At 64.4% G+C, this 54,467-nt stretch carries 57 protein-coding genes (1 of these 57 running past the window's edge); 25 read left to right on the top strand and 32 right to left on the bottom strand.

Annotated features, from left to right (window positions below; all coding sequences use genetic code 11):
- Positions 1–1,054, bottom strand: partial view of an NADH:flavin oxidoreductase/NADH oxidase gene (locus IEY49_RS14090; protein ID WP_189009940.1) — the 5' portion only. 47 nt of this gene lie to the left of the window's left edge; only the first 1,054 of its 1,101 coding nucleotides appear in the window; it begins with the start codon at positions 1,052–1,054; its stop codon lies beyond the left edge, outside the window.
- Between the two features lie 156 nt (positions 1,055–1,210).
- Here IEY49_RS14090 and IEY49_RS14085 point away from each other — a divergent pair, with 156 nt between their 5' ends.
- Complete coding sequence (locus tag IEY49_RS14085; protein ID WP_229780813.1) at positions 1,211–1,546, top strand: carboxymuconolactone decarboxylase family protein; 336 nt, start codon at positions 1,211–1,213, stop codon at positions 1,544–1,546.
- Between the two features lie 10 nt (positions 1,547–1,556).
- Here the strand turns inward: IEY49_RS14085 and IEY49_RS14080 are convergent, their stop codons facing one another.
- Genes IEY49_RS14080 through IEY49_RS14065 form a run of 4 tightly spaced genes read right to left on the bottom strand, consistent with a single transcriptional unit; the run spans position 1,557 to position 4,679 of the window.
- Positions 1,557–2,084: a hypothetical protein gene (locus IEY49_RS14080; protein WP_189009938.1), complete on the bottom strand. Its 528-nt coding sequence runs from the start codon at positions 2,082–2,084 to the stop codon at positions 1,557–1,559.
- The gene (locus IEY49_RS14075; RefSeq protein ID WP_189009936.1) at positions 2,084–2,872 is read right to left on the bottom strand and encodes an ABC transporter permease; all 789 of its coding nucleotides are present in this window, start codon (positions 2,870–2,872) and stop codon (positions 2,084–2,086) included. Before IEY49_RS14075 ends, IEY49_RS14080 begins: the two co-directional genes overlap by 1 nt.
- The gene (locus IEY49_RS14070) at positions 2,869–3,672 is read right to left on the bottom strand and encodes an ABC transporter permease (protein WP_189009934.1); all 804 of its coding nucleotides are present in this window, start codon (positions 3,670–3,672) and stop codon (positions 2,869–2,871) included. Before IEY49_RS14070 ends, IEY49_RS14075 begins: the two co-directional genes overlap by 4 nt.
- Positions 3,669–4,679 (bottom strand): ABC transporter ATP-binding protein, encoded by a 1,011-nt coding sequence (locus tag IEY49_RS14065; RefSeq protein ID WP_189009932.1) that lies wholly within the window; start codon positions 4,677–4,679, stop codon positions 3,669–3,671. Before IEY49_RS14065 ends, IEY49_RS14070 begins: the two co-directional genes overlap by 4 nt.
- A 178-nt stretch (positions 4,680–4,857) precedes the next feature.
- Here IEY49_RS14065 and IEY49_RS14060 point away from each other — a divergent pair, with 178 nt between their 5' ends.
- The 3 genes from IEY49_RS14060 (at position 4,858) to IEY49_RS14050 (ending at position 6,747) form a co-directional block, all read left to right on the top strand.
- Positions 4,858–5,454 (top strand): chromate transporter, encoded by a 597-nt coding sequence (locus IEY49_RS14060; RefSeq protein ID WP_189009930.1) that lies wholly within the window; start codon positions 4,858–4,860, stop codon positions 5,452–5,454.
- A complete protein-coding gene (locus IEY49_RS14055; RefSeq protein ID WP_189009928.1) occupies positions 5,451–5,981 on the top strand; it encodes a chromate transporter in 531 nt (176 codons plus the stop codon). Before IEY49_RS14060 ends, IEY49_RS14055 begins: the two co-directional genes overlap by 4 nt.
- 64 nt (positions 5,982–6,045) lie before the next feature.
- Positions 6,046–6,747, top strand: a complete 702-nt coding sequence (locus IEY49_RS14050) for a spermidine synthase (RefSeq protein ID WP_189009926.1) — start codon at positions 6,046–6,048, stop codon at positions 6,745–6,747.
- 74 nt (positions 6,748–6,821) lie between these two features.
- On the opposite strand, the gene IEY49_RS14045 is transcribed toward IEY49_RS14050, so the two are convergent.
- Positions 6,822–7,562 carry an alpha/beta hydrolase family protein gene (locus tag IEY49_RS14045; protein WP_189009924.1) on the bottom strand — a complete coding sequence of 247 codons (741 nt, stop codon included), beginning with the start codon at positions 7,560–7,562 and terminating at the stop codon, positions 6,822–6,824.
- 112 nt (positions 7,563–7,674) lie between these two features.
- A complete protein-coding gene (aspS, locus tag IEY49_RS14040; RefSeq protein WP_189009922.1) occupies positions 7,675–8,964 on the bottom strand; it encodes an aspartate--tRNA(Asn) ligase in 1,290 nt (429 codons plus the stop codon).
- 211 nt (positions 8,965–9,175) lie between these two features.
- Between aspS and IEY49_RS14035 the strand changes: the two genes are divergently transcribed.
- Both IEY49_RS14035 and IEY49_RS14030 read left to right on the top strand, forming a co-directional pair.
- Positions 9,176–10,078 carry an HpcH/HpaI aldolase/citrate lyase family protein gene (locus IEY49_RS14035; RefSeq protein WP_229780812.1) on the top strand — a complete coding sequence of 301 codons (903 nt, stop codon included), beginning with the start codon at positions 9,176–9,178 and terminating at the stop codon, positions 10,076–10,078.
- Positions 10,075–10,548 (top strand): MaoC family dehydratase, encoded by a 474-nt coding sequence (locus IEY49_RS14030; RefSeq protein WP_189009918.1) that lies wholly within the window; start codon positions 10,075–10,077, stop codon positions 10,546–10,548. Before IEY49_RS14035 ends, IEY49_RS14030 begins: the two co-directional genes overlap by 4 nt.
- A 115-nt stretch (positions 10,549–10,663) precedes the next feature.
- On the opposite strand, the gene IEY49_RS14025 is transcribed toward IEY49_RS14030, so the two are convergent.
- Positions 10,664–11,659: an aldo/keto reductase gene (locus tag IEY49_RS14025; RefSeq protein ID WP_189009916.1), complete on the bottom strand. Its 996-nt coding sequence runs from the start codon at positions 11,657–11,659 to the stop codon at positions 10,664–10,666.
- 77 nt (positions 11,660–11,736) lie between these two features.
- Between IEY49_RS14025 and IEY49_RS14020 the strand changes: the two genes are divergently transcribed.
- From IEY49_RS14020 to IEY49_RS14005, 4 genes are all read left to right on the top strand, one after another.
- The gene (locus IEY49_RS14020) at positions 11,737–13,140 is read left to right on the top strand and encodes an MFS transporter (RefSeq protein ID WP_189009914.1); all 1,404 of its coding nucleotides are present in this window, start codon (positions 11,737–11,739) and stop codon (positions 13,138–13,140) included.
- A gap of 168 nt (positions 13,141–13,308) precedes the next feature.
- On the top strand, positions 13,309–14,247 hold the full coding sequence (locus IEY49_RS14015; protein WP_189009912.1) for a DUF808 domain-containing protein: 939 nt from the start codon (positions 13,309–13,311) through the stop codon (positions 14,245–14,247).
- A 358-nt stretch (positions 14,248–14,605) separates the two neighbouring features.
- Complete coding sequence (recG, locus tag IEY49_RS14010; protein ID WP_189009910.1) at positions 14,606–16,948, top strand: ATP-dependent DNA helicase RecG; 2,343 nt, start codon at positions 14,606–14,608, stop codon at positions 16,946–16,948.
- Positions 16,949–17,226: 278 nt separating this feature from the next.
- Positions 17,227–18,189: a leucine-rich repeat domain-containing protein gene (locus IEY49_RS14005; RefSeq protein WP_189009908.1), complete on the top strand. Its 963-nt coding sequence runs from the start codon at positions 17,227–17,229 to the stop codon at positions 18,187–18,189.
- 201 nt (positions 18,190–18,390) lie between these two features.
- Here the strand turns inward: IEY49_RS14005 and IEY49_RS14000 are convergent, their stop codons facing one another.
- Positions 18,391–19,245 carry a hypothetical protein gene (locus IEY49_RS14000; RefSeq protein WP_189009906.1) on the bottom strand — a complete coding sequence of 285 codons (855 nt, stop codon included), beginning with the start codon at positions 19,243–19,245 and terminating at the stop codon, positions 18,391–18,393.
- Positions 19,242–19,847, bottom strand: coding sequence for a gamma carbonic anhydrase family protein (locus IEY49_RS13995; protein WP_229780811.1), 606 nt, complete (start codon positions 19,845–19,847; stop codon positions 19,242–19,244). Before IEY49_RS13995 ends, IEY49_RS14000 begins: the two co-directional genes overlap by 4 nt.
- Before the next feature lie 367 nt (positions 19,848–20,214).
- On the opposite strand from IEY49_RS13995, the gene IEY49_RS13990 reads away from it, so the two are divergent.
- The 3 genes from IEY49_RS13990 to IEY49_RS13980 all read left to right on the top strand — a co-directional run bounded on the left by IEY49_RS13990 (position 20,215) and on the right by IEY49_RS13980 (position 21,948).
- Positions 20,215–20,499 (top strand): cold-shock protein, encoded by a 285-nt coding sequence (locus IEY49_RS13990; protein WP_189009904.1) that lies wholly within the window; start codon positions 20,215–20,217, stop codon positions 20,497–20,499.
- A 127-nt stretch (positions 20,500–20,626) separates the two neighbouring features.
- On the top strand, positions 20,627–21,205 hold the full coding sequence (locus IEY49_RS13985; RefSeq protein ID WP_189009901.1) for an NADPH-dependent FMN reductase: 579 nt from the start codon (positions 20,627–20,629) through the stop codon (positions 21,203–21,205).
- Entirely contained in the window at positions 21,202–21,948 is a 747-nt protein-coding gene (locus IEY49_RS13980) for an RluA family pseudouridine synthase (RefSeq protein WP_189009899.1), read from the top strand. Before IEY49_RS13985 ends, IEY49_RS13980 begins: the two co-directional genes overlap by 4 nt.
- 5 nt (positions 21,949–21,953) lie before the next feature.
- Here IEY49_RS13980 and IEY49_RS13975 read toward each other — a convergent pair whose 3' ends face one another.
- Entirely contained in the window at positions 21,954–22,256 is a 303-nt protein-coding gene (locus IEY49_RS13975) for a hypothetical protein (protein WP_189009897.1), read from the bottom strand.
- Positions 22,257–22,357: 101 nt separating this feature from the next.
- Between IEY49_RS13975 and IEY49_RS13970 the strand changes: the two genes are divergently transcribed.
- Complete coding sequence (locus IEY49_RS13970) at positions 22,358–23,626, top strand: MFS transporter (protein WP_189009895.1); 1,269 nt, start codon at positions 22,358–22,360, stop codon at positions 23,624–23,626.
- A gap of 85 nt (positions 23,627–23,711) precedes the next feature.
- The gene (locus IEY49_RS13965; RefSeq protein WP_189009893.1) at positions 23,712–24,206 is read left to right on the top strand and encodes a pyridoxamine 5'-phosphate oxidase family protein; all 495 of its coding nucleotides are present in this window, start codon (positions 23,712–23,714) and stop codon (positions 24,204–24,206) included.
- Positions 24,207–24,379: 173 nt separating this feature from the next.
- Here IEY49_RS13965 and IEY49_RS13960 read toward each other — a convergent pair whose 3' ends face one another.
- Both IEY49_RS13960 and IEY49_RS13955 read right to left on the bottom strand, forming a co-directional pair.
- Positions 24,380–24,853 carry an OmpH/Skp family outer membrane protein gene (locus IEY49_RS13960; protein WP_189009890.1) on the bottom strand — a complete coding sequence of 158 codons (474 nt, stop codon included), beginning with the start codon at positions 24,851–24,853 and terminating at the stop codon, positions 24,380–24,382.
- Positions 24,854–24,935: 82 nt separating this feature from the next.
- Positions 24,936–25,424, bottom strand: a complete 489-nt coding sequence (locus IEY49_RS13955) for an OmpH/Skp family outer membrane protein (protein WP_189009888.1) — start codon at positions 25,422–25,424, stop codon at positions 24,936–24,938.
- Positions 25,425–25,542: 118 nt separating this feature from the next.
- On the opposite strand from IEY49_RS13955, the gene IEY49_RS13950 reads away from it, so the two are divergent.
- Complete coding sequence (locus tag IEY49_RS13950) at positions 25,543–26,166, top strand: CBS and ACT domain-containing protein (RefSeq protein ID WP_189009885.1); 624 nt, start codon at positions 25,543–25,545, stop codon at positions 26,164–26,166.
- A gap of 64 nt (positions 26,167–26,230) precedes the next feature.
- Here the strand turns inward: IEY49_RS13950 and IEY49_RS13945 are convergent, their stop codons facing one another.
- Complete coding sequence (locus tag IEY49_RS13945; RefSeq protein ID WP_189009884.1) at positions 26,231–26,770, bottom strand: hypothetical protein; 540 nt, start codon at positions 26,768–26,770, stop codon at positions 26,231–26,233.
- Positions 26,771–26,879: 109 nt separating this feature from the next.
- Positions 26,880–28,049 carry an aminotransferase class V-fold PLP-dependent enzyme gene (locus IEY49_RS13940; protein ID WP_189009882.1) on the bottom strand — a complete coding sequence of 390 codons (1,170 nt, stop codon included), beginning with the start codon at positions 28,047–28,049 and terminating at the stop codon, positions 26,880–26,882.
- A 332-nt stretch (positions 28,050–28,381) separates the two neighbouring features.
- Here IEY49_RS13940 and IEY49_RS13935 point away from each other — a divergent pair, with 332 nt between their 5' ends.
- Positions 28,382–29,875, top strand: coding sequence for an FAD-dependent oxidoreductase (locus IEY49_RS13935; RefSeq protein ID WP_268239055.1), 1,494 nt, complete (start codon positions 28,382–28,384; stop codon positions 29,873–29,875).
- Between the two features lie 24 nt (positions 29,876–29,899).
- On the opposite strand, the gene IEY49_RS13930 is transcribed toward IEY49_RS13935, so the two are convergent.
- From IEY49_RS13930 to IEY49_RS13890, 9 genes are all read right to left on the bottom strand, one after another.
- Positions 29,900–30,442 (bottom strand): TetR/AcrR family transcriptional regulator, encoded by a 543-nt coding sequence (locus tag IEY49_RS13930; protein ID WP_189009878.1) that lies wholly within the window; start codon positions 30,440–30,442, stop codon positions 29,900–29,902.
- A 4-nt stretch (positions 30,443–30,446) separates the two neighbouring features.
- A complete protein-coding gene (locus IEY49_RS13925) occupies positions 30,447–30,863 on the bottom strand; it encodes a DUF3995 domain-containing protein (protein ID WP_189009876.1) in 417 nt (138 codons plus the stop codon).
- 235 nt (positions 30,864–31,098) lie between these two features.
- Positions 31,099–32,733: a phosphoglycerate dehydrogenase gene (gene serA / locus IEY49_RS13920; protein ID WP_189009874.1), complete on the bottom strand. Its 1,635-nt coding sequence runs from the start codon at positions 32,731–32,733 to the stop codon at positions 31,099–31,101.
- 101 nt (positions 32,734–32,834) lie between these two features.
- Positions 32,835–33,455, bottom strand: coding sequence for a leucyl/phenylalanyl-tRNA--protein transferase (aat, locus tag IEY49_RS13915; RefSeq protein WP_189009872.1), 621 nt, complete (start codon positions 33,453–33,455; stop codon positions 32,835–32,837).
- A gap of 1 nt (position 33,456) precedes the next feature.
- A complete protein-coding gene (locus IEY49_RS13910) occupies positions 33,457–33,876 on the bottom strand; it encodes a PaaI family thioesterase (protein ID WP_189009870.1) in 420 nt (139 codons plus the stop codon).
- A gap of 365 nt (positions 33,877–34,241) precedes the next feature.
- Positions 34,242–35,372 (bottom strand): LysM peptidoglycan-binding domain-containing M23 family metallopeptidase, encoded by a 1,131-nt coding sequence (locus IEY49_RS13905; RefSeq protein ID WP_189009868.1) that lies wholly within the window; start codon positions 35,370–35,372, stop codon positions 34,242–34,244.
- Positions 35,373–35,412: 40 nt separating this feature from the next.
- Entirely contained in the window at positions 35,413–35,853 is a 441-nt protein-coding gene (gene dtd, locus IEY49_RS13900; protein ID WP_189009866.1) for a D-aminoacyl-tRNA deacylase, read from the bottom strand.
- A 1-nt stretch (position 35,854) separates the two neighbouring features.
- The gene (locus IEY49_RS13895; protein WP_189009864.1) at positions 35,855–36,121 is read right to left on the bottom strand and encodes a DUF1844 domain-containing protein; all 267 of its coding nucleotides are present in this window, start codon (positions 36,119–36,121) and stop codon (positions 35,855–35,857) included.
- 74 nt (positions 36,122–36,195) lie between these two features.
- Entirely contained in the window at positions 36,196–36,561 is a 366-nt protein-coding gene (locus IEY49_RS13890; protein WP_189009862.1) for a hypothetical protein, read from the bottom strand.
- Positions 36,562–36,914: 353 nt separating this feature from the next.
- Between IEY49_RS13890 and IEY49_RS13885 the strand changes: the two genes are divergently transcribed.
- Positions 36,915–37,550, top strand: coding sequence for a C40 family peptidase (locus tag IEY49_RS13885; RefSeq protein ID WP_189009860.1), 636 nt, complete (start codon positions 36,915–36,917; stop codon positions 37,548–37,550).
- Positions 37,551–37,648: 98 nt separating this feature from the next.
- Here IEY49_RS13885 and IEY49_RS13880 read toward each other — a convergent pair whose 3' ends face one another.
- Both IEY49_RS13880 and IEY49_RS13875 read right to left on the bottom strand, forming a co-directional pair.
- Positions 37,649–38,326 (bottom strand): outer membrane lipoprotein carrier protein LolA, encoded by a 678-nt coding sequence (locus IEY49_RS13880; protein WP_189009858.1) that lies wholly within the window; start codon positions 38,324–38,326, stop codon positions 37,649–37,651.
- A gap of 213 nt (positions 38,327–38,539) precedes the next feature.
- Positions 38,540–39,697: a hypothetical protein gene (locus tag IEY49_RS13875; RefSeq protein WP_189009856.1), complete on the bottom strand. Its 1,158-nt coding sequence runs from the start codon at positions 39,695–39,697 to the stop codon at positions 38,540–38,542.
- 128 nt (positions 39,698–39,825) lie between these two features.
- Between IEY49_RS13875 and IEY49_RS13870 the strand changes: the two genes are divergently transcribed.
- The 4 genes from IEY49_RS13870 to IEY49_RS13855 all read left to right on the top strand — a co-directional run bounded on the left by IEY49_RS13870 (position 39,826) and on the right by IEY49_RS13855 (position 43,894).
- Positions 39,826–40,326, top strand: coding sequence for an LEA type 2 family protein (locus IEY49_RS13870; protein ID WP_189009854.1), 501 nt, complete (start codon positions 39,826–39,828; stop codon positions 40,324–40,326).
- A gap of 62 nt (positions 40,327–40,388) precedes the next feature.
- On the top strand, positions 40,389–41,585 hold the full coding sequence (locus IEY49_RS13865) for an amidase (protein ID WP_189009852.1): 1,197 nt from the start codon (positions 40,389–40,391) through the stop codon (positions 41,583–41,585).
- Positions 41,586–41,901: 316 nt separating this feature from the next.
- A complete protein-coding gene (gene miaB, locus IEY49_RS13860; RefSeq protein ID WP_189009850.1) occupies positions 41,902–43,281 on the top strand; it encodes a tRNA (N6-isopentenyl adenosine(37)-C2)-methylthiotransferase MiaB in 1,380 nt (459 codons plus the stop codon).
- Between the two features lie 106 nt (positions 43,282–43,387).
- Positions 43,388–43,894 (top strand): hypothetical protein, encoded by a 507-nt coding sequence (locus IEY49_RS13855; protein WP_189009849.1) that lies wholly within the window; start codon positions 43,388–43,390, stop codon positions 43,892–43,894.
- 59 nt (positions 43,895–43,953) lie between these two features.
- Here IEY49_RS13855 and IEY49_RS13850 read toward each other — a convergent pair whose 3' ends face one another.
- From IEY49_RS13850 to IEY49_RS13840, 3 genes are all read right to left on the bottom strand, one after another.
- Positions 43,954–45,135: an acetyl-CoA C-acyltransferase gene (locus IEY49_RS13850; protein WP_189009847.1), complete on the bottom strand. Its 1,182-nt coding sequence runs from the start codon at positions 45,133–45,135 to the stop codon at positions 43,954–43,956.
- Entirely contained in the window at positions 45,128–46,237 is a 1,110-nt protein-coding gene (locus IEY49_RS13845; protein WP_189009845.1) for a glycosyltransferase family 4 protein, read from the bottom strand. The genes IEY49_RS13850 and IEY49_RS13845 overlap by 8 nt, the downstream gene beginning before the upstream one ends.
- A 63-nt stretch (positions 46,238–46,300) precedes the next feature.
- Positions 46,301–48,379, bottom strand: coding sequence for a 3-hydroxyacyl-CoA dehydrogenase NAD-binding domain-containing protein (locus IEY49_RS13840; protein WP_189009843.1), 2,079 nt, complete (start codon positions 48,377–48,379; stop codon positions 46,301–46,303).
- A 169-nt stretch (positions 48,380–48,548) separates the two neighbouring features.
- On the opposite strand from IEY49_RS13840, the gene IEY49_RS13835 reads away from it, so the two are divergent.
- A complete protein-coding gene (locus IEY49_RS13835; RefSeq protein WP_229780810.1) occupies positions 48,549–49,538 on the top strand; it encodes an NADPH:quinone oxidoreductase family protein in 990 nt (329 codons plus the stop codon).
- 60 nt (positions 49,539–49,598) lie between these two features.
- On the opposite strand, the gene IEY49_RS13830 is transcribed toward IEY49_RS13835, so the two are convergent.
- On the bottom strand, positions 49,599–50,042 hold the full coding sequence (locus IEY49_RS13830; protein ID WP_189009841.1) for a hypothetical protein: 444 nt from the start codon (positions 50,040–50,042) through the stop codon (positions 49,599–49,601).
- 180 nt (positions 50,043–50,222) lie between these two features.
- Complete coding sequence (purU, locus tag IEY49_RS13825) at positions 50,223–51,098, bottom strand: formyltetrahydrofolate deformylase (protein ID WP_189009840.1); 876 nt, start codon at positions 51,096–51,098, stop codon at positions 50,223–50,225.
- Positions 51,099–51,139: 41 nt separating this feature from the next.
- Here purU and IEY49_RS13820 point away from each other — a divergent pair, with 41 nt between their 5' ends.
- Positions 51,140–52,270 (top strand): aminopeptidase, encoded by a 1,131-nt coding sequence (locus IEY49_RS13820; protein WP_189009839.1) that lies wholly within the window; start codon positions 51,140–51,142, stop codon positions 52,268–52,270.
- Positions 52,271–52,469: 199 nt separating this feature from the next.
- On the opposite strand, the gene IEY49_RS13815 is transcribed toward IEY49_RS13820, so the two are convergent.
- Positions 52,470–52,940, bottom strand: a complete 471-nt coding sequence (locus IEY49_RS13815) for a C39 family peptidase (protein WP_229780809.1) — start codon at positions 52,938–52,940, stop codon at positions 52,470–52,472.
- A 531-nt stretch (positions 52,941–53,471) separates the two neighbouring features.
- Here IEY49_RS13815 and IEY49_RS13810 point away from each other — a divergent pair.
- The coding region (locus IEY49_RS13810) for a hypothetical protein (RefSeq protein ID WP_229780808.1) at positions 53,472–54,467 on the top strand (996 nt) is incomplete at its 3' end.

The raw sequence follows: 54,467 nt of genomic DNA, 5'->3' as shown, positions 1-54,467 counted from the left end.
GCTTGACCCCCATGGCAACGGCCGCCTTCCACATCCAGTGCGGATCGCCCAGCAGCGGTCGGCCCAGAGCGATTAGGTCAGCGTCACCGTTGAGCAGCAGGCCCTCGGCCCGTTCGGGGGTGTCGATCATGCCAACGGTCATGACCGCGAGTTCTGGAACCTCACGGCGGATCAATGCCGCGAAAGGCGTCTGGTAGGCCGGCCCCACGGTGATGCGCTGTTCCGGCGTCAGGCCGCCACTGCTGATGTCCAGCGCATCGACCCCCTCGTAGCGCAGCAGCCGGGCAAGTTCTACCGTCTGAAACTCGTCCCAGCCGCCAGGAGCCCAGTCGGTGGCACTCAGGCGTACGAACAGCGGCTTGTGCGAAGGCCAGTTCCCACGCACAGCCCGTACGACTTCCAGCAGCAGGCGGACGCGGTTTTCGAAGGAGCCTCCGTAACTGTCGGTCCGGCTGTTGGCCAGCGGCGACAGGAACTGGTGAAGCAGATACCCGTGGGCGGCGTGAACCTCCACAACGTCAAAGCCAGCCACCTCTGCCCGGCGCGCCGCGGCCGCGAAGTCAGCCGTGACGCGCGCAATGTCGTCTGTGGTCATGGCGACCGGCACCGGGTACAGCTCGTGGAAGGCTTGCCCGTCCGGACCAATCACCGTCCAGCCCCCCTGCTCGACGGGCACGACGCCCCGGCCACGCCAGGGGGCATGCGTGCTGGCCTTACGCCCCGCGTGCGCCAGTTGCACGCCGATCACGGCGCCGTGGGCATGGGCGAAGTCGGTAATGCGGCCCAACGGGAGAATCTGCGAGTCATCCCACAGGCCCAGGTCCTCGGGGCTGATGCGGCCCTCGGGTGAAACGGCGGTGGCTTCGGTAAAGATCAGGCCCACACCGCACAGCGCGAACTGGCCCAGGTGAACCTGATGAAACTCGTTGGCCAGTCCGTTGTGCGCGCTGTACATGCACATTGGAGACAGCACCACCCGGTTGGGCAAAGTCAGGCCGTGAATTTTCAGAGGGGTAAACAGAAGGGGCGTCGCGCTGGCACTGGGCTGGGTCACCTGCCCAATCTAGAACCCGGGCGCCGGCGGCAGAAGCCCGCGTGCTTAAGCGTGGGATCATGCTCGGGCCGCCCGGCCCCTTACCGTGGACGGATGGACGAAACACAGTTCCAGCAGGGCCTGGCCAGACGCCGCCGCATCATGGGTGCCAAGTAGGTGGAACGCGCCTTTCCCCATACACAAGAGGTCCAAGAGGGTGAATTTGCCTTTGGACAGGACTTCCAGCGCTTTATGACCGAGTACGCGTGGGGTGCGGTGTGGGGCCGGGGCAACCTTACCGACCGGGAGCGTCACATGGTGACTCTGGGCATCCTGGCTGCCCTGGGCAGAGAACGCGAATTCGAAGGCCATGTCCGGGCCACCCGCCAGACCGGCGGCAGCCCGCGTGACCTGAGCGACGTGCTGCATCAGGTGGCGGTCTATGCCGGTGTCCCGGCTGCGCTGAGTGGGGTTAACGCTGCACAGCCGGTGTACGACACTCAGGAGGAATGATCAGAGATCTTCACGGCCAGACCCGGTGAGCAGCCCAGGCTTCCTGGCGGCTCCGGGCTGTCTGGTGAGCCAGCTTCCAGAACGCCGCCTCATGCTGGTGCACGGAGCCCAGGTCGCCCCCATGGGCTGAGGTCGTGTCAGGGAGCGGCAGGCGGGCCAGCAGGCTCCCGTCTTCGTGCCCTTCCGCTCTCACGCCGGCCTGCCACGCTGCACGCACCAGATGTTCGTAGGCCCGTGCCAGACGTTGCAGTGCCGCGACATCCGGAACGTAAACCCAGGGCCCGGCCTCTCCCAGCAGCGCCAGAAGTCCGGGCCCTTCGGTGCGCCACAGCAGTCCAGGCAGTTCTCGGGCTGGCCCCACCAGGGTCAGCCAGGGCCGGGGACGCAGCAGATCCACGACCATGTGCGGCTCGTGCCCGGTCCTGTTGCCTGCCTGCCGGGCATCTTCAGGAGAAAACACGTCATGCAGCTCGGTCAGGTGGGTCAGAGCGGCGGGTGGCAGTGAGACAGGCTCAGGGCGCCGGCGCGACCACCACATCAGCTGCTCGCGCTGGTGTAGCTGGCAACCGCCCTGCGCCACAGCAGCCGCGTCAGCAGCCACAGCACCAGGGCCACCAGCGGAGAGGCCAGAGCAACCGACGGAGAAAGCCGGCTGGTCATGGCCTGCGCCGGAACGGTCGTGATAAAGGCCACCGGCACCACGAAGGTCAGCACGAAGCGGACCGGTACCGGGAAGGCCGAGACCGGGAAGCGGGCCGCACCGAACACGCCATTGAACAGTTCGCTGACGTTCTGGGTCTTGACGAACCAGAATGCGGTGGTGGACAGGCCCAGCCAGATGCAGTACACGATGACCAGCGCCGAGAGGTACAGCAAAGCGGCCGTCAACACGCCACCCGCCGTGACCGTCAGACCCGCCGAGGCGTACAGCAGCAGGCCCAGTCCGATCAGGATATCCGGGAAGCGCAGCACGTTCAGGTGCCGGGTACTGACATTGAACTGCGCGTCCACCGGTTTGAGCAGGGTGAAGTCCATATTCCCGGTGCGGATGGTCTCCGCGATCTTGGACATGTTGGGCTGCACGAACACACTAATAAAGCCCTCAGTCAGCATAAAAAAGCCGGTCACCAGCAGGGCTTCACGGTAGGTCCAGCCACCGACCCCCTGCGCCCCGGGCTGCGAGAACAGCAGGCTGATCCCCAGCAGCGCCACCCCGGCTTCTCCCAGGCTGGCCAGCACCGCGCCCACAAAATTGGCCCGGTATTCCAGCTGCGCTGACACCGTTGCCCCGATAAAGATACGCATCAGGCGCAGGTGGCGCCTCATGCCCCCACCGCCCCGTATTTGCGCAGGCCGGCGCGCCAGACTGCAGCGCGAAGAAACCAGAACACCACCAACCAGACCAGCAGTACCCCGGCGCCCTGCCACGCCTGCTCCGGCGTGGCCTTGCCGGCCAGCAGTTGCGCCGGCAGGCCCAGCATGTAGGGAAAGGGGGTCCAGCGGGCGATGTCCTGTACCCAGAGGGGGTAAAACGACAGGGGTGCAAACATTCCGCCAAGTGCGGCGTAGATCAGCCAGACCAGTTCCTGAAAGCTGGTGTTGCTCTCGGTCCAGAAGGCCAGCAGCCCGATGGTGTATTCCCACAGAAAGCGCGCGGTAAAGCCCAGCGCCGAGAGCCCCAACGCCGCCGGGTAGGCCCAGAGCTCCCCGGTAAACTGCGCGCCGGAGAGCCAGGTCATCAGGCCCAGCAGCGTCAGCATCGGCAGGATCCGGATGAAACGCTCGGCCACGTGCGAGGCGTAATGGTGCCACATGGGGTCCATGGGGCGCAGCAGTTTGGGCGAGAGCAGGCCCTGCCGGATTTCCAGATCCAGTTCCCAGGCGACCCACACGACCAGCAGCTGCGACACGAACCAGGTGCTGATGAAATAGGTCGCGAACTCGGCAGGCGCGTAGCCGTTCACCGTGCCGTCGGGCCTGCTCTGGGCCTGCGCCATCCAGACCAGCATCATCACGATGCTCAGGGTGCCCGAGAGCATCCAGATCACGACCTCAGCGCGGTACTCGGCCATCTCGGCAAAACGCGTGGCGAACAGCACCCGGACCTTGTGCCACAGCCACCTCATGCGGGAACCTCGGCCTTTGCCCCGAACAGTTCGGCCATCACGGCCTCGATAGGTGGGTCTTCCACAGTGAGGTCTGCCACGTCCAGATCGGAGAGCAGCCGTGCGGCGCGGGCGCTGACCTCGGCACGGGGCACCCGCAGTTCTGCGCTGAGCCCGTCAGAGCTGACCACCGTGCCATAGGCGGCGAGCTGGGCGCCGCTGACCGGCTGCCGGAACTGCAGCCGGACCGTCTTGCCCCCCGAGCCCTGTTCGGCGAGCCGGCCCAGGTCACCGTCAAAGACCAGCTGGCCCTGGTCGATCACCAGGATGCGCCGCGCCAGAGCCGTCACGTCCGCCATGTAATGACTGGTAAGCATGACGGTGGCGCCGTAACGCTGGTTGTAGTCGCGCACGAATTCCCGCACCGCCTCCTGCATGTTCACGTCCAGGCCAATGGTCGGCTCGTCCAGGAACAGGATTTTCGGGCGGTGCAGCAGTGCGGCCGCCAGCTCGCACTTCATGCGCTCACCCAGCGACAGTTTGCGCACCTGTTTTTTCAGAATGCCTTCCAGGCCCAGGACCCCGGTAAACTCCCGCATGGTCGCGTGGTACTGGTCGTCGGGAATCTCGTAGATGGCCTGATTGACCAGAAAGCTGTCCAGGGCCGGCAGGTCCCAGATCAGCTGCTGCTTCTGGCCCATGACCAGCGTGATCTGCTTGAGAAAGGCGGTCTCGCGCCGGCGCGGCTCGAAGCCCAGCACCCGGGCCTCGCCACCTGAAGGATGCAGCAGGCCCGAGAGCATCTTGAGGGTCGTGGTCTTGCCGGCGCCGTTGGGCCCGAGAAAGCCCACAATCTCTCCGGGAGCCAGGTCAAAGGACACGCCCCGCACCGCCTCCACGTGTCTGGTCTTGCGGTGCACGAAAGCGCGCAGGCTGCCCACGAAGCCCGGGTCCTTCTCGTGGACCGCGTACTGTTTGCGCAGCTCCCGCACATGGACCGCAGCAGCGTCCGGAGAAAGAAAGGTCATAGTGGCCCTCAGGGTAGGTCAGCCGGGGCGCATCTGCGCATAGCTAGGCCAGTTTGCGTAACCGAAACAACGAGACCAGCACCCCAGCCGACCGGGCCGGATATTTCGTTCATTACGTGCCGGCGTGTTCCTGTCTCAGTCACGGAAACCGGGCGGGCAACAGGCCTAGGCTCAGGGCATGAGCAGCCCCGCCGCGCCTCCAGCGGCCGTGACCCCTACCTCTCCCCCGCCGACCCCGCTGGCGCTGTTCCAGCTGTTTTTGAGTGTGGCGCTCTCGGGGATCGGCGGCGGGCTGCCGGCCCACACCCGGCGCGCGGTCCATGCGCGTGGCTGGCTGACTGACGTGGAGTTTGCCGAGTCCTATACCCTGGCGCAGCTGACCCCCGGGCCCAACGCCGTCAATCTGGCGGCGATGATCGGCGCTCGCCTGTGCGGACGGATGGGCGCCCTGACATCCGTCCTGGGCGTGCTTCTGCCCGGGCTGGTGGCCATGCTGGGCGTGACGGCAGTAACGCTGGGTCTCCCGGGCGGCCTCCCCGGGCCGGTACAGAGTGCCCTGCGTGGGGCCGCCTGCGCCGCTCTGGGTGTCATTCTCACAGCCGCCCTGCCGGTGGCCCGCGTGGGCGCGGGTGTACGCGGCGGCGCCGTCGTCATGGCGCTGACCTTTCTGGCCCTTGGCGTGCTGCGCCTGCCCTTGCTGCCGGTGCTGCTGGTCATGCTGAGCGCCGGGCTGATCATCCACCGCCCGCGCCCGGTTTCTGGGAGTCCGCAGTGACCTCAGCTGACCCCAGCTTGTTCTGGGCGCTGCTCTACGAGTTCACGCGGCTGGGGCTGATCAGTTTCGGCGGGGCCAACATCGCCGAGATGGAGCGGGTCCTGGTCGGACAGCGCGGCTGGATCGACGCCCAGACCCTGGCCAACGGCTTTGCGCTGGGGCAGGTGATGCCCGGACCGAACATGCTGGCCGTTACCCATTACGGTTTCGCGGTGGGCGGCTGGTCCGGGGCGAGCGCGGCCACGCTGGGCTTCTACGTCCCCACGGCCCTGATTAGTGCAGCGGTCGCGCTGCTGTGGCGCCGGCACAGTGCTCATCCCTGGGTCAGCGCCTTCCGTGACGCCCTGCTGCCCTTCGGGGCCGGCGTGCTGCTGGCCGGGGCCCTGGTGCTCGGTCAGGGCAGCGTTCAGGGATGGCCGGAGCTGCTGCTGGCCGTGCTGGCCTTCGTGCTGCTGTGGCGCACCCGCCTGAATGCCGCCGTGGTGGTGCTGGCGGCAGCGGCGGCCGGCGCTCTGCTGGGCCTGTGACATCGAGGCCGCGGCCCAATACAGGTACACTCCCCAGGATGTCGAGTGCTGTGGATGGCCGCTGTTGAAACCCTGGGTGCCGCTGGGCCGGGCGCCGATTCCCGGAACGGGGGACGAGTTGCTGCTCTGGCAGCGCGGCGACGAATTCAGTATCCGGATCTCGGGGTACGTGAGCGAGTTGATGAACAGCCGCCAGCACGGTTCCGAGGAAGCGCTGGCCACCTATGCCTGCCCGGCCATCGCACAGCGGGCAGACGCCCGGGTCCTGGTGGGTGGCCTGGGAATGGGCTTCACGCTGGCTGCGGCTCTCCGGTCAGTGGGGCCAGACGCGACTGTTACGGTGGCTGAACTGGTACCCGAGGTGGTCGAGTGGAACCGGGGGCCGCTGGGAAGCGCGGCAGGGCACCCGCTGGACGACCCCCGCACCCGCGTGGCGGTGGGTGACGTGGCTCAGGTGATCCGCTGTCAGCCCTCCGCCTTCGACGCAATTCTGCTGGACGTGGACAACGGCCCCGAAGGCATGACGCAGGAGGACAATGACTGGCTCTATGCCCCTAAGGGCCTTGCGGCAATCAGGGCGGCCCTGAAGCCGGGCGGGGTGCTGGCGGTCTGGAGCGTCGAGGCGGTACCGCGCTTCACCACGGCGCTCAACCGGGCCGGATTCACCGTGCATGTCCGTACGGCGCGTGCCCGGGGTGACCGGGGAGCAAAGCACACCATCTGGATTGCCCGGGTCCCTGTAGAGGCGCGTACAAAAAGCAGATAGTCAGTCTGTTCTGGTGTCGGGACCGGCCACTGTTCCAACGGAAACTGACGGATCCGTGCCTTTCAGGCAGGCTTTCAACCTCCCATGAAGAAGCGGGCAGTGACCTGATGCAACTGTTCGACAGCCTGCAGGCTGTCGAAGGTGTGCCCCGCACCTGGAATTCCCGTCGCGTCACAGCCCAGGGCCTCGGCATAGCGCACGCCATACTCTGGGGGGCAGGTCTCGTCAGCGTCACCGTGCACGACGTGCGCCACCCCGCTCCAGGCAGCCGCGGCTTCCAGGGGCCGGACACGAGTCACCTCCATCAGGAACTCGCGGCCCAACGGCCAGCCGTTCATGTCCGTTATGGTGCTGGGCATGTAGCCTCCGCGAAGGTGTGCCAGCCACAGCTCGGGCAGGGCGGGCGCCCACAGCGCCAGACGATGGGGCCGTACCTGCGCCAGGGACAGCGAGGCCACCATGGCGCCCATGCTGAAGCCCAGCAGCATCACACGTTCGGGGTCCAGACGTGGTTGACGGCGCATGTACTCGAACGCCGCCACGGTGTCCTGCACTTCCCGGCTGACCGTCATTTCGCTGAAGTCGCCCTGAGATTCGCCACTGCCCCGAAAATCGAAACGCAGGCTGGCGACGCCACTGGAGGCCAGCAGGCGTGAAAACAGCACGAAATTCCGGTGGGGCTCGACCCGCTGGCCGGTAAAGCCGTGCAGCAGCACCACACTGGGCCAGCCGCTGGCCGGCGGCGTCCCGTCAGGGGTGTGAAGCATGCCGTACAGACGCTGACCGTCCACCGTGAACTGCGCAAACTCTTCCATGGCGAGGATTCTGACACTGCGTCCAGCCGGCCCGCCTGCCAAACGGCTTGAGGGAATCTGAAGGGCGCCTGGCGGCACAGCAACATGCCAACCGGTCGCCCCTGCCGCGTCCTTAAGGCGTCAGGCGGTGACGGTCGCGTGGGAAGGCGCGGGCATAGCGCACGTTGCTGATGCCCAGCAGCTTGGCCGTCAGACGCTCGGCACCGATGGCAAAGCCCCCGTGGGGCGGCATGCCGTACTTGAAGACCTCGGTGTAGCCGGTCAGGGTCTCGGGGTTGAGCTTGTAGGCGGCGATCGAGTCCATCAGCATCGCATGGTCGTGGATGCGCTGCCCCCCCGAGGTGATCTCGATGCCTCGGAACAGCAAGTCAAAGCCGCGCGTCAGGTCGCCCTCGTCGGGGTGGGCGTAGAAGGGCCGGGCCGCACGCGGGTATTTGGTGACAAACACGAAGTCGCTGCCCTCGGTCTCGGCGTAATGCTGGCACAGCAGGCGCTCGGCCTCGGGGTCCAGGTCCTTGCCGCCGACCGGATGGGCGTACTTGTCGCCCACGAGTTCCCGGGCGTCCATCAGGGTAATGCGCGGAATATGTACCGGCACGTCGGGTATGGTAGCCCCCAGCAGCGCGAACTCGGTCTCGCAGCGTGCACTCAGACGGGTCATGATGGCCGCCAGCAGGCGGTTTTCCAGCGCCATCACGTCTTCCTCGTCCTCGATAAAGCCCATTTCCACGTCCAGCGACAGGTACTCGTTAAGGTGACGGCTGGTGGCATGTTCCTCAGCGCGGTAGACCGGCGCGACCTCAAAGACCCGCTCGAACACACCCACCATGATCTGCTTGTACAGCTGTGGGCTCTGCGCCAGGTAGGCCGGCTGACCGAAGTAGTCGATGGGAAACAGGTTCGCGCCCCCCTCAGCCCCGGCCGAGACGATCTTGGGCGTGCTGATCTCGGTGAAGCCCTCGGTCATCAGGTGGTCGCGGAAAGCAGCGACCAGCTCGGCCTGCACCTTCAGCGCGGCCCGCTCCTTGAGTCCACGCACACTGACCACCCGGTAGTCCAGCATGGTCTCGGGGTTGACGTTCCACTCCATCTTAGGGATCTCAACCGGAGTCGGGGCAGTGGCCGCCGAAATAACCCGGAAGCTCTCGACCTGCACCTCGAAACCGCCCGGTGCCTTGGGGTGCGCCTTGACACTGCCCACCACCTCGACGCTGCTTTCCGACAGGGGTAGTTCGAGTCCGCTGCCGACACACTGGGCAATGCCGCTGACGTCACGCAGCACAAGAAACTGCACGCCCCCCAGGTCGCGGCGGGCGTGCAGAAAGCCTTGAAGTTTCACGGTCTGGCCTTCAAACTGGGCCAGCTCGTGGGTCAGGGTGCGCTGTAGGGCTGTGGCGGTCATGGGGTCTCCTTAGTGGCGCTTAATGCGTTACGAAAAACCCCCGACTCCGTTCTGGGTCGGGGGCGCGGCCTGCACGTCGAAGCGTCCCCTACTGGGGATCGTTATCGTTGTTGTTGGCACGGGCCGCGAACATGAGAAGAAGTGTAACGGCGCCGGGCGGGGCGGGTCAAACCCGGAAGCTAGGCATGTATGGCGGAGTATGCTCGAGGGCGTGACCGCAACGAACGTTCGTTTGCCATTGACGCCGCTGCCCCGGCCACGGAGTGTGCTATTCGCCCCGGGCAACCGCGCAGATCTGGTCGCCAAACTGCCGCGCAGTGCACCCGACGCCGTAGTGATCGACCTGGAAGACGCCATTCCCGCCGACCCAGACGCCAAAACAGCCGCCCGGCCGGTGGCCCGCGACGCAGCGCGCGACCTGATTGCCTGCGCACCGCACCTGAACGTGTTTCTGCGCGTTAACGCAGTGCATTCGCCCTATTTCGAGGCTGACCTCGCGGCGCTGACTCCAGAACTTGCCGGAGTGGTCGTGCCCAAGCTGGAATCGGCACAGGACGTGCAACAGGTGGTGGACACGCTACGGACGCGGGGCCTGGACCTGCCGCTGATGGCCGGCCTGGAGACCGGAGCCGGTGTGTGGAATGCCCGTCAGATCATGGAGCATCCGGCGGTGGGCTGGGCCTACTTCGGGGCGGAGGACTACACGACCGATCTGGGCGGCGTGCGCACGGCAGGTGGCCTGGAAGTGCTGTATGCCCGGTCCCAGGTCGCTCTAGCCGCCCGGCTGGCCGGCGTTCCCGCACTGGACATCGTGGTGACGGCCCTGAACAACGAGGCGGTGTTCCGCGAGGACGCCGGGCAGGGCCGGGCCTTGGGCTACAGCGGCAAACTGTGTATTCACCCGGCTCAGGTCGCCCTGGCTCACGACATCTTCGGGGCCACACCTGCTCAGCTGACGCGGGCACGGGCGCTGCTTCAGGCCGCTCATGAGGCTGCCGCCCTCGGCCATGGAGCCTTCAGCTTCGAGGGTCAGATGGTCGACGAGCCCATGCTGGCCGCAGCCCGCGCCATCCTGGCCGCCGGGCCTCAACCACAGCAGACGGAGGAAGCATGAACGAGGACCTGCTGCGGCCCCAGGGCCGTTACTTTGAAGAACTGGCCCCGGGCACGGTGATCCGTCACCGCGTCACCCGCACCCTGACCGAAGCGGACAACGTACTGTTCACGACCATGACCATGAATCCGCAGCCACTGCATCTGGATCATGCCTACGCCGCGCAGACCGAGTTCGGGCAGCCGCTCGTCAATAGCCTGCTGACCCTCAGCCTGCTGGTGGGCCTCAGTGTGCACGAGCTGACGCTAGGCACCCTGATCGCCAACCTGGGCCTGACCGACGTGGCATTTCCGAAGCCGGTGTTTCACGGTGACACCATCCGCGCCGAATCGGTGGTGGTCGAAGCCAGGGAGAGCCGCTCACGGCCCGGTCAGGGTGTGGTGGTGGTCGAGCACCGTGCCTTTAACCAGCGTGGCGAGCTCGTAGCCCAGTGCAAGCGCACGGCCCTGATGCAGAAACGGCCAGCCTGATCTGGACCCTGCGGCCGTTGTCATGAAGACCGGCCGGAAAGTGCAGGCGGGTTACCTGCACGTCCTGCCCCTCTGAGCTGAGACCCGGTACGGGGTCTCCGCCTGGGAGCCGTCCTTACTCTGCGGGCTGATACCAGTTGCGGTCCCAGCGGTGCGCGTGCAGTTTTTGCACCTGCTCGGCAGGGAGGCCCTGTCCGTCCCCCATGGCCACGTTACGCTCCACGTTGCGCAAGCTGCGCATGCCGACAATCACGGTGCTGACTGCCGGATGACTCAGCACGAAGCGCAGACTGGTCTCGGCCAGCTGACCGGTTTCAATGCCCAGGTCGGCCTCGATGGCGCGCAGGCGCGGCTGCAACTCAACCTTGCGGTTGCCGCCGAAGTAGCGGTTACGCCAGTCGCCTTCGGGAAAGGTGGTTTCAGGCGTGATGTTGCCGGTCAGGCTCCCCTCGTCCAGTGCCACGCGCACGATCACGCCCACGCCGTTGGCCTGGCAGGCGTCCAGCAGACGGTCCTGAGGCGACTGATCGAAGACGTTGTAGATCACCTGTACGGTCTCCACTGCGCCGGCCTCTACGGCCTTGACCGCGTTTTCAGGCTGATGGTCGTTGATGGAGATACCGAAGTGACGGATCTTGCCGTCGCGTTTGAGCTGCGCCACCGCATCCTGCCAGTCGCCCTGGCCGACCCAGGAGTCGTTCCAGACATGGAACTGCTGCACGTCGATCTGGGGTAGGCCCAACCGCTCCAGGCTGGCTTCGGTCATGCGGATCACGTGTTCGCCAGGAAACGCCTGCTCGGCGGTCGTTTCGGGGGCGGCTGGCCACTGGTTGCTGAGCGGGCTGATCTTGGTCGCGACCAGCGTGCCGGGGTACTCGCGGGCGACCTGTCCCACCAGCCGCTCACTATGGCCATTGCCGTAACCCATAGCGGTATCGATGAAGTTGCCGCCCAGTTCCAGATAGCGCCGCAACGCGCCGAGGCTTTCCTCGTCGTTGGAACCGATCCACATATCGGCGCCGATGCCCCAGGCTCCATACCCGATCTCGCTGACGTTCAGACCGGTCCGGCCCAGGGGACGTTGGCGCAGGGACTGCTGTTCAGAGGTCATAATCAGAACTGTAACGATTCAGTCCCCATGAAGCCAGAGCGGTCACCTTCATCCAATCCTGGCAGTAGGCTGCCTGGGTGACGCCACCGACCACGACGGCCGCTTCTCCTTTCACACCGCAGGTGCGGCGGCTGGCCACAGCCGGTCTGGTGGTGGGGGTCTTTCTGGCAGCGCTGGAGGCCAGCGTGGTCGCCACCGCCATGCCCAGCGTGATCAGCGACCTGGGCGGGGAACGGCTGTACGCGCTGCCGTTCGCGGTGTACCTGCTGTTCAGCACCGTCTCCAGCCCGCTGTGGGGCCGTGGATCGGATCTGGTGGGCCGGCGGCGCCTGTACCTGCTGGGGGTGGTTATCTTCCTGCTGGGCAGCGCCCTGTGCGGCATGAGTGACAGCATGGTGACGCTGGTCGCCGCCCGCGCGGTACAGGGGCTGGGTGCTGGAGGCCTGCTCCCGCTGACGCTGACCATGGTCGGAGAGCTGTATACCCTGGCCGAGCGCGGACGGGTACAAGCGGTGATTTCAGGTGTTTGGGGCGTTTCCGGCCTGCTGGGACCGCTGCTGGGCGGCTGGCTGACCGAAACCCTGTCGTGGCGCTGGACCTTCTACGCCAGTCTGCCCTTCGGGGTGGCTGCCCTGCTGCTAGCTCTGCGCTTCCTTCCGGAGACCGGGCAGCCACGGGCAGCGCGGCTCGACTGGGCGGGAGCCGCGTTATTTACCCTGGGGAGCGGCCTGGTGGTGTGGGGCCTGGAGCAGCGGCAATGGCTCCTGGTGGTGCTGGGCCTGGTGACCCTGGGAGCCGCGATCACGGTGGAGCGCCGTCACCCGGACCCGCTGCTGCCTATGCGCGCGTTGCGGGAGCGGCTCCCTCGGGTCGCCTTCGCAGGCAACATGCTGGGTGGCGCAGCCTATTTTGGGGTCATCGCCTACCTGCCTCTGTATGCGCAGGGGGTGTCCAGCGGAGGGGCCACGGCGGCCGGCGCAATCCTGACCCCCATGCTGGTGGGCTGGACCCTGACGGCCATCCTGACAGGCCGGCTGGTCAAGAGCGTGCCTCTGGTCCGCATCGCTCAGAGCGGCTTCGTGGTTCTGGTGGTGATGTTTACAGCCCTGGTCTTCGCCGTCCATGCCCCTTTGTGGGTCACCAGTGTCCTGGGCTTCGCGGTGGGTACCGGCATGGGCTTTGCCATGCTCAGCCTGCTGCTCGCCGCCCAGGAAAGCAGCGCGCGCGAAGAACTGGGCGCCGTGACCAGCGGCGTGCTGTTTGCCCGCCAGATGGGCGGCGCCCTGGGAGTGGCGCTGATGGCGCTGCTCATTGGAGCAGAAGCGATAGTGGCCGGCGGCTTCGAACTGGCTGAGGGACTGCGGCGGGCCTACCTGCTGGCGGGCCTGCTGGCGGCGGCGGCGCTCGCGCTGTGCCTGAGGGTCAGGCCGTCGGCCCTTCCCGTGGCGTCTGAGCGCACGCCTCGTCAGCGCGGCTCTTAACGACAGATTGGCTCCGGCCCGAGCTCGGGATTGCTACTCTTGGGCTCTGATGGTCCTCTGGCACTTCCCTGAACCTTCCAGCGCCCGGTGCGGGCAACGACTCTCCGCTGTGGGCGCCTGCCTGGGCCGGCAGGCTGCACGCCTGCATCCGGTCATGAGGCCGAGCCAATGAGCGGCGGGCTTGTCGCGCTGCTCGACGACGTCGCCGCCATTGCCAAGGTCGCCGCCTCTTCGATAGACGATATCGGGGCTGCTGCGGCCAAGGCGGGCTCCAAGGCCGTCGGGGTGGTGGTGGATGACACGGCCGTCACACCGCGGTACGTGACTGGATTTTCACCACAGCGCGAACTGCCTATTATCTGGCGAATCGCCAGGGGTTCGCTGAAAAACAAACTCCTCTTTATTCTGCCGGCCGCCCTGCTGCTCAGCCAGTTTCTGCCCTGGGCCATTACCCCGATTCTGATGCTTGGAGGCGCCTATCTGTGCTACGAGGGCGCCGAAAAGCTGTATGAGGCCGTCGCCGGACACCACGACGAGCAGAGCGATCAACCCGCCATCCTGAGCAGCGAGGCCCACGAGGAACAGATGATCGCGGGTGCCATCCGCACCGACTTCATCCTGTCGGCCGAGATCATGGCGATCTCGCTGGCGACGGTGGCGGACCAGGTCTTTTTGTTGCGAACTTTTATCCTGATCGTCGTGGCCTTTGGCATCACCCTGCTGGTATACGGCGTGGTCGGCCTGATCGTGAAGATGGACGACCTCGGTCTGCGTCTGGCCAATGGTGCCTCCGGGGCTGGTCAGGCGCTGGGCCGGGGGCTGGTCAAGGGCATGCCCATCTTTCTGAGCGCGCTCTCTATCATTGGCACCATTGCCATGCTCTGGGTGGGCGGCCACATTATTCTGGACGGCCTGGAAAAGTTTGGCATTGGCGAACTGGCCCATGCGCTTCACGACGACGCGGTGGCCGCAGGTCACGCCATCCCGGCGGCTCATGGTCTGGTGGAGTGGCTCGTCGAAACCCTGGGCTCCGGCGCTGCTGGCCTGCTGATCGGTGCCCCAATTGTTGCGCTGATGCACGTGCTGTCGAAAAAACACAAGCACTGACCCTGCAGGGTCAGGCAGATCTGCTTGTTACCCTTTAACCCGAAGTTGGTGTTTGCCAGCGTTGCAGCGGTCACCGTTTCAGATGCGACAAGACACTGTGCCCTTGTTCAAGCATGTGCAGGCCAGTCAGGTCCCCCACTCCATCAGGAACACATTCGAGCTGGTTGGCCGAGACATTGAGCGTTCGCAGGTTCCTGAGGTTCCAGAGCCTCACGATGGGCACCCAGTCTGCAGGCGATATACGTAGCGTCCCAGTTGGCACACCGCCTGGGAGGACGCCCGGACCGGGCCGGAGGGCCACGTCAGCGGCAGTCATCTCACGGAGCGGGCGTCCACGCTCTGTTAGCCTCGGGGGGTAATGGCGACGGTGGCAGAACTACGCGAGCGACTCCGGCGGCCCCTCGCGGCGGAACTGGCCGCAGGATGTCAGAACAGGGTGGTGGCGGGCGGCGTCGAGAAGCTGCTTGCCTCGGCTCTGGGCAATCCATTTCCGCAGGTCCGCGAAATCCTGGGCGGGTATGCGGGCCTGGAGCTGCCCAAGCGGGAAGCCGCCCTGCGCTCGGCCCTGCAACTGCTTGAGACTAGTTCTCAGCCGGCCAGAAGGTCTGCCCGCCCGGCTGCACGGATCGCCCCGCCCACCGCAGCTCCCGGCGAACGACTGCCGCCAGACGCTGAGGTCTCGTGCCTGGACACCGGGCCCGGAGGCGCGCGCAAGCTGGCTTCGCTGGGCCTGCATACCCTGCGCGACGTGCTTCACGCCTATCCCCACCGGCACGAGGACCGGCGTGCCCTGCCAGACCTGGCCGAGGTCGAAGAGGGCCAGAAGGTAACGGTGGAGGGCAGGGTGGTGGCCAAGTCGAGGCGGAGCCCGAGGCCCGGCATGCTGGTTATCGATGTGACGCTGGAGACCCCCTCAGGCGGGCGCGTCAAGGCAACCTGGTTCAACCAGCCCTGGGTGGAGAGACAGCTGCGTGAGGGGGCGCGGCTGGTGCTGACCGGACGGGTGAAACGTTTTGGCCGTAGCGTGCAGCTGGGCGTCGAACATCTTGAGACGGTCGACGGCGCCCAGGACTCGCTGAGCACCGGGCGCATCGTGGGTGTGTACGACAGTAAGGAGGGGATTTCACAGGAATTCCTGCGCCGCGCAGCCTTCCGGGCCCTGCAGGCGGTACCGCTCGACGATTACCTTCCCGCACACTGGCGGCAGAAGTACGGCCTGACCGACCTTGGCGACGCGCTGTGGGGCATTCACTTTCCGGAAGACGAGGCCCAGCTGTCGCGTGCTCATGCCCGGCTGCGCTTCGACGAGTACCTGTTTCTGGAGTTGCGGATGCTGCTGCAGGGCGAGGACGCGGTGTTGCAGGGCAAGCGCTTCGAGGCTCGCGGAGACGACATCGAGCGCTTCGAGGGGGCTCTGCCCTTCCGGATGACCAATGCACAGCGCCGGGTGCTGCTTGAGATCACCGACGACATGCGTTCCGAGCGGCAGATGGCCCGGCTGGTTCAGGGAGATGTGGGCAGCGGCAAGACCGCCGTGGCTGCCTGTGCCCTGTATCTGGCGGTGCGGGACGGCTACCAGGGCGCCCTGATGGCCCCCACCGAAATCCTGGCCCGTCAGCACTACAGCAACCTGGTCGGTTACCTGGGGCAACTGGACGTGCGGGTGGGCCTGCTGATCGGCGCGATGGGCGCCCGGCAGAAGCTGGAAATGCAGACCAGGATCGCCCAGGGCGAGGTAGATGTCGTCGTTGGAACCCAGGCCCTGATTCAGGAAAATGTCCAGTTCGACAATCTGGGCCTGGCTGTCATCGACGAGGAACACCGCTTTGGGGTGCAGCAGCGGCGCAAGCTGCTGGCTGGACGGCCGGACGTGCTGGTCATGTCGGCTACGCCCATTCCGCGCAGTCTGGCGCTGACCGCCTACGGCGACCTGGAGCTGTCCATCATCGACGAGATGCCACCTGGGCGCACCCCCATTGAAACCAAGCTGATTCAGGACACCCACCGCACCCAGGCCTATGGCTTCGTCATGCGGCAGATCCGGGAAGGGCGGCAGGCCTTCGTGGTGACGGCCCTGATCGAAGAAAACGAGAACCTGGAATTGCTGGCCGCCACACAGCTGGCCGATGACCTGAAGACCATCCTGCCCGAAGCGCGCATCGACCTGCTGCATGGCCGGATGAGCGCCGCCGAGAAGGATCACGTCATGGAACGTTTCCGGGCGCGCGAATTTGACCTGCTGGTCTCGACCACCGTCATTGAGGTCGGGGTGGATGTCCCCAATGCCACGGTCATGGTGATTGAGAATGCCGAACGCTTCGGCCTGGCCCAGCTTCATCAGCTCCGTGGGCGCGTCGGCCGTGGCAGCGCGCAGAGCTACTGTGTCCTGATCGCGGGCGAACACAGCAAGAAAACCCGCCAGCGGCTGGGCATTATCGAGGGCAGCACCGACGGCTTTGTCATCGCTGAGGCAGACCTCAAACTGCGCGGCCCGGGCGAGATCCGCGGCACCCGACAGAGTGGAATTCCAGACCTGCGCCTCGCTGACCTGGCCAACGATACGGCGATCATCGAGCAGGCGCGTGAACTGGCCAAGCACATCCTGGCGCACGATCCCCGTCTGGAGCACCCACGCCTCCAGTACCTGCGTGCCGAGTTGCAAAGCCGCAGCCACAGCGTGGCGTTCCGTGAAGTGATCTGAATATCGGCTGCTCCCACCCGGCCGGGTCACAACATGTGACAACGACGTGACAGTTTGTGGTTACAGTAGAGGCATCAGCGCAACAATTTAAAGCATGGACCGGGTGAAGTTCATGCGCGCCGGGAGGCTGACTCCATAGCGGGTCAGCCTTGCCTTTTGGCCTGATATATCGCCAGTTCCACCCGGTCCAGGCCGGTGGCCGCCGGGCGACCGGGCGTCACCACGAAGGAACGGCAACCTGGACCGAATGGCGCGCCGCACTCAGTTACAGTCGCAACATGGCCAGCCCGGGTTCAGATCAGACGTCCTGCTTCCCCCTTCATCAGCACAGCTCATCGGCCCAGGGCGACGAGCTGCTGGCTGCACTGAGTTCGCAGCCGGGCTTCGTCACGGATCATATCCAGCTCGACGGCTTGCACCTCTCCAGCCTGCCGGACACCCTGGCCCGGTGCCATGCGGCACAGGTTTTCAGCGCATACGACAACAGGTTGCGCGAACTCCCCATGTGGCTCTGGACCTTCAGGCGCCTGCGAACGCTCAATGTCTCGGCCAACCAGCTCGAATGTGTTCCTGATGGAGTGGCGGACCTGGCCGGCCTGCACATGCTTGACCTCGGGCACAATGTCTTGTCGCATTTGCCAGATACACTCGGGAACCTTCTGTCACTGGAATTTCTGTACCTCAGCAACAACCGGCTGACGCAGTTGCCGTCCACTCTGCAGGACCTGAAGCATCTGCGGTATCTGAACCTCACCGACAATGCCTTCTGCCAGCTTTCAGAATGGATCGGCAGCCTGAGTGGGCTCACTGAACTGCGTGTGTACAACAATCTGTTGAAGCAGTTGCCAGACAGCTTGGGAGAGTTGCGTCACCTGCGTGAGCTGCATGCCATGAATAACAGCCTCGTGTGTCTGCCCGATACCCTGGGAGACTGTGTCCGGCTCGAAAAACTGATGCTGCAAGGCAATGCGCTGGCCGAGCTCCCGGAGTCGCTGGGAACACTCGGCCGCCTTACCGAGCTCAACCTCCGCTTCAACAGGTTGACGCACCTGCCGGCTTCTACCAGGCACCTGATCTCGCTGCGCTCTCTGGACCTTCGGGCCAACTGTCTGACGGCCGTACCAGATGAAGTGGCCCTGCTTCCCAGGCTGGAAAAGCTTGACCTCCGCTGGAACCGCCTGAAGGCATCTCCAGCGTCCCTCAACATCCTGCGTGAGCGAGGCTGCCTCGTATACATATAAACGGTGGTGGGCTTTGGGGATTCCCCCCTGCCCTGCTGCTCTTTCTGAGCGGGCAGGGCGGAGCGCTGCAGGACTGATGGACTCCCGGCGCGGAAAATGTACCTGAGCCTGGCGGCTGACACATCCGTGTCTACGCTTCCAGACAGCAGGAGCCAAAGTGCCCGCCGCCATTATGCTGGGCGCGGTCTTAAATGCTGCCCCTCAGTGCTCGCGGACGCAGCCTGTACGCAGAAAGTCCTGCACCAGCGGCTCCAAGTCATGCAGGGCCACGTCCGAGCGCATGGCGTACTCGGCTGGAGAAAGCTTGTCACCCAGTGCCCGGAGAAAGGCAAGACCCCCCTGTCCGTGCTGCGCGCGAAAATTCTGGTGAACGCCGGTTATAGCGTTCAGGGCGTCACGGCCCCGCAGGGTCAGCGTGTAGTGATGGTGAGCCCAGCCGGCCAAACTCCGGGGCAGGATCAGGGTCTGGGGTCTGAGTGGAGCGGGAAACGCGCCTTCATAGGGAAGCGTGGCCGCCATGGTCGCGACGATCTCGCCGCGTGCATAGAAAATTGCGCCGGTGGGACGGGCATGCAGCCCGGTAAAGTCCTCGGTCAGGTTGAATTTCCAGGCCCGCGAGCCGACACCGCTGAGCACATGGGCCAGGGTGGCTGGCAAGGGGTAGGCAGCCAGAGCCGCACCCTGCTCGTACAGGTTCAGCAGTTCGCCCAGCGCCTGCTCCCCGGTGGCACTCGCGGCCGCAGCCGTGACCGTCCGGCCTTCGTACAGCAGCACGTAGGCACTCTGGTCACCCAGGGATGCGTGCAGGTACCCGTACCAGCTCTGCTCATGCAGACACTTGAGGAAGGCGTGCAGGTCACAGAACAGCTGGTTCAGGCCCAGATGCGCCGGACTGGCCTGAGGAAGAAAGCGCGCCAGAAACGGTGCCGTACCTGGAAACATCGGAAGAAGTTCCGGAATCAGCTCAGCCAGATCCTCCGGGGCCTCGGGGTTCGGCGCCCCGCGCCGCTCGGTGCCGTCACCCCCTGGGAGTGGAGAGGACAGACCGCCGCTCACTGCTGCTCCGAGCTGACCAGTTCTAACTGCATCCCGGTCGGCCTGTTCGTTCTCTGATCTGCACCCGGGTTGTCATCCTGTCCGGCTGGTTCCGGCTCAGGCAAACGCCGCAAATGAGCTCTGAACCGGGCCGCGTTCCGGACGTAGCGTGCCGCATTTCCGCTGGATGGGGCAGGCCGCACCACACGTGCCGGCACACCGACAGCCAGCATGCCGTCCGGTACATGCACCCCTTCGGGCAGCACCGCACCGGCGCCCAGCATGGCTCCGGCACCCAGACTCGAGCCGCTGAGCATCACGGCGCCCATGCCCACCAGGCTCCCAGGACCACAGGTCGCGCCGTGCACGATCGCCCGGTGCCCCACGGTCACGTGCTCGGACAGCACACAGGGCCAGCCCGCGTCCGTATGCAGCACGGCGCCGTCCTGCACATTGCATCCTGGACCGATCTGGATCGCCTCCAGGTCGCCCCGTAACACCACGCCAAACCACACACTGGCTCCTTCAGCCACAGTGACCTGGCCTATAACATCGGCACTGGGGGCGATAAACGCCGTCGCGTGAATTTCCGGGACGTGCCCTTCCAGGGCGTAGCGCGGCATGCCGTTCCTCCGTGTGCTGAGTGCCACCGGCCTGGTCACGTGGCTCCTTTCGGAAGCCGGGCAGCAGTCCTGGCAGGTGGGCAGCAGCGTGTTGATCTGCTGTGCAGAGTAGCACGCTGCCCAGGAGGTACGGTGCATAATCCGTGCGCCCCCGGCGGGGGAACCGGAATGATATCTGTGGGCCCAGGAGGTGCACTGCATGTCTGGCTGCAGTCCACCTGGCGGTCCTTTAGCTGATGGTCATACTTCGCATCGACTTGCATGAGAACATGCGATACTGCCTGCGTCTCAAGCCACACGCTATATTCCGGTTCCAACCCAGAGGGTAGGTGACTGAGCGTTGGGGTTACGAGATGCAAGGAGAGTTATGGCTCAAGGTCGAGTAAAGTGGTTTAACGTTGAGAAGGGCTACGGCTTTATCGAACATCCTGGTAACCCCGACGTGTTCGTGCACTACAGCGCCATCCAGAGCGGCGGTTTCCGCAAGCTGAACGAAGGCGACGAAGTCGAGTTTGAAGTCGAGTCCGGCCAAGGCAACAAGGGCCCTCAGGCCAAGAACGTTGTCGTGACCAACGCTGCGCCCGCTCCCATGGGCGGCAACGGTGGAAATGGCGGCGGCATGGGCGGCAACCGCGGCGGAAGCCGCTGGTAATCTCCGCTTCTTGCGGAGACCCGGTCAGATCAGCACCGTAAAACTACAAGTTCAGGTGGGGCCCCTGTGGCACCCACTTTTTTGTTGCCTGCCCACCTTTCGCGCTCAGCCGCGCTAGCCTGCCGGAATGAAGTTCACGGTGCTTTCGACCAGCTTAGACACCGAGAGCCGCAGTGCGTGGCTCTGTGATCTGGCCGCCGCGCAGCTTGGCAACCTGGGACATCAGGTCACCCACCTTGACCTGAGGGCTACGCCTCTGCCGCCGTTTGACAATGCCAGCTGCTACACACATCCACAGGCTCAGCTGTACCACGACGCGATTCGTGAGGCGGACGGCGTCTTTGTGGGCGTGCCGGTCTACAACTGGGGCGTCGGCTCGGGAGTCAAGGCGTTGGTGGAACTGACTGGAAGCACCGATCTGGAGCGCGGCCTTCATGGGGCCTGGTTTGATCAGCCGGTCACTTTTCTGGTCTCAGGCGGTCTCGATCATGGATGGCTCAGCCACTCGGCTTTTGCCGCAGGGCTGATGTTTGACTTCAAGTGCGTGATCAACCCGCATTTTGTCTACGCCACGTCCGCCCACTGGGACGCTCCTGCCCAGCCTGGTGACTGGCTCAGGGAACGGCTGTCGCGCACGGTGGAACGCGGCGTTGACCTGTCGGCACGGCTGTCCGGTCGCCCCTACCAGAGCACCTGGGAACTGTGACGCGCGCTCCTGTGCTGCCTCCACCCGGTAAACCGCGCGTGGTCGTGGAGCATCCTGATTTCTATGTGGTCCATAAACCGGCCCTGTGGCTGACCCACCCTGTCCGCGCACGTGTCGACGTGCCGGACGTCCTGACATATATGAAGGGCGAAACAGGAGAGCTGGACCTGGCCCCGCCTCACCGACTGGACCGCGAGACCAGCGGCGCACAGATTCTGACGCGGGACGCCGATGCGGCCAGGCGGTTTTTCACGCTGTTCAAGACCCACCTGGTGGGAAAAACCTATCTGGCCATCGTGCACGGGACTCCGGACTGGGAACGGTACACCCTGGATGCCCCCCTGGGCGACCTGGGCCTCGGTGGTGCCAACCGGATCACGATCCGGCAGGCGGTGGTGCCGGACGGCCGCCCGGCCGTAACCGACTTCAAGCTGATTGAGCGCCGCGCCGGCCATAGCCTGATCGAGGCGTATCCTCGCTCCGGGAGGCTGCACCAGATTCGGGCGCACCTGCACCACCTTGGCCTGCCCATGGTCGGAGACAAGATTTATGGCCGCGACCCACAGGCCTTTCTGGAATTTATGGAAACCGGGCAGACCCCGGACCTGACCGCTCGTCTGGGCCTGCCCCGCCAGGCCCTGCATGCTGCGCGCATCGCCTTTTCCTGGGACGGCGCCCAGATGGCTGTGGAGGTGCCGCTCGCCCGGGACCTGCAGGCATACTGGGACTCTCTAGGCGGGTAACGGTCCTAAACCACGATCCGGCGGAAGGCTCCGTCTTCCCCGACTGCAGGAAGCTGGCCATACATCAATTCCTGTTCCACCACGCGGGCCACGTCCTCTCCGAGTTGCTGCGCGCTGCGGTGCTCGGTCTCCAGGGGCTCGGCAACCACGTCAAAGCCTCGCAGGGCGTCGACGTCCTGATTGCGTACCTCCACCCGCAGGACCTGGCCGTCTACGTGGGGGGTAATGGTCAGGCCCTCGGGATGGCTGTAGGTAAAGGCCGATCGAAAGGAGGCGAGCGCGTCTTCCAGGTTCAGTGGTGCAGTCATGAGGCAGTCTGACCTGCCCCCGGGGGAACGAACTGCTGTCCACGCCACACGCTGTTAAACAAGTAAAGAGGTGGTAAACGTGCGGCATATACTCGCTCCACATGACCAACCTCTCCCCTGTCGCGTCCCGGGCGCGAATGGCTCCCGCGAGTCCGTGGGTCCTGTCGGCCTTTTGGTTTGGTACGGCCTTTCACTGGCTGATGCTTCTGACCCTGCTGATGCCAGCCCACATCGTGAAATTCGTCGGCGAGGACCAGAAAGGCACCTACCTGGGTCTGCTGACCGCCATCGGTGCGGTGATCGCGCTGGTGGTGCCTCCGGTGGTGGGCGCGCACAGCGACCGCAGTGGGCGCCGCCTGCCGTATCTGAAACTGGGCGTCGGCGTCAATCTGGCTGGACTGGCCGTCATGGCCCTGGCCGTGACCATCCTGGGAGGCTCAAACGGCTTCTGGATCTACGTCCTGGGCTACCTGCTGGTGCAGTTCGGGAACAACTATGCGACGGCGCCGTACTCGGCCCTGATTCCCCAGCTGGTGCCTCAGGAGCAGCGCGGGCGCTACAGCGGCGTTATGGGCATGTTGCAGGCCATCGCACAGTTGCTGGGCGCCGCAAGCGGGTTTGCGCTCGGCGCGCTGGGCCTGCCGGCCATGGCCGCCTTTGCCCTGATGGCTGTGGTGCTGCTCGGCGCGGCCCTGATCACCATCCGGGGGGTCCCGGAGGCCGATCAGCCGGCACCCGTCCAGACCGACGCTCCGGTGCTGTCCTGGCAGGAGCTGTTCGCGTACCAGCCCTTCTTGTGGGTGTTCATCACCCGGGTGATGTTTGCCCTGGGCCAGTATTCCGTGCAGCCGTTCATGCAGTACTACACGGCAGACGTCCTGAGGCAGCCCAACCCGGTGGCCAGCAGCTCGTTGATGCTGGCCTGCATCATCGTGGCCAGCATCATCAGTGCCCTGATCGGGGGACGCATCAGCGACCGCGTGGGACGCAAACCGGTCATCTACGTGGCCGGGAGCGTGATGGCAGGCGCCGCCCTGCTGCTGCTGGTCGCCCCGGGCTTTTACATTGCCCTGCTGCTGGCACTGGTCTTCGGACTAGGGTACGGTGCCTTTACCAGTGTGGATTGGGCCCTGGGCAGCGACGCCATGCCCAGTGGTCGCAGCTACGCGCGGGACATGGGCATCTGGCATGTGGCGTTCGTGGCGCCGCAGTTCATCGGTGCCCCACAGGGCAAGCTCCTCGACTGGGGCAATGCCCAGGGAGACAACCTGGGCTACACCCTGGTCTTCGGGCTGGCGGCCGTCTTCTTTATCCTGGGAGTTGTGCTGGTGCGCAAGGTCCCGGAAACGCGCCACGCGCATTCCAGCTGAGCCACCTCATCCAACCTGATTGGAACCTTTACACGGTGCGGCAGGTCCCAGAAGGCGGAGGCGCAGGCATGGAACGCTGGGACTTATGAGCGAAACGAGCCGAGAAGACGCCATCAAGAAAATGGCTGGCATTATCCGCGAGGTCAAATTTGCCATGCTGACGGTCATCAACGAGGAGGGCCATCTCCATGCTCACCCAATGACGACCCAGCAGACCGAATTCGACGGCGACGTGTGGTTCATTGGCAGCCGCTCAAGCCATCAGGTGAGCCACATGCGCGCCCGGCCGCAGGTCAATGTCAGCTATTCTGACCCCAAGAAAGGCGTCTACGTCAGCGTCAACGGCACGGCAGAAATGGTCGAGGACCGCGCCAAGCTCGATGAATTGTGGAGCGATTTCTACAAAGCGTATTTCGCCGGCGGCAAGGAAGATCCGGATGTTCAGCTGATCAAGATTCATGCCCACGGCGCCGAGTACTGGGAGAGCGACGGCAAGATCCAGCAGCTTTTCAAGATGGCGAAAAGCGCCGTGACTGGCCAGACCGGACCCACGGGCAAAAACGAGACCATCGCGCTTTAAAGCCTAGTGGATAGGGCGCACTGTGGGAAAAAGCTTGCCTTTCCCACAGTAGCTTGGGATCAGATCCCTGGTCTCATGCCCCAAGGGTCCTGAGTTGCCCTCTCCCCTAGGCTGATCATTTGCAAAAGCATCCGCCCCGACTGGTGACAGCTAGGGCGGATACATGAGTGCACTTACTTCAGCGCTTTGACGACCGCATTGGTCAGGTTGGTCGCGCTGTCATTGGCGTAGACGACCAGATTGGTCTGGGCAGCCACGCGCTGATCGAGCACCACACTGTAGCCGTTGGCCTTGGCCACCCTGGCGATCGTGCTGTTGAGCTTGCTGGCCAGCGGTTTGAAAGCCTCGGCGACCTGCTGGGCATACTGGGTCTGCGTCTTGGTGTACGCCTGCCGGGCATTGTTGAGGGCCTGGCGGTTGGCGGCCGTGTTGCTGGCCGACGCTTTGCTGGCCAGGGACTGAATATTCTTCTGCTTGGCGATCAGGTCAGCGTCGGTCTTGGTAACCAGCTGCAGATAGCTGGCGCTGCCAGGCATCGCCTTGACCGCAGCCTGAACATTGACGAACGCGACGCGGCTCTTGGACTGTTGAGCGTGGGGGACGGTGGCTAGCAGGGCCAGCGGCAGGAGGATCAGAACTCGGGTCATACAGACCTCCGGGAGAAAAAACTGGTCATGGAAACTGCCCCGCATGGTGCAGCGGGGCAGGCCACGGGAAACTACTCGGGGCTTACTTGACGGCCTTGGCCGCTGCGGCCGTGAGGTCCGTGTTGTCGTCGGCGTAGACAACCAGTCCGCTGCGTGCGGCCACATTGCGGTCCATCACGATGCTGAAGCCGTTGCTCTTGGCAGTCGCGCCGATGGCGGTGTCAACAGCTTTTTCCACCACGGAAACCTTGGGCTGCAGCTGGGCGTCGTACGCCTTGGCCTTGGCCTGAATGGTCGAGATCAGCTGGGTGCGCTTGTCCTTGTCTGTAGGCGTAGCATTGGCGCCCTTTGCGTCGATCGCCTTGATCTGCTTGTCGAGCTCGCCGAGTTCGGCGTCAGCCTTCTTCTGAATGTCCTGGATGTCCTTGTTGCCAGAGTGGCTGGTAATCAACTTGGCCACATCAACGAATCCGATTTTCTGAGCAGGGGTCTGAGCGTTGGGGGTGACGGTGCCCAGCCCGAAAGCAGCAACAACAGCCAGTGGAGCAAGGACCTTAGCGTTCATCTTCATGACGGTCACCGTACCATGAGCCTTTCTGAGCCGAATGAAGCAGAACACAGTTGCCTCACATGGGGCATCAGCTGAGAATCAGGCAAGGACCAGGCATGATTTGCTTTAGACTCGCGTCATGCTGGTTCGCGACTGGATGACAGCTGACCCTGTCAGCGTCACACCCGACACTCCTGTGATGGACGCCCTGAGGATTCTCAAGGAAGGCAATTTCCGCCGCCTGCCGGTCGTGGACGGTTCTCAACTGGTCGGCATCACAACCCGCAAGGACTTGAAAGACGCGATGCCCAGCAAGGCCACCACCCTCAGCGTGTGGGAACTGAACTACCTGCTGAGCAAACTGACCGTCTCGGAAATGATGGCCCGCCCGGTCATTACGGCCGCCGAGGGCGAATACATGGAAGACGCTGCGCTGCGCATGCAGGAGCATCACGTCGGCGGCCTGCCGGTGCTCAGCGATTCGGGGCGTCTCAGCGGCATTATCACGACCATGGACGTCCTGCGCGCCTTTACCGGCATTCTCGGCATGCGCGAGGGTGGGCAGCGGCTGACGCTGGACATGCCGGACGTGCCGGGCAGCCTGGAGCGGGCCACCCAGGCGATCCTGCCAAGCAACATCATCAGCGTGGCGACGTACGGAGGAGGAAACGGCTACCGCCGCTTTGTCATGCGCGTCAATGGCGAAGGCGTCCGGGACGCCCGACGCCGGGTGCACGACGCAGGCATTACCGTACTCGACTGAGAGCATTCAGATGAAAGAGCGCCCCGGATAGTACATACCCTGGGCGCTTTTCTCTGCTCAGGCCTCAGACGAAGCGCCCACCATGACGGGCAGCGGCTGCCTGCACCACATCGGCAGGCACCTGATCCTCGACTGCGACGGCGCGGCCCTCCGTCCCCACTTCCGACTGGATACGATCGTAGTGATCGTCGTCGAGGCTGTAGCGGTCGTCATACCGGCCCTTGACGTGCTTCTGCATGCCGTCGCCATGAACCGCGCCGTCGGCTGCACCAGCCGCAGCACCAACCCCGAGGCCCAGAACCACAGGCACAGCCGCGAGTCCGCCAGTGGCTGCCACGACAGCGCCTGCCGCCAAGCCGGCCACTGTCCCGATCACGCCGCCCTTCAGCGCGCCACCCGCAATGTCACCTGCGTCCCCACCGCCGTCGACGATTTCGGTGGTCACGACCTGGGTCTGCTTTCCGGTGCTGGTCTGGCCGCTCCCCAGGTCACTGCGGCGGTGAAAGGAGGTCTGGCCTACTTCCGGCTGGATGACCCCCTGACTGCGGAGGTCAGCAATAAAAGCGTCGGCCTGGGCGGTGGTCGGGAAGACAAGGTGTTTCATGGGCGGCATTCTCCTGGCAGCCTCGCCCAGGTCCGTGAGATAGTTCACAAGGCACATTTACGCAGTACGGCCGGTCCTCGTTAGACATGGCCCTACACCGCCACGCCGGCTAGGAACCGTTCAAGGCGGTCCACGCCGCCTGAATGGCCGCTCCCCGGGTCACCGACGCCCCGAGGTCCGTGAAGCAGTCTTCCAGAATGCCGGCGATGGCCAGGGCGTCGTACCGGTCGGCATATCCCATGGTGCTGACGCGGAAGACCGTGTCCTCATGCGGAGCCTGCCCAGGCAGAGCACGCTGGCCCATCTGCGCGAGCCGGCCGGCCACCTGCCGCCCAGTCAGTCCCTCAGGGGGGGTCAGGACCGCCACGGCCGGGCTGGTACGGGCAGCCCAAGTGGGAGCCCCCAGCGCCGCTCCCGCCGCAATCAGTGCCGCCGTCTTTCGGGCCTGCTCGGCCCACAGGACCTCCAGAGGCACGCTGAGCAGACGGTCCAGGGCGGTGCTCAGGGCGTACATCAGGTTGATGGCCGGGGTCTGCGGGGTATTGCCAGCTTTCTGTCCCGTAAGCTCGCGGGTCATGTCCAGGTAAAAGCCGTGGGGCGTGTCGCGAATCAACCGCTCCTGCACCTGTGGACTGAACAGCACAAAGCCCAGTCCAGGTGGAGTCGCAGTCCCTTTCTGGCTGCCCGAGACGATCACGTCTACCCCCCACTCGGCGGGCCGCAGTTCCGCAACGCCATAGCTGGTGATGCAGTCGGCAATGATGATCAGGTCCGGATTCTCTGCCCGCGCTGCCCCGGCAATAGTCTGCAGGTCGTGAAGCGCCCCAGTGCTGGTTTCGCTGTGGGTGATACACAGGGTATGGGCATCCCGGGTCGCCGACGCGATCTCGTCGGGGTCGAGCAGGTCGCCCCAGGGTCTGGCCACAATCCGGGTGTCGTAGCCGAAACGCCGGGCCATCTCGCCCCAGCGTTCACTGAACTTGCCGGCCTGGGCGTTGACCACCCGGGCGCCGCTGGGAGTGGTGCTGACCAGCGCGCCTTCAAAGGCGCCGGTGCCACTGCTGGTGGTAATCACGGCGTCGTAGGGATCACCCAGCAGCCGGGTCAGCTTCGCGCGGGCTTCCATCAGCTTGTCGATCCCCGCCTGCGCACGGTGGTGCATCTGCGGCTGCGCCAGTTCCAGCAGCACGCGTGGATCGACCTCGACCGGTCCGGGGGCAATCAGGCGCTCGCGGTTGAGAGGCGTGTGGTCGGCCAGCGGGCGGTCTTGACCTGTCATGTTCCCATCGTAAGAGCCTGCACATTCAAAGGGCCAGGGCTGCCTACCCACCGGGCAGATTCAGAGGCAGAAATGGGAAGGCCATGGTTGAGGGATAACGGAGTGGCAGTGGCACAGCAGCTGTGCCTACCAGGCCTTTACACATGTTGGACCACAGTGCCGGAATTGCCCCCTCCCGTTACACACCAACGGCCAGACGGTGCCCGAAAGAGTTGCACTCACGGTCGCTGCGGTGAAAGCAGCAATCGTGTCGGACAAGTCGAAGACAATTCTTTTCCGTTTGCCAGTGTCCGGACTGGCTTTAGCCGCGCGCCCGATTCCTTCCGGAAGATATGCGGGCTGGAAATGCGTCCTTCCAAAAGTGGTGTACGCCGCAGTCCCGACTGCCCACTGAGCCGGTACAAGACGTCCCGCCACGCCGAGGTGCCGTGCACCCTGGAAACTGTGAAGGCAGGGGCCAGGAGAACCGCATTAGCCTGAGCAGGATGCGGATTGTGATTGTGGGGGGTGTGGCGGCGGGCATGACGGCTGCCAGCCGCGCGCGGCGTCAGGATCCAGATGCTCAGGTCGTGGTGTTCGAACGGGGTGAGTGGATCAGTTACGGTGCCTGCGGTCTTCCCTACGTGCTGGGTGGAGCCGTCAAGGACTTTGATGCCCTGGTGGCCCGCACCCCGGCCCAGATGCGTGCCCGGGGCGTCGGCATCCGCCTGGGCCACGAGGTCACCGGGATTGACGCCACGGCAGCCACGGTCACGGTGCACGAGCGCGCCTCGGGCCGGACCCTCACCGAGCCGTATGACCGGCTGCTGCTGGCCACCGGCGTCGCCGCCCTGCGGCCGGACTGGGCACAGTCTGACCTGAGCGGAGTTCACCTTCTGCGCGAAATCCCGGATGGTCAGGCGATTGAAGCCACACTCAAGGGGGCTCGCCGGGCCTGTGTGGTGGGGGCGGGGTACATAGGCATTGAAATGGCGGAAGCTCTGCGCGCCCGCGGACTGAGCGTGGTGTTGATGGAGAAGGCCCCAGAAGTCGCCGGACGCATGTTGGACCCTGACTATCAACGTCTGGTCCGGGCAGAGCTGGAGCGCCGTGGCGTGGATGTCCGCTGCAATACCGACGTGGTGCGCCTGACGGGCCGGGACGGACGCGTGACGGGGGTCCAGACCGAGCACGGACTGGTCCGGGCAGATGTGGTCATCGTGGCGGTGGGGGTCCGGCCCCGCACGGAACTGGCCGGGGGCGCCGGGGTCAGGCTGGGCAAAAGTGGCGCGGTCGCGGTGAATGCCCGCCAGGAAACCAGCGTGCCGGGCATCTTCAGCGCCGGGGACAACACCGAATGCATCCACCGCGTGACGCGCCGCAAGGTGCACATACCGCTGGCCCTGAGTGCCAACCGCATGGGAAGGATTGCCGGCGTGAATATGGCTGGCGGAGACGCGAGGTTCCCCGGAGTGGTCGGCACGGGCATCTTCAAGGTGTTCGAACTGGGGGCTGCCCGCACCGGTCTGACGCAGACGGACGCCGACTCCCTTGGGCTGGACGCCGTCAGCGTGGACGTTAAAAGCACCGACCACGCCGGCTACTACCGGGGGGCCCAGCCCATTCACGTACGTCTGACCGGCGAACGTGGCAGCGGTCGCCTGCTGGGCGCGCAGCTGGTGGGGTGCGGAGACAGCGTCAAACGTGTGGACGTGGTGGCCGCCCTCCTGCATCGCCGCGCCAGCGTGCTGGATCTGTTTGAGGCCGACCTGGCCTACGCCCCGCCGTTCAGCGGGGTATGGGACGTCCTACTGGTCGCGGCCGACCGGCTGAGCCGCGAACTGTGAGTGGGTTCTTCCCCGCAGGTCCAGCTACCCACGCCTGCTCAGCTCCGCCACCAGCGCGGACATGGCCAGGGCATGCATTTCCTGAAGATGATTGTCGGCGCCGATCCGGCCAAGGGCCTGAGCACCCAGAAACGTCGCGTAGTCGAGCTGGGCAAGCTCGCCCGCGCGGGGATGGCCGGCCTGCTCGTGCCAGAGGGTAAGAATGCCAATCCGGCGTGCATCCACCTCGTTCATGACCTCCTGAACTGCCGTATCACGCAGAGACCAGGCCCGGAAAGCCAGGTCAAGCCGGTGGTCAAGGCCCACCACCGCCTGATTCAGCAAAGACAGGGCTTCATGCCCCGAGACGCCTTCAGGCACCTGAGCAATGACCTGTTCTGTCAGGCTGTCCTGCCACGCCTGCAACAGCGCCTGCCGGTACTCGGGCATTCCCCCGAAGTGGTGATAGAACGAGCCCCGCGTCAGCGACATTTGACCGCAGAGCCGCTCCAGGTTCAGGGCGTGCTCGCCTTCTTCCCGTAGCAGAGCAAAGCCCGCATCAAGCCAGTCGCCGCGCGTGCGCCGCATCGGCCTAACCCAGCAGCGCCAGCAGGGTCATTCCCCCCAGCGCCAGACACAGGGGCGAATACATCACGCGGTTGAGCCGGACGAAATCCTGGCCTGAGTACGCTTGCGTGGGCAATGCGTACCCCAGCACTCCGCGAAGCAGGAAAACGCCAGCCACCATGAAACCGGCAAGGCGAACAAGCGGCTGAAAATCACTAGGAACCAGAGTCATGACAAGAGCTGCAGACGCGACCAGCAACGCACCAGCAACGGCATAACAGGCGAGAGGTGACGGCATGCGGTCGACCTGAGGACCGCCAACCACCTTCTGGGCAAGGTCCTGAGCGTCACGCCCAGGCCAGACTGCTCCCGTCCCCCAGGCCACATGAAGGACTCCTGTCAGAACCAACACAGCCACTACAGGCCAGATCAACACTTCCATACCAGATAGTATGGTCTGTTTCAGATTGCAAACAAGGAGAATTGACCCGGCTCTCGGGTTACCTGAGTCACCGGCATGCATACGAGTGATCCTCGTGAGGCTGCAGGATCGACTGTGTGGTAACAGAGCTTTTTTACGACCCGTCGAACTGAACTGCCCGTAGTGCAAGAGCTCACACCACGGGCAGTTCAATGAATTTGAGGTCGAAAGCAATTCTTTCGGGAGAAACCTATGTTCAAACGCGCACGAGGTACGCGCTGTCGATCACGTCCAGGTCACGGATGGCCTGCAGCTGCTCGGCACTCAGGCCGTCGTCGAGGGATAGGGTAAACAGGGCCTGACCGCCCTTTTCCGCGCGCCCCAGGGCCATGCCGGCAATATTGACGCCCCAGGTTCCCAGCAGGTTGCTGAGCTTGGCCACCGCGCCGGGTTTGTCCTCGTTGCTGGCGATCAGGATGTGGCCTTCCGGCTCCAGTTCCACGCGGTAGTCACGCAGCCGCGTCAGGCGGGGGCTGCGTCCGAAGACCGTGCCGCCGATGGTGCGGGTGCGCTGCTTCTGGCTGCCGTCGCCGCTGCGCACCGTCACGATCACCTCGGTCTGGTAGTCGGGGCTGTCCTGCTCCTGCCGTACGGCAAGGTTCAGACCGCGCTCGCGGGCCAGGGCGCGGGCATTGATCATGTTGGGCGTGTCCTCGGTGCTGCCGGACAGGTATCCGACCAACGCGGCGGTGACCACCGGAGCGGGATCTGCGGGGAACTCCCCACGAAAGGTGACCTCCACGTCCTGGGCGCCGGGCAGCAGCTGAGCCAGGACGCGGCCAAGTTTCTCCCCCAGTTGCAGGTAACCGCCCAGGGCTTCCAGGGTCTTGGCATCCAGGGCGGGGGCATTGACCGCGCCTTTGCTGACGTCACCGTGCAGCGCCGCCAGCACCCGTGAGACGATCTCGGCTCCCACGCGCTCCTGGGCTTCAAAGGTGTTGGCCCCCAGGTGAGCCGTGATGCCCAGGTTCGGTGCGCCCAGGAAGATGTGGTCCGGTGTGGGCGGCTCATCCACGAACACGTCCACACCGGCAGCGAACAGGTGCCCGGAACTCAGGGCGTCGACCAGGGCCGCCTCGTCGACAATGCCTCCGCGCGCCGCGTTGACCACGATCGCCCCGGGCCGCAGCAATGCGAGTTCGCGGGCACCGATCATGCCGGTGGTTTCCTCGGTCAGGGGGGTATGGACCGTCACGGCGTCCACGCGGGCCAGCAGGTCCTCCAGGGTCTCGGCGCGTTCCACGCCCAGCCGCTCGAATTTGTTTTCTGGAACGTACGGGTCAAAGGCCACCACGTTCATGCGCAGCCCCTGCGCCCGGTCGGCCACGATGCTGCCAATGCGGCCCAGGCCCACGATACCCAGGGTCTTGTCCTTGAGCTCCATGCCCAGGTATTTGCGGTCCCAGTCCCCGGCGCGGGTCTTGCGGTCACTGCGGGTCAGGCCGCGGGCGGAGGCCATCAGGTGCATCACCGCCAGTTCAGCGGCCGAGACGTTGTTGCTTTCCGGCGCGTTGAGCACCAGCAGGCCGCGCAGGCTGGCGTACTCCAGGTCAATGTTGTCCACACCCACGCCACCACGTCCGATCACCTTGAGCCGTGGACTCGCCGCGTCGATCAGCTCGCGGTCGACCTTGGTCCGGCTGCGGGTGATCAGCGCGTCGTACTCGGGCAGGCGCCGCAGGGTCTCGGCGCGGTCCATATTGCCCTGATAGTCGATCTGAAACCCTTCGTACTGCAGGTCGCCTGGGTTCATCTCATCGCAGATCAGGACGCGCAGGGGCGCCCGGGTGGCCGGATCGGAGTCCAGGGGGGCGGGGGCAGCGGCAGTCATGCGGTCAGGGTAAGCGCCGAGGCACGTGCGCAGAAACAATTGGCTAGGAGAACTGGTGCCTTACACGCCAGGGGCTGTCTGGAGCCGTCTGCAACGGGGCTTCAGAAGCTTACATCCTGCCGGAGGGCGTCCCTCAGTCGCAGGGCGTATTCGGCGTCGTCAACTTCCACTACACCCAGCGTCTCCAGGTGCGGATTCTGAATCTGGGCATCGAGCAGGGTGAATCCCCGGGCATGCAGGTGGGACGCCAGATAAATCAGGGCGATCTTGCTGGCGTTTGTCACACGGTGAAACTTGCTCTCGGCGATAAAGGCGCCGCCCAGCGCCAGACCCAGCACTCCACCGGCCAGCGCTCCGTCCCGCCAGACCTCGAAGGAATGGGCCAGTCCACTGACATGCAGCTGGCGGTAAATCACGACCAGCTCATCGCTGATCCACTGGCCGTCACGGGGGGGTGACCCGCTCAGTTCGCCACGGCAGCCGGCGATGACCTGTTCAAAGGCTGTATCCCGGCGGACCTCGAAACGCCCCAGCTCACGGCGCAGCCGGCGCGCGACGTGCAGTCCCTGTGCCTCGGTTAGGGGGACCAGGGCCCGGCCGCTCACGGCGTACCACTGCAGGCCATCCCCGTTGTCCATCAGGAATGCGCCGCTCGCGTACCCACGAGCAATCTCGCGGGTCAGCGCATCAGGATGGTAGAGAAAGGTCTCGGCGTGAGGCAAGTTAGTCCCGCGGATACAGAACGGCCTGGGTGCAGCGGAACAGGGCCATGATTTTTCCGGTGGGCGCCCGCACCTCGGCGTCCCACACCTGGGTGGTCCGCCCACTGTGAACTACCCGGGCCTCGCAGGTGATCAGGCCTTCACGGGCGGTGCTCAGGTGGTTGCTCTTGAGTTCAATGGTCGTGAAACCGTTTGCCTCTTCGGGCAGGAGCATGCGGGTACCATAGCCGCAGGTGGTATCGGCCAGGGCAATCACGCTGGCCGCGTGCAGAAACCCGTTGGGCGCCAGCAGTTCCGGGCGCACCGTAAGCTCGGAGCGCAGCAGGCCTTTATCTGCATGTGTAAAGCGAATCCCGATCAGGCTAGGCAGAAGGCCAGTCCCCAGCGTGTTCAGGGTCTCCAGCGAGGGCAGCTCAGACATGCTGCCCAGCCTATCAGCGCCTGTGGCGGAAATCGGGAACGTGTGGAAGCAACGCGGCGGCAGAGTAATAGCGGTAACCCCAGCAGAAGACGGTGGAAACACTCAACTGCGGTGGGGTGAGCGGAATGACCGCGACAGGCGACGGTCAGAGTGGAGTTGACAGGAGTGCCCTCGTCCCGTCAACGGAGCGCAATACCGCTGCGAGAAGGAAAAGCATGGTGTGGTCATGCCGCCCCCAGCAGTCAAACCTGTGTCGAACCGGTGCGGGGCGTCGTAGCGTCTCGTCAAGCAATTTGTGGCGTCCCGGTCAGCACGTTCAGCCCTGCCAGATTTGGTGCAAGGGGTGGTTCGATGGTTCGGCGCTTCTACCGCGGCCAGATGCGGTTCATCCAGCCGGCTGGGTTGGTGCCCTCGCCGCGTACCCGCAGTTCCAGGTGTAGGTGGGGGCCACCGCTGAGGCCGGTGCTGCCCACTTCGCCGATTTTCTGCCCACGCGTCACCATCTGGCCCGGCTTGACCGTCACCCGGTTCTGGTGGAAATACAGGCTGGTCACCCCGGCGCCGTGGTCAATCACGACCAGCCCGCCCCGCACCGGATAGGTGCCGGCCAGCACCACAGAGCCGTCATTCACTGCAAGGACGGGGGTTCCTACCTGGGCTGGGTAATCGGTGCCGAAGTGATAGGCCACCTGCCCGCCTGCCACATAGGTACGCGGCTGGGCAAAACTGCTGCTGCTGGCCTTGATCCCCGACAGCGCCGGTGCAAACGGCCGCGACCAGCGCTGCGGTGTGCGCCGTACGTAGGCTTTTTCAACGGCAGCGTCCTCGGCGGCACGTCGGGGGTCCTGCAGCACACCACTGATCTTCGGCGGCAGGTTGAGATGCTGGATCGGCTGATCCAGCCCCACCACTGGAATCCGGCCCCGAACCAGCTCGCCGTTCAGGCTCACCTCGTACACCAGGGGCGTGGTTTTGCCCAGGACCACGCGGCCCAGCACCACGAACTCCCCCGCCGCACCGATGGGCTTCAGGACCTCGGCCGGTTCCCTGACATCCTCTCCGATCTCACTGGGAAAGCGCACGGTGGCCTGGGCAGCCCGGGCTCCGCTGAGACGCACCACGAAGGCCTCGCCCATGCGCAGGCTCTGAGGTACGCGGATGTTGACCCCCGCGATTCGGGCAGTGGCTGGGGTGGGGGCCAGCTGGCTCGCTGGCAGTGGTGCAGGCAGGACGGGTTTTGGTGCTGGTTTCGCGCCGGCTGGAGGTGGCGTCGTTACCGGTGCCGGGCGGGCAGGAGAAATGGGCTGACCGGGCACCCGGAGTTCCTGCCCGACACTAATTTCCGTTCCACTCAGGGAGTTCAGGCGGGTAAGTTCCGCGACGGTAGTGCCATGCGCGCGGGCAATGGAATACAGCGTATCGCCGGGTTTGACGGTATAGGCGCCAGCCACACCCGTCAGCAGCGCGGCGACCAGCAACAGTCCGGAGGGCTTCATGGCCGGCAGAATAGCGAGCGACGGCGTGAGAAGACGCGTTTCAGGGCAGGTCCAGCGTGATCGTGACTGGACCGTCGTTGGTCAGGTCCAGGACCATATGCGCCCCGAACACCCCTTCGCCGACCATAAGCCCCTGCTCACGCAGGGCATCGTTAAACAGCCGGTAGAGCTCCCTGGCCCGATCAGGAGACGCCGCGCCGGTAAAGCTGGGCCGGTTGCCACCCCGGGTGTCGGCATACAGGGTGAACTGACTGATGCTCAGCACGCTGCCACCGATATCCTGCACGCTGCGGTTCATCCTGCCCGCGTCGTCACTGAAAATCCGCAGCCGCGCGGTCTTCCCTGCCAGCGCGGCTGCGGTCTCCGGGGTGTCCCCAGGTGCCACTCCCAGAAGCACAAGGAGACCTGGTCCTGTCTGGCCTGTGATTATCCCATCCACCGTGCAGGTGGCCCGGGTCACCCGCTGCAGTACTGCCCGCACTCTAGTTCCCTGCGGCATTCAGGCGTTCACGCAGGCTGCCAATCGCCTGAGTCAGCAGGTCGGCCTCCGTGAAGTCCAGATTTCCCCGGGTTTTTTCCGCAAGCATGGTCAGCAGTTTCAGGCTGCGCTCGGCGGTCTGACGGGCACGGTTTTCTGCCAGCAGTCCGTCGCGTGCCGCGCTCGCAGTCGCCGCGTTCAGGTCGCCCAGGGCAGCCTCAGCGGTGGCCTGCAGGGAGTTGACGAGTCCGACAAATTCGGGATGTGCCATAACCGGCAGTCTAGTGCCCGGCTACAGTCCGCTGCTTTGACCGCGCCCGAAGCCGGTGCCGCCTCAGCGTGGCCTCAGGGCGTCAGCTTGGGGCGCTTGTTCCGCGCTTCGCGGCGAGCCTTGGGATCAAGCCCGACCAGCAGGAAGAAATTCTCCAGGGCGTTCTCGCGTCCCTTGAGGTCGGCATGCTCATGCTCGGGCGTCCCCGTCACGAAGGGAAGTTGCTGGTACATATCCAGCGCGTGTGCAATGACCTCGTCACTGGCATGCTGCTCCGAGTAGGTGCCCAGGGCCGCGTAGATTTCACGGCGGCTCTCTGCGTGCCGCAAAAAGGCTTCCGGATGGGGGGTTTCACCGGCACGCAGCATGTCCTGCCGGGCAATGCGGCGGTAATGCTTGAGCCCTTGGAGCAACTGGTCAGTGGTCATGGGTTCCTTCATGCATCCTCCTGCTAGGTACCGAGGTGCCAGCGACCGGCACCGGGATCGTCTTTCAAGTATAGGCGCGGGGCTTACGGGGCTCAGTGGTCATCCGAAAGCAACAGATCAGATTTCAGTTATGAGAATCCTGAGATAGCGTTTAACGTCTAATGATCCTGGAGACCGTATGAGCGCACAGTTTCAACTCCCGCACAGACATGAGCTGAAGTCTGAGAACCCTGAACCAATCGGCTCATTTCCGATTGGATTCATAATTACCAGAACGCATAACGGCCGTATGCACGCATAAATGTCTCGATTTTCTCAAGTATTAAGGGCAACTAAATAAAGATACGTTAAACTTCCTCCTGTCGATGAAACGTTCCCCTGCCTTTGTTGCCCTTGCATTTGCCGCGCTTGCGTTCAGCAGTGCCACCGCCGCCACCTACACCGTCAAGCCCGGAGACACCCTGTACTCTGTGGCGCGTGCCACTGGCCTGGACGCCAGCACACTGATGAAGCTGAATAACCTCAGCAGCACCACCATCCAGGTGGGTCAGCGCCTGAATACCGGGAGCGCCGATTCCAACGCCAAGGCTCCTGTCCGTCCGTCTCAGGCTGTCGCCGCACCCAGCCGTGGCGGTGCATTCGTGCGTAGCGCCGCCACCCGCTTCCTGGGTATCCGCTACGTGCTGGGCGGCAACGGCAATGGTGGGATTGACTGCTCGGCCTTCACCATGAATGTGTTCCGTCAGATGGGCATCAACCTGCCCCGCACCGCTGCCGCGCAATGGGGCGTCGGCGCGCCGGTCAACCGCAGCCACCTGCGCGAAGGTGATCTGGTGTTCTTCAACACCACCGGCCGCAACGCCAGCCACGTCGGCATCTACCTGGGCGGCGGCCTGATGGCCAACGCCAACAGCTACAGGGGCCGCTCCATGGTAGAGCCACTGTTCAGCAACCCCTACTGGGCCAGCCGCTACCAGGGTGCCCGCCGCGTTTTGAATTGAACTGAGCTCCACATTTAGCCTTTCATCGACAAACCCCCCGCGATCATGCGGGGGGCTTTTTCAGTCCTTTAGAGATGAGGACAGAGGGTAGAGACGTATTACTGACGAATGATTTCGGCATTTTTGGGCAGGGTTTTCAGGCCCGCAACGGTCAGGCCAGCGTTGGTCCGGTAGTTGGAGACCGCCAGATCAGCCACCGTCCTTCCCCCGCTGAGCAGTTGCATTCTGGTCGGACGCCAGCCGGCTTCGCTGATCCACACCCGGGCACGGTCACCGCCGTTTTTAGGTGTCGCTTCAAGCTGGAATACCCTCTTTCCGGCCGTCCCGGAAGTTCCCAGCAGCTTCACGCTGTAGTCCTTGAGCAGGGCCGCCGGATTGCTGAACTGGGTGAAGTCCAGGCCACCGAAGCCAGCACCCTCTGCCGCCTTCTTGAGGGGAGTCACGGTGACCTGATTGGTCAGGAACAGGTACTGCCGCACTTCCGTCCGGTCAGCCACAACCACGTTGTCGGCCAGCGCATCCGGCGCGGCAAATTGCAGTCGGGCGACACCCTGGGCGGGAATGCTCTTGATGGTCAGGTCAATTTTCTGGGAGCTGCTTTCCAGGCTGGCGTTGCCACTCAGGCGGAAGGAAACGTCTTTGACCGCCTTCTGGGTGGCATCAACCTTATTGATAATGTCCTGGGCACTCTGTGCACTGGCGCCCGAGCCCAGGGCGACAATCAGGGTCATGGTCAGAAAGTTTTTCACAAGGTGCAGTATCTCGTCCTGATCCATGAGAAGCGGTTCGCTGCGCTGACCACAGCTTTAAGGTAGGCGTACCCTGCGAGTTGCTCACGGTTCTAATATCAGTGGCTCCCAGAGATGAGGATGAAGACCGGCATGCCCGTGGCGCTGGCGGAGCAAGCAGGTGCGACAGCGACTGATTGCGGTCGAGCTGACAGGAGCACGGCCCTCTCCCCAGGACGCGACAGGCTACCGCTGCCCGAGTTAGCGACGCTCGGTCTGGCCAAGAGGCAAAGAGTAGGAGACGCGTGCGCCATAGCCGATGTCTCCATTGAAGGACTGCCCTCCGCGCAGCTCGAGCCCCAGTTGCCCCGGTCCCGCCGGCAGGGTGGCTTCCACACCAGCACGGAGCGGCATCCCCTGCTTGCGCCAGGGTTCGAACGCACCGTACACCCGCAGCGCACTGCCTTCACCCAGCACATCGGCGGCACTGACGCTGGCCGTGACCCCGAAGGCTCCCGGACCGACAAGGGTGTCGAGACCCAGGCTTAACCCGGCAGGCGTGGCATACCCGATACCGGCCGTCAGCCCCAGCACGTCGCGTCCTGCCCGGGCACCCAGGCGCCACGTCACCGTGCCCGTGACCTCAGTTTCCGGGTCGACAGGAGCAGAATCGTCGACCTCTGCGCCGTCGGGCTCGGCCGGCTGCTCTTCCTGTTCAGTCCCAGGCTGCTCCTCCGGTGCTGGGGCGGTTGCTTCCTCCTCCGCCGGGGAGGACGAACCGGCAGTGGCGGGCTCTGCGCTCTCCGGGGCTTCCGGTGATTCTTGAGGGTCGCCCTGGTCCTCTGCAGGCGGCAGCACCCGGGTCAGGTCACGCCGCCCCTCCACGCCCAAGAAAGCCTGCGGCTGCCCTCCCAACTCCCCGCCGCCTACCACCACCAGCGAGCGGCTCAGGCGGTAGCGCGCAGTCAGGTCCGCGTTCCAGCCCCGGTCACGCAGGTCGCTGGCTTCAAAGGCGTATGGAGCCAGGGGATCGACGCTGGCCACAGAGGTGGTGAACAGCTCGGCACCGACGTTGAGCGCGACCGGTCCCAGGGCACCGTTAACCCGCGTCTGGGCGCGCACGCCACCGCGCCACGTGACCGCGAGGTCGCCACGTGCGGTGACTGCACCCAGCGGCGCCAGCGAGAAGCCGCGGCTGAAGTGCAGATCCGCGGCCCGGGTGGACAGCCCCAGGGCCGCGGTTCCGCCCGCGAAATTCACATCCGACACCCCGAATCGGGCAGTCCCCGTAGGCCAGACGCCTCCCGCCGGACCATGAACGGCCACGCCGAAGTCGAGACTGGTGGCCTGCGCCCCACCCAGGAGTGCGGCTGCCAGTGCCAGTGAGCGCCCATGCCGGTGTCGTGCGTTCTGCTGCATGGGGGAAGCGTACTGCACCCCCTCTGGCGCCTGAAGGGTGACGGTCTTGAGGATCCTTTCTGGTCTGCGATCTCCAGTTTGTCTGGGCACATCAGACTTCCGTGAGGGACACGGCTTAGGCTGAGGCTATGCGACGCCTCCTGCCGCTGACTGCCACGTCCGCCCTGACTCTCAGCGCGTGTACGCCAACACAACCGATCGTGCAGGTTCCGAGTGTGGACGTACAGCAGGTGCGCCTGACCGGGCTGACCCTACCGGGTGGACTGGGTGGGGGCCCGGCTGTGGCGCATCTGACCATGGACCTGGCGGTCACCAACCCCAATCCACTGCCTCTGCGGATGGCCAATCTGGGTGGTCAGCTGGTGATTGACGGCGCCGAGGTCGGTCAGGTCCAGTTTCCCAACGTGAATCTGCCGGCGCGCGGCACCGCGCAGCAGGTGGCCAACGTGTCGATTCCCGTGACGCTGAATACGGCCGCGTCGTTCCTCAAGGTGGCGCGCGGTCAGCTCGTGACGTACCGGCTTGACGGCGGCTTCAGCCTGAACCTGGGACCGCTGGGTGAGCAGGCCTTCGGGCCGTTCACGCTGGCGCAGGGTCAGTGGAAGCAGCCTCCCATCCGGCCCTTCTGACGCCGCACAACAGCAGCACGGAAGGCTGCGCCTTGACAGCCTGAACCGCTACCCTGCTGGTCATGGCCGACCAGCATGCTTCAGTTCCTCCGTCAGCCGGAGCTGCGTTTGAGGACCCACAGCGGGCGTGGGCATACCGTCCGGATTCTCCTCTGGCTGGCGCACCTCACGGCCCGCTTGCAGGCCTGACGTTTAGCGTCAAGGACCTGTTTGGCGTCCCAGGCTGGCCCCTGACCGCCAGCACACGGGCAGCCGTTCCCGAAACCGGGAATAGCGTACTGGTGCAGCGTCTGCTCGACCTGGGCGCCTCCGCCACCGGCAAGACGCACCTTCATGAAATCGCCCTAGGAATCACTGGCATCAATGGCCACGGCGGCACCAGTCATCCTTTCGAGGCCCAGCGTCTTCCTGGGGGCAGCAGTAGTGGCGCAGCGGTCAGTGTGGCGCTCGGTCAGGTGGATTTTGCCCTGGGAACCGATACCGGGGGCAGCATCCGGGTGCCAGCCGCATGGTGCGGGGTCGTGGGGTACAAGCCCACCAAGGACCACGCGGCCTGGAGTACCCAGGGTGTGCTGCCACTGTCGTGGACATGTGACCACGCCGGGCTGCTGGCACGCGACCTGGCCATGGTGGTCAGGGTCCACGAAGCCCTGACAGGAATCAAGGTGCAGCCACAGCCATGGGCCGGAATCCGCGTCGGACTGTGGCTGCCCGAATCGTGGGTCGCGCCAGAGGTCCAGGGCGCCATTGCGGAGTACGCACGGCGGCTGGAAACCCAGGGCGCAGCTGTGGTCAGGGTTGACCTTCCCGAGATGCTGGACGCCTACACCCCTATCGTGCTGAGTGAGGCCGCGCAGGTCCACGCGCGGACGCTACAGCAGGAGGACCCGGGGTTTCTGCCGTTCACCCTGGGACTGCTGCGACAGGGACAGGCCCTGAACGAAGGCGCGGTACGCGAGGCCCATGCCCGGCGTACGGAATACCGCGACTATCTGGACGGTCTGCTGTCACGGCATGACGTGCTGCTGGCTCCGGTCGTGCCGGTACCTCCCCCACTGATGGGCCAGGAAGAAATAGAACTGGGCGGTGGCCCGGTTGTGCTTCGCCGCGCAGTACTAAGGCTCAACGTTCCTTTCAGCCTGCTGGGTGTTCCCGCACTGACAGTCTCCACAGCCCTGCCTTTTGTAGGGGTGCAACTCATCGCACCACGCGGAATGGACGACCGGCTGCTCGGCCTGGGCCTCTCTGCACAAAGTTGAAGTTTCAGCCTGCTTTCCCTTGCTGTTCCATTCTCTTAACTGGGGTACCTGCTCAGGTTGATGGATGGTTCGGGGCACCAAAGCCCTTGTGGCATGAGGTTACCTCTGCGTCGCCCTGTTGAGCGATGCACCAGTGCTGGCCCTGGCCTGCATGCGTGGGCTACAGCCGTCCTGTCCGCTGGTCCAGCCCTGGCCCTGACCAATCTGCCCGCGTCCGGCTTGCTAGAATCCCCGCTGCTGGTCGCGTGCCCTCCCCTGGCAGCGCACCGTGAACAGGCCCCGGAATCCATCCGACAGGCTTGCAGGAGGAAGGCAGATGAAGGCAACAGTCATCACGTACGGCTGTCAGATGAACGAGTACGACACGCACCTGGTCGAGTCCCAGCTGGTCTCTCTGGGCGCCGATCTGGTGCAGGGTGTGGACGAGGCGGATTTTGTATTGGTCAACACCTGCGCGGTGCGTGGCAAACCGGTGGACAAGGTACGCAGCCTGCTGGGCACGCTGCGCAAGGTCAAGGCGCAGCGGCCCCTGGTGGTCGGCATGATGGGCTGCCTGGCCCAGCTGGAAGAGGGTCAGCAGATGGCCCGCAAGTTCGAGGTGGATGTGCTGCTGGGACCCGGCAGCCTCCTGGACATCGGGCAGGCGCTGGAAAGCAACGAGCGCTTCTGGGGGTTGCAGTTCAAGGACGAACTGCACGAGCACATTCCGCCGGCCCCCACAGGCAGGCTCCAGGCCCACCTGACCATCATGCGGGGCTGTGACCACCACTGCACCTACTGCATCGTGCCGACCACCCGCGGGCCGCAGGTCAGCCGCTCGCCCGACGACATCCTGCGCGAGCTGGACCTGCAACTGGCCGCCGGTGTTCAGGAAGTTACCTTGCTGGGCCAGAACGTCAATGCCTACGGAGTGGACCAGGGGGCGAAGCTCGCCGGCTCCCCCAGTTTTGCCGACCTTCTGCGGCTGGTGGGGCGCAGCGGCGTGCGCCGCATCAAGTTCACGACCTCGCACCCCATGAACTTCACCGAGGATGTGGCGGCGGCCATGGCCGAAACCCCTGCCGTCTGCGAGTTCGTGCACCTGCCCGTCCAGAGCGGGTCCAACCGCGTGCTGCGCCGCATGGCCCGCGAGTACACCCGTGAGAAGTACCTGCAGCACATTGCCGAGATCCGCAGGCATCTGCCACATGCCGTGCTGGCGACCGACATCATCGTGGGCTTTCCGGGCGAGACCGAGGAGGACTTCCAGGAGACCCTCAGTCTGTATGACGAGGTGGGTTACGACAGCGCGTACATGTTCATCTACTCGCCGCGCCCCGGCACACCCAGCTACAAGCACTTCACTGACCTGCCGCGTGAGCTGAAGACCGAGCGACTGCAACGCCTGATTGCCCGCCAGAAGGAATGGAGTGCGCGCAAGAACACCGAGAAGGTCGGTACGGTGCAGGAGGTTCTGCTGCGCGGCGACGCCCATGACGCCGGTTTCCTGGAAGGGCATACCCGCGGCAACCACCCCACGGTGGTGCCCAAGGCGATTGGAGCCTCACAGGCCGGGATTTACCCGGTACGAATCGAGCACGCTACGCCGCACATGATGTATGGCCGCATTCTCGACACACATGGTGAACCCCTGCCCGAGCAACCCCGCCTGAATCCTGAGGCGGCGGCCGTCAGCAGTCCGCTCCAGATGGCCTGAGCATCTTGAGCATTCGGTGGTTTTTCATGGCTCTATTTGCTCTAGGCTCAGAGATGCTCAAGAGCGAGTCACCTTCCGGTCAGGTTCTCACCTCAGAGTGAGAGGTATGAAAAAGCTCTTTCTGGCAGGTGTAGGCATGGCAGGACTTCTCGCGGGATGCGGAAGCGTAACCGTCGCTTATGAACCCGTCACCCTGAATTCCGTGCAGTTCACTTCAAACTGGTTCGTGGAGAGCAACGGGAACAGGCAGTACATCATCTGCAACGACCGCGAAACTACCGTATTCATGGACGTCCGGTGGACCGGACCGCTGGCCCGACTGGACGCACGCTTTGAGGGCCAGAACACCACCGCCAACAACACGACGAGGACCACCGGCTACTTCGCGCCTGATTACAGCGGAGCACGCCAGTTCACCTACACCTTCGGTGCCGGCATGGCTCCCCAGAGCCTGACCAAGGGCCAGAACGCTGCGCTCAGTGCGCAGGCGATTGTGGTCAATCCGGTCAACCGTGGCACCACCTTCCTGACCGTGACGGGCTACAACCCCGATGGCGTGCCTAGCAATACGATTCAGCTGCCTCAGGGCATCCCGGTTTACACCTGCGGCTGAACCACCCCAAATAAAGAGGCCCCCAGCATGTCGCTGGGGGCCTGTCTTATCTACCCCGTTCAGAGCACCTCGAACAATCCTGCAGCGCCCATGCCTCCGCCCACGCACATGGTGACGACCACGAATTTTGCCCCCCGGCGCTGGCCCTCCAGCAGGGCATGCCCGGTCAGACGGGCGCCGCTCATGCCGTAAGGGTGCCCCACGCTGATGCTGCCCCCGTTGACGTTGTACTTCTCAGGATCGATCCCCAGTTTGTCGCGGCAGTACAGGGCCTGCACGGCGAAGGCCTCGTTCAGCTCCCAGAGGTCGATGTCGTCCACGCCCAGGCCGTGACGTTTCAGGAGCTTGGGAATGGCGAACACCGGCCCGATCCCCATCTCGTCAGGTTCGCAGCCAGCAACGGCAAAGCCACGGAAGACCCCGAGCGGCTGCAGGCCCCGGTCACGCGCCATCTCCCCGTTCATAACGACCACGGCCGCGCCTCCGTCGCTGAGCTGAGAGGCGTTGCCGGCCGTGATGACGCCGCCCTCGAACACCGGCTTGAGTTTGGCCAGACCCTCGATGGTGGTGTCGGGCCGGTTGCCCTCGTCCAGCGTCCGGGTGACCACTTCCTCGGTGATCTCGCCGCTCGCCTTGTTCTGCACCTTCATGCGGGCCGTGAAAGACACGATCTCCTGGTCGAATTTGCCTTCACGCTGGGCGGCGGCCGTGCGCATCTGGGACTGACAGGCGTACTGGTCCTGCTGCTCGCGGCTGATGCCATAACGGCTGGCGACGATCTCGGCGGTTTCCAGCATGCTCATGTAGATGCTGGGCTTGTGCTCGGTCAGCCACTCGCCGCGCAGACGGAATTTGTTGGCGTGCTCGTTCTGGGTCAGGCTGATGCTCTCCAGACCCCCGGCCACGAAAATGTCGCCCTGTCCGGCCATGACGTGGTTTGCAGCCAGGGCAATGGTGTTGAGCCCGCTGCTGCAGAAGCGGTTCACGGTCACTCCACTGACCGTCACGGGGAGGCCAGCACGCAGGGCGATCTGCCGGGCGATATTGCTGCCGGTCGCGCCTTCGGGATTGCCGGCGCCCATGATGATGTCCTCGACTTCTTCCGGGCTCACGCCGGCGCGCTCCAGCGCGTGGGTCACGACATGCGCGCCGATGTCGCCGCCGTGGGTGTCGTTCAGGTACCCCCGGTAAGCCTTGCCAATGGGAGTGCGGGCGGTAGAAACGATTACAGCGTCATTCATCTGAAAAACCTCCGGAAAAGGGCTGACAGGCAGCGTGAAGAAGACTGGCGAGTTGGGCCGCGCTGCCGGAGTGGGTATGGTGCTCCAGCACCCGCTGCCGGGCGGAGGTGCCGAAACGGGCAGCCACGTCGGGATGTGCCGCCAGCGCTTTCAGGGCGCGGGCCAGCAGGACCGGCTGAGGTGGGATGAGCAAGCCGTCCACGCCGTCACGCACCAGTTCGGCCTGGGCAGGAATCGGGGTGGTCACGACCGGAAGCCCGCTGCTCATGGCCTCCAGCGTCACGAGTGACTGGTTCTCAGCCAGGGTGGGCTGGAGCAACGCGTCAGCGGCACGGTACAGCTCGGGCATGTCCCAGCGCCGTCCCAGAAAGCGCACGTTCCTCAGCCTGAGGCGGCGCGCCAGCGCCAGCGCCGCCACACCCATACCCGCGTCCATGTCACCCACGAACACGAAGTCAATATCGGGCGCGTGTCGGGCGGCCCGGACGGCCGCGAGCTGGTTTTTTTCCAGGGTGAAGCGTCCAGGCACCAGCACGGTGAAGCGGCGGAAGTCCAGAGTGGTCCGCAGCGAAGCGCGTTCTTTGCCGGTGGCAGGACGGTATCGCTGCGGATCCGCACCGTTGGTCATGCCTTGGGTATTCCGCACGCCCATGCGGACCCGCAGAAAGTCGGCGCCCCAGTGCGACACCGTGACCACGCCATCGGCCGCCCGAAACGCACTGGCCTTGGTGTGCCGGTAGATCTCGCGGTACAGCGCCCGCAGGGGTGCGGGGTAGTGATAGTCAAGCTGGTCGTGGCTGACCACCAGCCGTGGTGCGGCGAGTGCCGGAAGCAGGGCCCGGTAAGTGGACGGCTCCCAGGCCTGCACGACCCTCAGGTGCGCGTGCTGGGTGAGCTCTGGCAACCGGTTCACGTCGGTATACCGCTCCACCCTGACCGGTCCGTCCGCCAGGCCCGCCGCAAAACGGTCGAGCGTCTGATGGCTGGGCAGGTACAGGGAGGGTCGCACGCCGTGATCGGGAAGCAGAGGCAGGAGAGCTGAGAGCCAGACCTCACTGCCCGCCACCCGGGGGGCGTCGGTCAGGAAGGCGACATCAAGCATGGGCAGATCAGAAACTACGCACCGATGATGCCGCCCGCACGGTGCAGTCCGGTGCCGCGCTGCTCAGGCCCTGGCCTTTTCCGCGTCGTACTGGGCGAAGGTCTTGCCTTCCTGCGCCAGCCTGCTCAGCAGCGGCGCCGGGGTCTGACCGCACTTCTCCAAGTCCGTCACGACGTTCTGGAGGCCCATCTCGTCGGCGTACTGCATCGGACCGCCGCGGTAGGCCGGGAACCCGTAGCCGTAGATGTAGATCACATCGATATCCCCGGCACGCTGGGCGATGCCTTCTTCCAGAATTTTGGCCCCCTCGTTCACCAGCGAGTACGCCAGCCGCTTGGTGCTCTCCTCCTGCAAGATTTCGCGGGGGGTAATGCCCTTCTCGGCGCGGTACGTGTCGATCAGCTCCGTCATCTCGGCATTGGGGCGGGGCTTGCGCGACTCGTCGTAGTCGTAGATGCCGGCGCCGGTCTTCTGGCCCTTGCGTCCCCGCTCCACGATGCGGTCGAGCCAGCCGTCGGGTTTGGGCTGACCGAGCACCTTGGCCTGGTGCTGCCGGATGGCGTACCCGATGTCCAGTCCGGCCATATCGCTCATCTGGAAAGGACCCATGGGCAGGCCCAGCGCGTTCATGCTGGCGTCCACGTCCTGCGGAGCCGCGCCTTCCTCGACGATCTTGCGGGCCTCGTCGCCGTAGCGGTGAATCATGCGGTTGCCGACGAAGCCGTCACACACCCCGACCACCACACCGACCTTTTTAATTTTCTTGGCCAGCGCCATGCTGGTGGCCAGCACGCTGTCACTGGTCTTGTCGGCACGGACGATCTCCAGCAGTTTCATCACGTTGGCCGGGCTGAAGAAGTGCAGCCCGATCACGTTTTCAGCCCGGCCGGTCACGCTGGCGATCTCGTTGACATCCAGGGTCGAGGTGTTGGTCGCCAGAATCGCACCGGGCTTGGCGATGGCGTCGAGCTTCGTGAAGATCTCCTTCTTCACGTCCATGTTCTCGAACACGGCTTCAATGATGATGTCGGCGTCCGCGAGGTCTTCCATGTTCAGGCTGGGCGTAAGCAGTGCCATGCGCTTTTCGACATCCTCCATGGTCATGCGGCCCTTTTTGGCGGTGTTCTCGTAGTTGCGGCGGATGACGCCCAGGCCACGGTCCAGGGCTTCCTGCTGCGTTTCCACGATGGTCACGGGAATCCCCACGTTCAGGAAGTTCATGGCGATGCCGCCGCCCATGGTGCCCGCGCCGATAATGCCGGCCGACCGGATATCGGTGGTGGGCGTGTCCTTGCTCAGGCCGGGAATCTTGGCGCTCTCGCGTTCGGCGAAGAAGATGTGACGCAGCCCGCGCGACTGCGGAGAATCCTTGGCCTGCATGAATTTCACGGCCTCGGCTTCCCAGCCGGTCTGGAAGGGCTGGGTCGCGGCCATTTCCGCCAGATCGACAATCAGTGACGGTGACAGCTGGCCGCGGTGGGTCTTCTTGATGCTCTCGCGGGCTGCCGCGAACACTTCCGGGCTGCCGCCTTCCACACTGCGCTCGCTGATGCGTGGCAGCGGGCGCGCGTCGGCGTGGGCGCGGGCAAAGGCCACGGCACCTTCAAGCAGGTCACCCTGGACCAGTTCGTCCACCAGACCAAGTTCGCGGGCTTCGGTCGCGCGAATGGGGTTGCCGGACAGCATCATCTCCAGCCCCTTGGCCGCGCCCACCACGCGCGGCAGGCGCTGGGTCCCGCCAGCACCGGGGAGCACGCCCAGTTTCACCTCGGGCAGACCCAGCTGGGCCTCCGGGACGGCCACCCGGTACGAGCAGGCCAGCGCGAGTTCCAGCCCGCCACCCAGGGCGGTGCCGTGAATGGCCGCGACGGTAGGTTTGGAAAATTGGTCGAGTTTCTCCACCGTGCCGCGCAGGTCCGGCGCCTGTTCGCGGGGCATGTTGAAGGTCTTGATATCCGCCCCAGCCACGAAGGTGCGCCCCGAGCCGATAATGACCACCGCGCGGATCGTGTCGTCGGCCTGAGCCGTGTCCAGGCCGGCTTTGAGGCCTTCAGGCACGCCGGGGGAAAAGGCGTTGACGGGTGGGTTGTTGATGCTGAGAACAAGAATATCGTCCTGACGGGTCTGATCCACCATGCTCATGTACGGTTTCCTCCTGGGGAACTCGGGTTGACCCCTTTTGTGGGGCCGTCTTCAATTCGGTGTGCTGGCGCCCATGCTTTCATGACCTTCCCGTCCGGTCAAATACGTACACGTTCAGAGTGCACGTTTACGTTCACTTTGCAGGGAACATTCGGGTATGCTTCCTGCCATGACCACAACGATGCGAGGCATGCTGGTGGAACGACTGGGCTCCCCCGACGTGATGGAACTGCGCGATCTGCCGTTGCCCGAGCCCGGGCCTGGACAGATCCGGGTCAAGGTCGAGGCCGTCGGCATTAACTTCGCGGATGTGCTGGCCGTTGCGGGCGAGTACCTGACCCGCACGCGGGTGCCGTATACCCCGGGAATGGAGTTTGCCGGCATCGTGGACGCGCTGGGGGAAGGGGTCAGTGGCGTGCAGCCGGGTGTGCGGGTGGCCTGCCTGGGCGGAACCGGCGCCCTGGCCGAATATGCGGTGGTTCCGGCGGCGGGCCTGATTCCGGTGCCCGAGAGCTTCAGCGCCGCGCAGGCGGCAGCTTTCCCCGTGTCGTACTTCACGGCCTACCACGGCCTCAAGACGCTGGGCGCCGCCCAGCCTGGGCAATGGGTGCTGGTGCAGGCCGCAGCCGGCGCCCTGGGCACCGCCTCTATCCAGCTGGCCAAGGCCATGGACCTGAACGTGATCGCCATGGCGTCCACCGAGGAAAAGCTGGAGCTGGCCCGTAACCTGGGTGCGGACGTCACCCTGCTACAGGACGACCCCGACCGGGTGCAGAAGGTCATGGAAGCCTCGGGTGGGCGCGGCGTGCCGCTGGTGCTGGAAGTCGTAGGAGGCAAGAGATTCCAGGAGAGCCTCAAGATGACCGCCCCCCGGGGCCGGGTCATCGTCATCGGCAACGCCAGCCGTGAACCCGCGCACCTTCAGCCCGGCGAACTGATGAAACGCAATCTGACGGTCACCGGACTGTGGCTGACCAGCTTGATGAGCGACCAGGAAGCCACCCGCGAGGCCGCACAGGAACTCACGAGGCTGGTGGGGAGCGGCAGGGTCACGCCGCAGGTGGGGCCGACCTACGCCCTGGCCGACAGCGCACGCGCCTTTCAGGACCTGATGGACCGCAAGACGACCGGGAAGGTGATTATCGAACCGCAGAACTGAGCTCAGCGGGCAAAGGAGGGTGGACGCTGACCGTGTCCACCCTCCTCTGAGTTCCAGCAGTTATTGCGTAAACAGCCGCAGCAGGGGGCGCCACCACGGAATCGCCGCGAGGCTCAGCAGCAGGGCCAGCGAGGTCCAGATCACGGCCGCGCGGTACTTGCCCTGGTCGGTAGCCGCGCGCTTGCTGAGTGCACTGGCCAGCGTGGCGAACACGGCGACGAGTACACCCAGGCCCACGTGTTCCCAGCGGAAACTGGGGCGCGGCGCGTCGGCGAAGGCCGGAATGGTCTGCATCCCCATGAAGGCAAACAGCAGCAGGCCCAGGACCAGTTGCAGGTGCACACTGCCGGTGAACATGGCGACCGCCTTGCGTTCACTGGCGGTAAAGGCCCGGCCACCGCCCAGCCCCGGCAGGGTGCGCAGCAGCGCCACGGCCCCGAAAATCAGCACCAGCCAGCGGACGATGCTGTGCACGGACAGCAGAATCACATAGAGACCTTCCATGGGCACAGCCTACCGGAAGGTCAGGAGCGTGACACCGCAACCTGTCATACGGATTCCGGACAATCCGTTACGGCCCCTTCGCTTCGCTTCGGTGCCTTCACTCCTGTCCGTCAGCGTTTTTCCTCCTCCCTCCGCCCCGGGTCAATCAGTTATTCAATAACTGATTGACCGGAATCCATATCAGAACACCACGGTCTTGTTGCCGTACACCAGCACCCGGTCCTCGGCATGCGCCTTGACGGCGCGGGCCAGCACCTGCCGTTCCACGTCACGGCCCAGGCGCATCAGCGTATCGGGCGTCTCGCGGTGCGTGACCGGCACGACGTCCTGCGCGATGATCGGACCGGCGTCGAGTTCCTCGGTCACGTAATGGCTGGTGGCACCGATCAGCTTGACGCCCCGGTTGAAGGCGGCGCGGTAGGGGTTGGCCCCCACGAAGGCCGGCAGGAAGCTGTGGTGAATGTTGATCACCGGGCGGCCAAAAGCCTGCAGAAAGTCCCCCGACAGAATCTGCATGTAGCGCGCCAGCACGGCGAAGTCCACACCGGCCTCGTGCATCAGCCGGATCTGCTCGGCCTCGGCCTCGGTCTTGTCGTCGCGGGTGACCGGCACCAGATGAAACGGAATACCGAACATTTCCGCGTCGCGCCTCAGGTCTTCATGGTTGCTGATAACAAGCGGAATCTCCACGTTCAGTTCGCCCCGGCGCCTGCGCCACAGCAGGTCCAGGAAACAGTGGTCATAGCGGCTGACCAGCACCGCCATCCGCTTGGGCTGGGTGGCGTAGCTGACCTGCCACGCCATGTTCAGTGGCTCTGCGACCACTCCTGCAAAGGCCCGCTCGAAGGATTCACGCGCCCTGGCCAGACCTTCCAGATGAAATTCCATGCGCATGAAGAAGGTGCCGCCTTCCGGATCGGTGCTGTGCTGGTCACTGTGAATGATGTTCGCGCCGTGGTTGTGCAGGAACTGCGACACGGCGGCCACGATCCCCTGCCGGTCGGGACAGCTGATGGTCAGGGTCGCGGTGTTGGGAACGTCGGGGACAGCCGTCATATCCGGCGAGAATACTGCCCACCCCAGGGTGCTAGCCTCCCATGGTGCAGACGAACAACGTGCAGACCAATACGGACGAGTCCGCCTCTTCCCTCCTCCTGCCCTACGATCCGGTGCGGCACGCTGCGCTGCTGGCCGACTACTGCCTGATGGCGGCCCCGGGTGAGCGCCTGCTGGTGGCCGGTGGGCAGGCGGCCACTCCTCTGATCCGCGAGGTGACGCGCGCCCTGCTCACCCGGGGTGCCCGTCCGGTGGTGCGCGTGGACTACCCCGGCCAGGACGACGACTTTGCCGAACTCGCCTCGGACGCGGTGCTGGACGCGGTGCACGCGGCCGATGTCGCTGATGTGGAAGCGCTGGACGGCAGCCTCCGTATCCTGACCCCGGAACCCGGCCAGCCCGGAGACGCCGCGCGGCGCGCCCGCCTGATGGCCTCGCGCGCGCCAGTGGCCGCCGCCCGCGCCCGCAAGAAATGGAGCCTGACCCTCTTCCCCACCCTGCACGCCGCAGCGCAGGCCAACATGGGCCACGAAGCCTTCGGCGATTTCGTGATGCGGGCCATGTTCCTGGACCGCGCCGATCCGGTCGCCGCCTGGGGCGAGGTGCGCGAGATGCAGGCCAGGGTGATCGAGCGGCTGACCCGTGCTGATGTGGCGCGGATCGAGGCCCCGGGCACCGACCTGACCCTGCGCGTGGGGGGCCGCACCTGGGCCAACAGCGACGGCCGGCGCAACATGCCCAGTGGCGAGGTGTTTACCGGACCGCTGGAAGACAGCGCCGACGGCGTGGTCACCTTTACCATTCCGGCCGCGTACCAGGGCCAGATGGTCCGTGGAGCCCGGCTGGTCTTCCGCGCCGGCGAGGTCATTGAAGCCAGCGCCGAGGAAGGCGAAGACGTGCTGCGCGCCGCCCTGGCGACCGATGCGGGCGCACGCCGGCTGGGTGAGCTGGGCATCGGCACCAACAGCGGCATCCAGAGTCCCACCGGAAACATCCTGTTTGACGAGAAGATCGGCGGCACGGTGCACCTGGCCCTGGGCAAAAGCTACCCGGAAACCGGCGGTCTGAACGCCAGCGCCATCCACTGGGACCTGATTACCGATCTGCGCCAGGGCGGGCGCCTGAGCCTGGACGGGGAAGTGGTTCAGGAGAACGGCGTTTTCCTGATCTGAGGTTGGGAGAGCAGAAACGAAGGGCGCCTGAAACATCCAGTGCGCCCTTCGTTTGATCTCTGCCAGGATTTATCAGCCTGCATGCGTGTGCTACAGCCTTTCGCTCGACCTTTCCGGAACCCGAATGGCGAGAATGAGCTGAAAATTGGTTGATGCGGGCAGAGGTCAGGCTTTGTATCAACGCGAAGGGCGCAAGACCCTAACCCACGACCTTCCGTACCGTGGCCGCCAGCTGAGGCGGATACAGCACTGCAAACTGCCCGCGCTGATCGGCCCAGACGCGGGCAAAGTCGGCATAGCCCATGCTGACGTACCCGAGCAGCGGATCCATCAGGTAGACCTGGCCCGTGGGGTCGTTGTAGCCGACCACCACGCGCCAGTGCGGAATCACCTTGCCCGCATCGGTAATGTGCGACTGCAGGGCGATGATCGGCAGACCACTCTTGATGGCCGACTTGACGACAGGCAGCGAACCATTGGCAAACAGCCGCGCTTCCATCCCGACCTCGGGCGCGAACCTGACGATAGCCTCGGCACTCATATAAGAGGTCTCGGTTGGTCGGGTGCGGCGGCTGACGTCTGCCATGTTCATTTTCAAGCCGAAATAGGCCAGTACCTGCGTGATGCTGGCAGGGCCACAGGCGTTGTACGTCTGACGCACAAGCGGCATGCCGGAAAGCACGAACCCGGGTGACGGGGATGCTGCATGGGCTGCGCCAAGTGTGAGAATCATAAGTAAAGCAAAAACACGCACGCAAGTAGCATGAACTACACGGCAGCACAAGAACATGACCCGGCACCCCGCACTCCTGTGATCCGACACATAGTAACTCGCGTTTGTCCGCGTTGGTTCATGGAGCTGAACGGCAGGCAGCGGAATACCTAAATTGCCTTTAGCAGAGGGGTTTTCGTGAGTATCGGTTACCCATAAGTGCCCCATGAGCAGGACAAAACCTCTTTTACAGACCAATTTTGTGTGAAAAACCGAACAGCCCGTGTCACACGAAGAATACAGAAGGCACCCCCTCCCCCCCTCATCTTCTTTAATATTCATTAAGAAATGAAAGGAAGCTGACTCCCTTTTCACGCTTTGCCAATGAGGGTAAGGTGAACAAAAGTAAAGGGGAGCGATGACAGCCGTTCTGTACCCGGTCACCTGGGACGGCTTGAGCAATGGTGAGACCGACCCCGAGGAGACGTTATGAAGCGAACTCTCGGCGGTCTATTGTTGGCTCTCACTCTGGCGGCATGTTCGCAGTCGGACTCGCCCCCAACATCTGAAATAACACCGACTAATACTAGCGCCACCGCGCCGAATTTAGCTGGTTCTATGCCTGTACTGAAGCCATTAGATATTGTATTAGCTACTACAGCAACCACTAATAATGTTGTCGCATCTCTAAAAGGAACTATTAAGGAAGTCGATGTAGGAACAGCGCTTGATGTCTTCTATACAATATTTGAAGATAGGGCCTACGATGGTGTGTCTTATCCAGATGGTGCCGATACTGGCCCCAATAAGGATAATCCTCGTTGTAATGCCGTAAGCGATAATCCGGTAACAATCACTATTAATACACATTCTAATGTTCAAATAACCTCAACCAATTTAATTTCCACACCTTCAAATTCGATTCAATTCACTAGTTGTAATCTCAGCAAGAAAGTAACCCTGACATCCAATGTAGCGGGGGACTACCCTATAACAATCACTACATCGGGCGGAAGAGGGAATGGCACTGTCTATGGAACGACTGCCCAATTCACATTAAAAGTGAAAACGTCCACTGCACCGATTGTTCAGCCAACAATTTCTGGTATGCCCTCCAACCAAACTGCAGAAGCTAGGTCAAGTGATGGCGCCGCAGTCTCGTATGCGCAGCCAACAGCAACACAAAATACCCAGCCAGTGGCAGTTAATTGCACTATGCCTGGCCCGGATGCCACCAGCATCTTCGTGAACGGTGGTGGCACATTCCCCCTGGGCACCACCACTGTGACCTGCACCGCTGGATCGACCAACGAAACCTTCACAGTCACCGTGCGTGACACCACCGGCCCGGTCATCACGGCGCCCAACGTGGGCCCCATTCAAGCCACTGGCGCAATGACCGCAGTTAACTTCGCGCCTAGCGCCACTGACCTCGTCGACGGCAGCAGAGCTGTCTCTTGCGACAAACTCAGCGGCTCGACCTTC

The organism is Deinococcus malanensis (assembly GCF_014647655.1).
GTDB lineage: Bacteria > Deinococcota > Deinococci > Deinococcales > Deinococcaceae > Deinococcus > Deinococcus malanensis.
Note: the sequence above shows the minus strand (reverse complement) of the source record. Positions and strands in the feature narration are given on the sequence as shown.

Excerpts from the sequence above, each read along its gene's own strand:
- miaB (WP_189009850.1), top strand. The coding sequence starts at position 41,902 with ATGAAGGCAACAGTCATCACGTACGGCTGTCAGATGAACGAGTACGAC.
- IEY49_RS13985 (WP_189009901.1), top strand. The coding sequence starts at position 20,627 with ATGAAGTTCACGGTGCTTTCGACCAGCTTAGACACCGAGAGCCGCAGT.
- IEY49_RS14025 (WP_189009916.1), bottom strand. The coding sequence starts at position 11,659 with ATGACCTCTGAACAGCAGTCCCTGCGCCAACGTCCCCTGGGCCGGACC.
- IEY49_RS13970 (WP_189009895.1), top strand. The coding sequence starts at position 22,358 with ATGACCAACCTCTCCCCTGTCGCGTCCCGGGCGCGAATGGCTCCCGCG.
- IEY49_RS13945 (WP_189009884.1), bottom strand. The coding sequence starts at position 26,770 with ATGAAACACCTTGTCTTCCCGACCACCGCCCAGGCCGACGCTTTTATT.
- IEY49_RS14015 (WP_189009912.1), top strand. The coding sequence starts at position 13,309 with ATGAGCGGCGGGCTTGTCGCGCTGCTCGACGACGTCGCCGCCATTGCC.
- IEY49_RS13845 (WP_189009845.1), bottom strand. The coding sequence starts at position 46,237 with ATGCTTGATGTCGCCTTCCTGACCGACGCCCCCCGGGTGGCGGGCAGT.
- IEY49_RS13870 (WP_189009854.1), top strand. The coding sequence starts at position 39,826 with ATGCGACGCCTCCTGCCGCTGACTGCCACGTCCGCCCTGACTCTCAGC.
- IEY49_RS13880 (WP_189009858.1), bottom strand. The coding sequence starts at position 38,326 with ATGGATCAGGACGAGATACTGCACCTTGTGAAAAACTTTCTGACCATG.
- IEY49_RS14070 (WP_189009934.1), bottom strand. The coding sequence starts at position 3,672 with ATGAGGTGGCTGTGGCACAAGGTCCGGGTGCTGTTCGCCACGCGTTTT.
- IEY49_RS13850 (WP_189009847.1), bottom strand. The coding sequence starts at position 45,135 with ATGAATGACGCTGTAATCGTTTCTACCGCCCGCACTCCCATTGGCAAG.
- IEY49_RS13940 (WP_189009882.1), bottom strand. The coding sequence starts at position 28,049 with ATGACAGGTCAAGACCGCCCGCTGGCCGACCACACGCCTCTCAACCGC.
- IEY49_RS13835 (WP_229780810.1), top strand. The coding sequence starts at position 48,549 with ATGACCACAACGATGCGAGGCATGCTGGTGGAACGACTGGGCTCCCCC.
- IEY49_RS13840 (WP_189009843.1), bottom strand. The coding sequence starts at position 48,379 with ATGAGCATGGTGGATCAGACCCGTCAGGACGATATTCTTGTTCTCAGC.
- IEY49_RS14030 (WP_189009918.1), top strand. The coding sequence starts at position 10,075 with ATGAACGAGGACCTGCTGCGGCCCCAGGGCCGTTACTTTGAAGAACTG.
- IEY49_RS14075 (WP_189009936.1), bottom strand. The coding sequence starts at position 2,872 with ATGAGGCGCCACCTGCGCCTGATGCGTATCTTTATCGGGGCAACGGTG.
- aspS (WP_189009922.1), bottom strand. The coding sequence starts at position 8,964 with ATGACCGCCACAGCCCTACAGCGCACCCTGACCCACGAGCTGGCCCAG.
- IEY49_RS13905 (WP_189009868.1), bottom strand. The coding sequence starts at position 35,372 with ATGAAGCCCTCCGGACTGTTGCTGGTCGCCGCGCTGCTGACGGGTGTG.
- IEY49_RS13895 (WP_189009864.1), bottom strand. The coding sequence starts at position 36,121 with ATGGCACATCCCGAATTTGTCGGACTCGTCAACTCCCTGCAGGCCACC.
- IEY49_RS14080 (WP_189009938.1), bottom strand. The coding sequence starts at position 2,084 with ATGTGGTGGTCGCGCCGGCGCCCTGAGCCTGTCTCACTGCCACCCGCC.
- IEY49_RS13930 (WP_189009878.1), bottom strand. The coding sequence starts at position 30,442 with ATGCGGCGCACGCGCGGCGACTGGCTTGATGCGGGCTTTGCTCTGCTA.
- IEY49_RS14005 (WP_189009908.1), top strand. The coding sequence starts at position 17,227 with ATGGCCAGCCCGGGTTCAGATCAGACGTCCTGCTTCCCCCTTCATCAG.
- IEY49_RS13995 (WP_229780811.1), bottom strand. The coding sequence starts at position 19,847 with ATGCCGCGCTACGCCCTGGAAGGGCACGTCCCGGAAATTCACGCGACG.
- IEY49_RS14060 (WP_189009930.1), top strand. The coding sequence starts at position 4,858 with ATGAGCAGCCCCGCCGCGCCTCCAGCGGCCGTGACCCCTACCTCTCCC.
- IEY49_RS13910 (WP_189009870.1), bottom strand. The coding sequence starts at position 33,876 with ATGTCTGAGCTGCCCTCGCTGGAGACCCTGAACACGCTGGGGACTGGC.
- IEY49_RS14045 (WP_189009924.1), bottom strand. The coding sequence starts at position 7,562 with ATGGAAGAGTTTGCGCAGTTCACGGTGGACGGTCAGCGTCTGTACGGC.
- IEY49_RS13935 (WP_268239055.1), top strand. The coding sequence starts at position 28,382 with ATGCGGGCTGGAAATGCGTCCTTCCAAAAGTGGTGTACGCCGCAGTCC.
- IEY49_RS13890 (WP_189009862.1), bottom strand. The coding sequence starts at position 36,561 with ATGAAGGAACCCATGACCACTGACCAGTTGCTCCAAGGGCTCAAGCAT.
- IEY49_RS13960 (WP_189009890.1), bottom strand. The coding sequence starts at position 24,853 with ATGACCCGAGTTCTGATCCTCCTGCCGCTGGCCCTGCTAGCCACCGTC.
- IEY49_RS13855 (WP_189009849.1), top strand. The coding sequence starts at position 43,388 with ATGAAAAAGCTCTTTCTGGCAGGTGTAGGCATGGCAGGACTTCTCGCG.
- IEY49_RS13875 (WP_189009856.1), bottom strand. The coding sequence starts at position 39,697 with ATGCAGCAGAACGCACGACACCGGCATGGGCGCTCACTGGCACTGGCA.
- recG (WP_189009910.1), top strand. The coding sequence starts at position 14,606 with ATGGCGACGGTGGCAGAACTACGCGAGCGACTCCGGCGGCCCCTCGCG.
- IEY49_RS13885 (WP_189009860.1), top strand. The coding sequence starts at position 36,915 with ATGAAACGTTCCCCTGCCTTTGTTGCCCTTGCATTTGCCGCGCTTGCG.
- IEY49_RS14065 (WP_189009932.1), bottom strand. The coding sequence starts at position 4,679 with ATGACCTTTCTTTCTCCGGACGCTGCTGCGGTCCATGTGCGGGAGCTG.
- IEY49_RS13830 (WP_189009841.1), bottom strand. The coding sequence starts at position 50,042 with ATGGAAGGTCTCTATGTGATTCTGCTGTCCGTGCACAGCATCGTCCGC.
- serA (WP_189009874.1), bottom strand. The coding sequence starts at position 32,733 with ATGACTGCCGCTGCCCCCGCCCCCCTGGACTCCGATCCGGCCACCCGG.
- IEY49_RS13955 (WP_189009888.1), bottom strand. The coding sequence starts at position 25,424 with ATGAAGATGAACGCTAAGGTCCTTGCTCCACTGGCTGTTGTTGCTGCT.
- IEY49_RS13820 (WP_189009839.1), top strand. The coding sequence starts at position 51,140 with ATGGTGCAGACGAACAACGTGCAGACCAATACGGACGAGTCCGCCTCT.
- IEY49_RS13950 (WP_189009885.1), top strand. The coding sequence starts at position 25,543 with ATGCTGGTTCGCGACTGGATGACAGCTGACCCTGTCAGCGTCACACCC.
- IEY49_RS13925 (WP_189009876.1), bottom strand. The coding sequence starts at position 30,863 with ATGGAAGTGTTGATCTGGCCTGTAGTGGCTGTGTTGGTTCTGACAGGA.
- IEY49_RS13865 (WP_189009852.1), top strand. The coding sequence starts at position 40,389 with ATGGCCGACCAGCATGCTTCAGTTCCTCCGTCAGCCGGAGCTGCGTTT.
- IEY49_RS13990 (WP_189009904.1), top strand. The coding sequence starts at position 20,215 with ATGGCTCAAGGTCGAGTAAAGTGGTTTAACGTTGAGAAGGGCTACGGC.
- purU (WP_189009840.1), bottom strand. The coding sequence starts at position 51,098 with ATGACGGCTGTCCCCGACGTTCCCAACACCGCGACCCTGACCATCAGC.
- IEY49_RS13975 (WP_189009897.1), bottom strand. The coding sequence starts at position 22,256 with ATGACTGCACCACTGAACCTGGAAGACGCGCTCGCCTCCTTTCGATCG.
- IEY49_RS13965 (WP_189009893.1), top strand. The coding sequence starts at position 23,712 with ATGAGCGAAACGAGCCGAGAAGACGCCATCAAGAAAATGGCTGGCATT.
- IEY49_RS13815 (WP_229780809.1), bottom strand. The coding sequence starts at position 52,940 with ATGCCGCTTGTGCGTCAGACGTACAACGCCTGTGGCCCTGCCAGCATC.